This window comes from Streptomyces sp. NPDC048523, from assembly GCF_043199815.1.
In the GTDB taxonomy this organism is placed as follows: Bacteria; Actinomycetota; Actinomycetes; order Streptomycetales; family Streptomycetaceae; genus Streptomyces.
In genome coordinates this window covers 172,441-227,947 of the sequence record NZ_JBICWQ010000001.1, presented here as the reverse complement: position 1 = coordinate 227,947, position 55,507 = coordinate 172,441, and the positions used below count along the sequence as shown (strand labels likewise).

58 protein-coding genes (2 of these 58 running past the window's edge) are annotated in these 55,507 nt (G+C 70.9%); 36 read left to right on the top strand and 22 right to left on the bottom strand.

Annotated elements, in window-relative coordinates; genetic code table 11:
* From ACGFWE_RS01020 to ACGFWE_RS01010, 3 genes are all read left to right on the top strand, one after another.
* Nucleotides 1-158: the end of an RNA polymerase sigma-70 factor gene (locus ACGFWE_RS01020; RefSeq protein WP_393596942.1), read on the top strand. Its footprint begins 763 nt before the window's first position; 158 of the gene's 921 nt are visible here — the last part of the coding sequence; its start codon lies beyond the left edge, outside the window; its stop codon occupies nt 156-158.
* Nucleotides 159-233: 75 nt separating this feature from the next.
* Complete coding sequence (locus tag ACGFWE_RS01015; RefSeq protein ID WP_393596940.1) at nt 234-1,067, top strand: NAD(P)H-binding protein; 834 nt, start codon at nt 234-236, stop codon at nt 1,065-1,067.
* Nucleotides 1,064-1,732 carry an NAD(P)H-binding protein gene (locus ACGFWE_RS01010; protein ID WP_352385444.1) on the top strand — a complete coding sequence of 223 codons (669 nt, stop codon included), beginning with the start codon at nt 1,064-1,066 and terminating at the stop codon, nt 1,730-1,732. The genes ACGFWE_RS01015 and ACGFWE_RS01010 overlap by 4 nt, the downstream gene beginning before the upstream one ends.
* A gap of 115 nt (nt 1,733-1,847) precedes the next feature.
* On the opposite strand, the gene ACGFWE_RS01005 is transcribed toward ACGFWE_RS01010, so the two are convergent.
* The gene (locus ACGFWE_RS01005) at nt 1,848-2,018 is read right to left on the bottom strand and encodes a DUF5670 family protein (RefSeq protein WP_030933194.1); all 171 of its coding nucleotides are present in this window, start codon (nt 2,016-2,018) and stop codon (nt 1,848-1,850) included.
* Between the two features lie 116 nt (nt 2,019-2,134).
* Complete coding sequence (locus ACGFWE_RS01000) at nt 2,135-2,503, bottom strand: STAS domain-containing protein (RefSeq protein ID WP_393598882.1); 369 nt, start codon at nt 2,501-2,503, stop codon at nt 2,135-2,137.
* A gap of 218 nt (nt 2,504-2,721) precedes the next feature.
* Here ACGFWE_RS01000 and ACGFWE_RS00995 point away from each other — a divergent pair, with 218 nt between their 5' ends.
* The gene (locus tag ACGFWE_RS00995) at nt 2,722-3,168 is read left to right on the top strand and encodes an ATP-binding protein (RefSeq protein WP_393596938.1); all 447 of its coding nucleotides are present in this window, start codon (nt 2,722-2,724) and stop codon (nt 3,166-3,168) included.
* A 137-nt stretch (nt 3,169-3,305) separates the two neighbouring features.
* On the top strand, nt 3,306-4,151 hold the full coding sequence (locus tag ACGFWE_RS00990) for an RNA polymerase sigma factor SigF (RefSeq protein WP_352385448.1): 846 nt from the start codon (nt 3,306-3,308) through the stop codon (nt 4,149-4,151).
* A 75-nt stretch (nt 4,152-4,226) separates the two neighbouring features.
* On the opposite strand, the gene ACGFWE_RS00985 is transcribed toward ACGFWE_RS00990, so the two are convergent.
* Nucleotides 4,227-4,802, bottom strand: coding sequence for an amidohydrolase family protein (locus tag ACGFWE_RS00985; protein WP_393596936.1), 576 nt, complete (start codon nt 4,800-4,802; stop codon nt 4,227-4,229).
* A gap of 174 nt (nt 4,803-4,976) precedes the next feature.
* Here ACGFWE_RS00985 and ACGFWE_RS00980 point away from each other — a divergent pair, with 174 nt between their 5' ends.
* Nucleotides 4,977-6,128 carry an acyl-CoA dehydrogenase family protein gene (locus ACGFWE_RS00980; protein ID WP_352385452.1) on the top strand — a complete coding sequence of 384 codons (1,152 nt, stop codon included), beginning with the start codon at nt 4,977-4,979 and terminating at the stop codon, nt 6,126-6,128.
* A gap of 418 nt (nt 6,129-6,546) precedes the next feature.
* On the opposite strand, the gene ACGFWE_RS00975 is transcribed toward ACGFWE_RS00980, so the two are convergent.
* The 6 genes from ACGFWE_RS00975 to ACGFWE_RS00950 all read right to left on the bottom strand — a co-directional run bounded on the left by ACGFWE_RS00975 (nt 6,547) and on the right by ACGFWE_RS00950 (nt 13,503).
* Complete coding sequence (locus ACGFWE_RS00975; protein ID WP_393596934.1) at nt 6,547-7,062, bottom strand: PaaI family thioesterase; 516 nt, start codon at nt 7,060-7,062, stop codon at nt 6,547-6,549.
* 31 nt (nt 7,063-7,093) lie between these two features.
* Entirely contained in the window at nt 7,094-8,068 is a 975-nt protein-coding gene (locus tag ACGFWE_RS00970; protein ID WP_393596932.1) for an LLM class flavin-dependent oxidoreductase, read from the bottom strand.
* A complete protein-coding gene (locus ACGFWE_RS00965) occupies nt 8,065-10,518 on the bottom strand; it encodes a GNAT family N-acetyltransferase (protein ID WP_393596930.1) in 2,454 nt (817 codons plus the stop codon). Before ACGFWE_RS00965 ends, ACGFWE_RS00970 begins: the two co-directional genes overlap by 4 nt.
* A gap of 23 nt (nt 10,519-10,541) precedes the next feature.
* Nucleotides 10,542-11,621: an amidohydrolase family protein gene (locus tag ACGFWE_RS00960; RefSeq protein ID WP_352385460.1), complete on the bottom strand. Its 1,080-nt coding sequence runs from the start codon at nt 11,619-11,621 to the stop codon at nt 10,542-10,544.
* Between the two features lie 97 nt (nt 11,622-11,718).
* The gene (locus ACGFWE_RS00955; RefSeq protein ID WP_352385462.1) at nt 11,719-12,681 is read right to left on the bottom strand and encodes an electron transfer flavoprotein subunit alpha/FixB family protein; all 963 of its coding nucleotides are present in this window, start codon (nt 12,679-12,681) and stop codon (nt 11,719-11,721) included.
* Nucleotides 12,682-12,741: 60 nt separating this feature from the next.
* Entirely contained in the window at nt 12,742-13,503 is a 762-nt protein-coding gene (locus ACGFWE_RS00950; protein ID WP_352385802.1) for an electron transfer flavoprotein subunit beta/FixA family protein, read from the bottom strand.
* A 161-nt stretch (nt 13,504-13,664) separates the two neighbouring features.
* Here ACGFWE_RS00950 and ACGFWE_RS00945 point away from each other — a divergent pair, with 161 nt between their 5' ends.
* The 7 genes from ACGFWE_RS00945 to ACGFWE_RS00915 are packed head-to-tail and all read left to right on the top strand — an operon-like array spanning nt 13,665 to nt 20,639.
* Nucleotides 13,665-14,987, top strand: coding sequence for a phenylacetate--CoA ligase family protein (locus ACGFWE_RS00945; protein ID WP_393596928.1), 1,323 nt, complete (start codon nt 13,665-13,667; stop codon nt 14,985-14,987).
* On the top strand, nt 14,987-15,697 hold the full coding sequence (locus ACGFWE_RS00940; RefSeq protein ID WP_352385466.1) for a hypothetical protein: 711 nt from the start codon (nt 14,987-14,989) through the stop codon (nt 15,695-15,697). The genes ACGFWE_RS00945 and ACGFWE_RS00940 overlap by 1 nt, the downstream gene beginning before the upstream one ends.
* A gap of 23 nt (nt 15,698-15,720) precedes the next feature.
* Nucleotides 15,721-16,632 carry an SDR family oxidoreductase gene (locus ACGFWE_RS00935; protein WP_352385468.1) on the top strand — a complete coding sequence of 304 codons (912 nt, stop codon included), beginning with the start codon at nt 15,721-15,723 and terminating at the stop codon, nt 16,630-16,632.
* Nucleotide 16,633: 1 nt separating this feature from the next.
* The gene (locus ACGFWE_RS00930) at nt 16,634-17,092 is read left to right on the top strand and encodes a Zn-ribbon domain-containing OB-fold protein (RefSeq protein ID WP_393596925.1); all 459 of its coding nucleotides are present in this window, start codon (nt 16,634-16,636) and stop codon (nt 17,090-17,092) included.
* Entirely contained in the window at nt 17,089-18,237 is a 1,149-nt protein-coding gene (locus tag ACGFWE_RS00925) for a thiolase family protein (protein ID WP_393596924.1), read from the top strand. Before ACGFWE_RS00930 ends, ACGFWE_RS00925 begins: the two co-directional genes overlap by 4 nt.
* A gap of 42 nt (nt 18,238-18,279) precedes the next feature.
* On the top strand, nt 18,280-19,527 hold the full coding sequence (locus tag ACGFWE_RS00920; RefSeq protein ID WP_393596922.1) for an acyl-CoA dehydrogenase family protein: 1,248 nt from the start codon (nt 18,280-18,282) through the stop codon (nt 19,525-19,527).
* Nucleotides 19,524-20,639 carry an acyl-CoA dehydrogenase family protein gene (locus ACGFWE_RS00915; protein ID WP_352385476.1) on the top strand — a complete coding sequence of 372 codons (1,116 nt, stop codon included), beginning with the start codon at nt 19,524-19,526 and terminating at the stop codon, nt 20,637-20,639. Before ACGFWE_RS00920 ends, ACGFWE_RS00915 begins: the two co-directional genes overlap by 4 nt.
* A gap of 59 nt (nt 20,640-20,698) precedes the next feature.
* Here the strand turns inward: ACGFWE_RS00915 and ACGFWE_RS00910 are convergent, their stop codons facing one another.
* From ACGFWE_RS00910 to ACGFWE_RS00885, 6 genes are read right to left on the bottom strand one after another with little or no spacing between them, the layout of a single operon-like run.
* Nucleotides 20,699-21,856: an acyl-CoA dehydrogenase family protein gene (locus ACGFWE_RS00910; protein ID WP_352385478.1), complete on the bottom strand. Its 1,158-nt coding sequence runs from the start codon at nt 21,854-21,856 to the stop codon at nt 20,699-20,701.
* A gap of 41 nt (nt 21,857-21,897) precedes the next feature.
* Complete coding sequence (locus ACGFWE_RS00905; protein WP_393596919.1) at nt 21,898-22,410, bottom strand: DoxX family protein; 513 nt, start codon at nt 22,408-22,410, stop codon at nt 21,898-21,900.
* Nucleotides 22,407-23,318 carry an SDR family NAD(P)-dependent oxidoreductase gene (locus ACGFWE_RS00900; RefSeq protein WP_352385481.1) on the bottom strand — a complete coding sequence of 304 codons (912 nt, stop codon included), beginning with the start codon at nt 23,316-23,318 and terminating at the stop codon, nt 22,407-22,409. Before ACGFWE_RS00900 ends, ACGFWE_RS00905 begins: the two co-directional genes overlap by 4 nt.
* 23 nt (nt 23,319-23,341) lie before the next feature.
* A complete protein-coding gene (locus ACGFWE_RS00895; RefSeq protein ID WP_393596917.1) occupies nt 23,342-24,496 on the bottom strand; it encodes a CaiB/BaiF CoA transferase family protein in 1,155 nt (384 codons plus the stop codon).
* Between the two features lie 37 nt (nt 24,497-24,533).
* Nucleotides 24,534-25,304 carry an enoyl-CoA hydratase/isomerase family protein gene (locus tag ACGFWE_RS00890; RefSeq protein ID WP_393596915.1) on the bottom strand — a complete coding sequence of 257 codons (771 nt, stop codon included), beginning with the start codon at nt 25,302-25,304 and terminating at the stop codon, nt 24,534-24,536.
* A 10-nt stretch (nt 25,305-25,314) separates the two neighbouring features.
* Nucleotides 25,315-26,070 (bottom strand): 3-oxoacyl-ACP reductase family protein, encoded by a 756-nt coding sequence (locus ACGFWE_RS00885; protein WP_352385487.1) that lies wholly within the window; start codon nt 26,068-26,070, stop codon nt 25,315-25,317.
* Between the two features lie 85 nt (nt 26,071-26,155).
* Here ACGFWE_RS00885 and ACGFWE_RS00880 point away from each other — a divergent pair, with 85 nt between their 5' ends.
* From ACGFWE_RS00880 to ACGFWE_RS00835, 10 genes are all read left to right on the top strand, one after another.
* Nucleotides 26,156-27,298 carry an acyl-CoA dehydrogenase family protein gene (locus ACGFWE_RS00880; protein WP_393596913.1) on the top strand — a complete coding sequence of 381 codons (1,143 nt, stop codon included), beginning with the start codon at nt 26,156-26,158 and terminating at the stop codon, nt 27,296-27,298.
* Between the two features lie 121 nt (nt 27,299-27,419).
* Complete coding sequence (locus ACGFWE_RS00875) at nt 27,420-28,910, top strand: aldehyde dehydrogenase family protein (protein WP_352385491.1); 1,491 nt, start codon at nt 27,420-27,422, stop codon at nt 28,908-28,910.
* A gap of 21 nt (nt 28,911-28,931) precedes the next feature.
* Nucleotides 28,932-30,506 carry an AMP-binding protein gene (locus ACGFWE_RS00870; RefSeq protein ID WP_393596911.1) on the top strand — a complete coding sequence of 525 codons (1,575 nt, stop codon included), beginning with the start codon at nt 28,932-28,934 and terminating at the stop codon, nt 30,504-30,506.
* Between the two features lie 4 nt (nt 30,507-30,510).
* Complete coding sequence (locus ACGFWE_RS00865; protein WP_352385495.1) at nt 30,511-31,662, top strand: thiolase family protein; 1,152 nt, start codon at nt 30,511-30,513, stop codon at nt 31,660-31,662.
* Nucleotides 31,659-32,054, top strand: coding sequence for an OB-fold domain-containing protein (locus ACGFWE_RS00860; protein ID WP_352385497.1), 396 nt, complete (start codon nt 31,659-31,661; stop codon nt 32,052-32,054). The genes ACGFWE_RS00865 and ACGFWE_RS00860 overlap by 4 nt, the downstream gene beginning before the upstream one ends.
* 236 nt (nt 32,055-32,290) lie before the next feature.
* Nucleotides 32,291-34,654 (top strand): nitrate- and nitrite sensing domain-containing protein, encoded by a 2,364-nt coding sequence (locus tag ACGFWE_RS00855; protein ID WP_393596909.1) that lies wholly within the window; start codon nt 32,291-32,293, stop codon nt 34,652-34,654.
* Between the two features lie 8 nt (nt 34,655-34,662).
* The gene (locus ACGFWE_RS00850; protein WP_393598879.1) at nt 34,663-35,091 is read left to right on the top strand and encodes a roadblock/LC7 domain-containing protein; all 429 of its coding nucleotides are present in this window, start codon (nt 34,663-34,665) and stop codon (nt 35,089-35,091) included.
* Between the two features lie 8 nt (nt 35,092-35,099).
* Nucleotides 35,100-35,477 (top strand): DUF742 domain-containing protein, encoded by a 378-nt coding sequence (locus ACGFWE_RS00845; RefSeq protein WP_352385804.1) that lies wholly within the window; start codon nt 35,100-35,102, stop codon nt 35,475-35,477.
* Complete coding sequence (locus tag ACGFWE_RS00840; RefSeq protein ID WP_352385502.1) at nt 35,458-36,054, top strand: ATP/GTP-binding protein; 597 nt, start codon at nt 35,458-35,460, stop codon at nt 36,052-36,054. Before ACGFWE_RS00845 ends, ACGFWE_RS00840 begins: the two co-directional genes overlap by 20 nt.
* Before the next feature lie 85 nt (nt 36,055-36,139).
* Complete coding sequence (locus ACGFWE_RS00835) at nt 36,140-36,931, top strand: FadR/GntR family transcriptional regulator (protein ID WP_393596906.1); 792 nt, start codon at nt 36,140-36,142, stop codon at nt 36,929-36,931.
* Between the two features lie 25 nt (nt 36,932-36,956).
* Here ACGFWE_RS00835 and ACGFWE_RS00830 read toward each other — a convergent pair whose 3' ends face one another.
* From ACGFWE_RS00830 to ACGFWE_RS00820, 3 genes are read right to left on the bottom strand one after another with little or no spacing between them, the layout of a single operon-like run.
* Nucleotides 36,957-37,982 (bottom strand): TIGR03617 family F420-dependent LLM class oxidoreductase, encoded by a 1,026-nt coding sequence (locus tag ACGFWE_RS00830; protein WP_393596904.1) that lies wholly within the window; start codon nt 37,980-37,982, stop codon nt 36,957-36,959.
* Nucleotides 37,979-39,148 (bottom strand): acyl-CoA dehydrogenase family protein, encoded by a 1,170-nt coding sequence (locus tag ACGFWE_RS00825; protein WP_393596902.1) that lies wholly within the window; start codon nt 39,146-39,148, stop codon nt 37,979-37,981. The genes ACGFWE_RS00830 and ACGFWE_RS00825 overlap by 4 nt, the downstream gene beginning before the upstream one ends.
* A gap of 3 nt (nt 39,149-39,151) precedes the next feature.
* The gene (locus tag ACGFWE_RS00820; RefSeq protein ID WP_352385509.1) at nt 39,152-39,937 is read right to left on the bottom strand and encodes an enoyl-CoA hydratase/isomerase family protein; all 786 of its coding nucleotides are present in this window, start codon (nt 39,935-39,937) and stop codon (nt 39,152-39,154) included.
* A 99-nt stretch (nt 39,938-40,036) separates the two neighbouring features.
* Between ACGFWE_RS00820 and ACGFWE_RS00815 the strand changes: the two genes are divergently transcribed.
* The 3 genes from ACGFWE_RS00815 to ACGFWE_RS00805 all read left to right on the top strand — a co-directional run bounded on the left by ACGFWE_RS00815 (nt 40,037) and on the right by ACGFWE_RS00805 (nt 42,924).
* Nucleotides 40,037-40,930, top strand: coding sequence for a crotonase/enoyl-CoA hydratase family protein (locus ACGFWE_RS00815; protein WP_393596900.1), 894 nt, complete (start codon nt 40,037-40,039; stop codon nt 40,928-40,930).
* On the top strand, nt 40,927-41,394 hold the full coding sequence (locus ACGFWE_RS00810; RefSeq protein WP_393596898.1) for a GMC family oxidoreductase N-terminal domain-containing protein: 468 nt from the start codon (nt 40,927-40,929) through the stop codon (nt 41,392-41,394). The genes ACGFWE_RS00815 and ACGFWE_RS00810 overlap by 4 nt, the downstream gene beginning before the upstream one ends.
* A 114-nt stretch (nt 41,395-41,508) precedes the next feature.
* A complete protein-coding gene (locus ACGFWE_RS00805) occupies nt 41,509-42,924 on the top strand; it encodes a family 1 glycosylhydrolase (protein ID WP_352385515.1) in 1,416 nt (471 codons plus the stop codon).
* Between the two features lie 13 nt (nt 42,925-42,937).
* Here the strand turns inward: ACGFWE_RS00805 and ACGFWE_RS00800 are convergent, their stop codons facing one another.
* Together ACGFWE_RS00800 and ACGFWE_RS00795 are read right to left on the bottom strand one after the other, a co-directional pair.
* Nucleotides 42,938-43,438, bottom strand: coding sequence for a MaoC family dehydratase (locus ACGFWE_RS00800; protein ID WP_393596896.1), 501 nt, complete (start codon nt 43,436-43,438; stop codon nt 42,938-42,940).
* A 27-nt stretch (nt 43,439-43,465) separates the two neighbouring features.
* Nucleotides 43,466-44,287 (bottom strand): enoyl-CoA hydratase/isomerase family protein, encoded by an 822-nt coding sequence (locus ACGFWE_RS00795; RefSeq protein WP_352385519.1) that lies wholly within the window; start codon nt 44,285-44,287, stop codon nt 43,466-43,468.
* A gap of 109 nt (nt 44,288-44,396) precedes the next feature.
* Here ACGFWE_RS00795 and ACGFWE_RS00790 point away from each other — a divergent pair, with 109 nt between their 5' ends.
* From ACGFWE_RS00790 to ACGFWE_RS00775, 4 genes are read left to right on the top strand one after another with little or no spacing between them, the layout of a single operon-like run.
* Nucleotides 44,397-45,521: an acyl-CoA dehydrogenase family protein gene (locus ACGFWE_RS00790; protein WP_393596894.1), complete on the top strand. Its 1,125-nt coding sequence runs from the start codon at nt 44,397-44,399 to the stop codon at nt 45,519-45,521.
* 20 nt (nt 45,522-45,541) lie between these two features.
* Nucleotides 45,542-46,720, top strand: a complete 1,179-nt coding sequence (locus ACGFWE_RS00785) for an acyl-CoA dehydrogenase family protein (RefSeq protein WP_393596892.1) — start codon at nt 45,542-45,544, stop codon at nt 46,718-46,720.
* On the top strand, nt 46,720-47,229 hold the full coding sequence (locus ACGFWE_RS00780) for a nuclear transport factor 2 family protein (RefSeq protein ID WP_393596890.1): 510 nt from the start codon (nt 46,720-46,722) through the stop codon (nt 47,227-47,229). Before ACGFWE_RS00785 ends, ACGFWE_RS00780 begins: the two co-directional genes overlap by 1 nt.
* Complete coding sequence (locus ACGFWE_RS00775) at nt 47,229-47,984, top strand: SDR family oxidoreductase (protein ID WP_352385527.1); 756 nt, start codon at nt 47,229-47,231, stop codon at nt 47,982-47,984. Before ACGFWE_RS00780 ends, ACGFWE_RS00775 begins: the two co-directional genes overlap by 1 nt.
* 5 nt (nt 47,985-47,989) lie before the next feature.
* Here the strand turns inward: ACGFWE_RS00775 and ACGFWE_RS00770 are convergent, their stop codons facing one another.
* A complete protein-coding gene (locus ACGFWE_RS00770; protein WP_393596888.1) occupies nt 47,990-49,201 on the bottom strand; it encodes a CaiB/BaiF CoA transferase family protein in 1,212 nt (403 codons plus the stop codon).
* Between the two features lie 145 nt (nt 49,202-49,346).
* Here ACGFWE_RS00770 and ACGFWE_RS00765 point away from each other — a divergent pair, with 145 nt between their 5' ends.
* From ACGFWE_RS00765 to ACGFWE_RS00740, 6 genes are read left to right on the top strand one after another with little or no spacing between them, the layout of a single operon-like run.
* Entirely contained in the window at nt 49,347-49,838 is a 492-nt protein-coding gene (locus tag ACGFWE_RS00765) for a PaaI family thioesterase (protein WP_352385531.1), read from the top strand.
* A gap of 4 nt (nt 49,839-49,842) precedes the next feature.
* A complete protein-coding gene (locus ACGFWE_RS00760) occupies nt 49,843-50,709 on the top strand; it encodes an enoyl-CoA hydratase-related protein (RefSeq protein ID WP_352385533.1) in 867 nt (288 codons plus the stop codon).
* Nucleotides 50,710-50,740: 31 nt separating this feature from the next.
* Nucleotides 50,741-51,193: a MaoC family dehydratase N-terminal domain-containing protein gene (locus ACGFWE_RS00755; RefSeq protein ID WP_393596886.1), complete on the top strand. Its 453-nt coding sequence runs from the start codon at nt 50,741-50,743 to the stop codon at nt 51,191-51,193.
* Nucleotides 51,190-51,612: a MaoC/PaaZ C-terminal domain-containing protein gene (locus ACGFWE_RS00750; protein WP_352385536.1), complete on the top strand. Its 423-nt coding sequence runs from the start codon at nt 51,190-51,192 to the stop codon at nt 51,610-51,612. Before ACGFWE_RS00755 ends, ACGFWE_RS00750 begins: the two co-directional genes overlap by 4 nt.
* A 4-nt stretch (nt 51,613-51,616) precedes the next feature.
* A complete protein-coding gene (locus ACGFWE_RS00745; RefSeq protein WP_393596884.1) occupies nt 51,617-53,116 on the top strand; it encodes a class I adenylate-forming enzyme family protein in 1,500 nt (499 codons plus the stop codon).
* The gene (locus ACGFWE_RS00740) at nt 53,106-54,236 is read left to right on the top strand and encodes a serine hydrolase domain-containing protein (protein ID WP_393596882.1); all 1,131 of its coding nucleotides are present in this window, start codon (nt 53,106-53,108) and stop codon (nt 54,234-54,236) included. Before ACGFWE_RS00745 ends, ACGFWE_RS00740 begins: the two co-directional genes overlap by 11 nt.
* A 228-nt stretch (nt 54,237-54,464) precedes the next feature.
* Here ACGFWE_RS00740 and ACGFWE_RS00735 read toward each other — a convergent pair whose 3' ends face one another.
* On the bottom strand, nt 54,465-55,507 hold the 3' portion of the coding sequence (locus ACGFWE_RS00735; protein WP_352385542.1) for an amidohydrolase family protein. 139 nt of this gene lie beyond the right edge of the window; 1,043 of the gene's 1,182 nt are visible here — the last part of the coding sequence; its start codon lies off the right edge, out of view; it ends in the stop codon at nt 54,465-54,467.

Sequence of the window (55,507 nt, the reverse complement as noted above, 5' to 3'; positions counted from 1 at the left end):
ACGGCAAGATCCTCCACATCCTCGCCCTCGACACACTCGACGGGCAGATCCAGACGATCCGCGCGGTCATCAACCCCGACAAGCTCAGCCACCTCGGCCCGGTCGCCGACGCCTGGGCCGTCGACCGCGAAGTGAAGCAGACCCGTAAAACCCCGTGACGTCTTCCCGTGATACGAACCGCGCTCATCCACCGCGCAAGATCGACTATCGACACACCCACTGGGGGTTCAGTCATGATCCTGATTACCGGGGCCACCGGTGTCGTCGGCCGGGAAACCGTCCGCCTCCTGGTTGACAGGGGAGTGAAGGTCGCCGCTGTCACCCGCGACCCGCACGCCGAATTCCCCGCGGGGACACAGCTCGTCCACCCCGCGACGGTCCCCACCCTCGACGGCGTGGAGGCCGTTCTGCTCAGCCCGCGTGCCGCCGGCCCCACCGCTGTCGGCCTGTTGGCCCGCGTCCGCGAGACGGGCGCGGCAAGAGTGGTCGTACTCTCCGCCGTGACCGTGCAGTACCCGGCCGGGCACGCACGCTTCCGGCAGCAGTTCCACGCGGTCGAGGACATCGCCAGGGGGAGCGGCCTGGACTGGACGATCCTGCGCTGCGCCGATTTCGCCGCCAACACCCTGGCCTGGGCCGGCCAGATCCGGGCGACCGGGACCGTGCGGGGGGCATACCCGCACGCGAGGACCTCGACCGTCGACGAGCGTGACATCGCCGCGGTGGCCGCCCTCGCCCTGACCGACCAGCGGCACCGCGGTCAGACGTACCTGCTCACCGGAGAGCAGTCGCTGAGTCAGCCGGAGAAGGTCGCCGCGCTCGACACGGCGCTCGACCGGACACTGTCCTTCGTCGAGGCCGCACCGGACGAGATCCGCCGCGGCATGCTCGCCGCCGGCCTGCCCGACGAGGTACCCGACCGGCTGCTCGGCTCGCTGGCCGACTACGCCCGCGAGGCCGGGCCCACCACCGACACCGTGCGGCGGCTGCTGGGCCGCCCGGCACGGACGTACGCCACCTGGGCGCAGGACCACCGCGCCGCCTTCACCGCGGGAGGAGCCCGATGAAACTCACGATCGTCGCCGCCACCGGCGGGATCGGACGGCACCTGGTCGAGCAGGCGGTAGCCGGCGGGCATGACGTCACCGCCGTGGCCCGCCGCCCACGTGAGCTGCCGGGCGGCGTCCGGACGGTCGCCGTCGACCTCACCCGACCCGACACGCGGGCGCTCGCCGCAGCGGTACGCGGCGCCGACGCCGTACTGTCCGCGCTCGGCCCGCGAAACCCGCGCGCGGACGCGGGTATCACTTCGCGTGGCACTCGCGCGATCGTCGAGGCGATGCAGGCCGAGCACGTGCGGCGGATCATCATCGTCAGCGCCGCCCCCGTCGGACCGGTGCCGGTGCCCGGCCGGCCGACGCCACCCAGGCACGATCCCGGCGACGGCTTCTTCATGCGCCACCTGGGGGTCCCGTTGACCCGGGCGATGTTCGGCCGGCACTACGCCGACCTCGCCGTCACCGAGCAGACCCTGCGCGACAGCGGACTGGAGTGGACGGTGTCGCGCCCACCCAAGCTCACCGACAAGCCTCTGACCGGCACGTACCGGACCGCGTGGAACCGCAACATCCGGGGCGGGTTCTCCGTACCACGCGCCGACGTCGCCCACCACATGCTGGCCATGGTGAACCAGCCGGACAGCATCGAGCAGGTCGTCGGAATCGCGAACTGACGAATACCAACCACGCACACGACCAGCTGCTCAGGGTGGCCGTCAGCTGTCCGGACATGCCTGTGGGCTCCGGATTCCATCCGGAGCCCACAGGCATGTCACTGACAGGTGGGGGTTACCAGCGGTACCAACGACCCTTGCGGCCGCCTGTGTCCGCGGAGCGCATCACGAAGCCCAGCAGCCAGACGACCAGGACGATGACGGCGATCCACCACAGTGCCTTCAGCGCGAAGCCCGCGCCGAAGAGGATCAGTGCCAGAAGAAGAACGAGAAGCAGGGGAACCATAGTTATCAACCTCCGTCGCTCCTCGTGCCCGGCGAATCCAAGAACATACGGTCGATTTCCTTGGTTTCTTCACTGCTCTTGCGGGCACTGGACCCAGTTTCTCCACGGGGTGTGGTTCAGGCGGCCAGTGCCTGCTCGACGCTGGGATGACAGGAAATGACCTGGTCCAGGCCGACGAGCTCAATCAGCCGCAGCACCGATGCCTGGGGGGCGGCGAGCCGCAGCCATCCCTGCGCGTCGCTCATGCTCTTGTGGGCGGCGACGAGGACGTTGATGCCGCTGGAGTCCATGAACGTCACGCCGCTGAGGTCCACGACGGTCCGCGGCGGCGTCGGGCCGTCGTCGGGCAGCAGGGCCTGGCTGAGCATGTCCTTGACGGTGTGGTCGATCTCGCCGCGCACGGTGACCACAGGGATGCCGTCGACGGCGGTGTGGCCGATCGACAGCGGGCCGGGCCACCGGGCTGCTCTATGGGTGTCTGTCACCGTGTCCTCGCCGACTGCGCTCACTGATGGGGGGCTCAAAGCACCGACACGATCGGCGCCGGTACTGTGCACGATGCTACGGCGAACTCGTGTGCGGCCCATTGCTCAGTCCTCACGGGACATGTGAGGCGTGGTGCGGGGTAGGCGCAGGCGTGTGAACGGGGGGAGGAACAATGGTGGACCCGGCGAAATCAGTCCCCGACGGTGAGGGCGGCGTGATGCCCGGTGCGTCTGCGATACAGGACACCGTTGCGCTGGACGGTGACGGATCCTGCATCGCCGAGGCGCGTCACCGGGCGGTGGATTTCCTTGTCCGCGTCCAGGCCGAGCACGGCCTGCCGGTTTCCGCGCGCGTGATGGATCTGACGCAGCTGGTGGTCAGCGAGCTGGTCACCAACGCCCGCAAGTACGCTCCCGGGCCGGTGCTGATGGAGTTGCGGATCGTCGGCGCCGTGGTGGAAGTGGTCGTGTGGGACAGCGATCCGGTCCTGCCGGTGGCCCGGGCCGCTGACGCGGGCAGAGTCGGGCAGCACGGCCTGGAGATCGTCATGGCCGTCGCCCAGGGCTTCGAAGTGCAGCGGGAGCCGGTCGGCAAACGGATCACGGCCCGCATCGCACTCCCCGACGACCTGGGCGGCGCCATCACGGGACGCCGTCCTCAGTAGGAGCCGGCGGTGGCGGGAATTCTTGAATTCGGTTCAGGCGGAAAATCAAGGAGTGGGTGCAGGATGTGCGGGTAAGCGGTGCGTCGTCGGCCGCTCGGCCGGCCGTGGCGGCGGGATCGACCTGGGAGGGGAACAGTATGGCGACCAGGAGCATGGTGGCAGCGCAGACGCGGACGGACGAGCTGCCGGAGGTCGCTGATCCGTCCCGGGTGGCACCCAAGGACGCCCGAGAGCTCTCGAAGTTGTTCTTCCAGCAGCTGGCCGCGCTGGAGGAGGGCACCGCTGAGTATCAGTACGCCCGGAACACGCTGATCGAGATGAACATGTCCCTGGTCCGCTTCGCGGCCGGTCGGTTCCGCAGCCGCGGGCCGGAGGAGATGGAGGACATCGTCCAGGTCGGCATGATCGGGCTGATCAAGGCGATCGACCGCTTCGAGCTGTCCCGGGAGGTGGAGTTCACCTCGTTCGCCATCCCCTACATCGTCGGCGAGATCAAGCGGTTCTTCCGCGACACCACCTGGGCCGTGCACGTTCCGCGCCGCCTGCAGGAAGCCCGCGTCCAGCTGGCCCGCGCCACCGAGGAACTGCGCAGCCGGCTGGGCCGCACCCCCACGGTCCGGGAACTGTCGGAGCTGATGAGCCTGCCCGAGGACGAGGTCCGCGAGGCCCGCCTGGCCGCCAACGGCTACAACTCCGCCTCCCTGGACGCCACGATCAGCGGTAGCGAGGAGGGCGAAGCAGCCCTTCAGGACTTCATCGGCGCCCAGGACACGGACCTGGAGCTGGTGGAGGACTTCCACGCCCTCGCCCCGCTGATCGCGCAACTCGACGAGCGTGAGCGGCAGCTCATCCACATGCGCTTCGTCGAGGAACTCACCCAGGGGCAGATCGGCGAACGCCTGGGCGTCTCCCAGATGCACGTCTCCCGGCTCCTGTCTCGCACGCTTGCCCGACTGCGTGAAGGGATGCTCACGACCCGCTGATACCTCTCGCCCGCGAGAGGGAGGACGGGTGAGCGGCGCGCGGCGCCCGGGCGCATCCGCTCCCCGGCCTGGCGGTCAGGGGTGTCCGCCGCAGCCGCAGCCCGTCATGGTCGCCCCCTCCTCGGGCGGCGGGGTCTGTGCGGCGGCCTTTTCCACCGCCGTGGGCAGCCGACGGCGTTCCTCCGGCGTGATCCACCTGCCGTCGACGACCACGCCGTGGATGCGGCGGGTGTTGCGGATGTCCCGCAATGGGTCGGCGTCGAGGACGAGCAGATCGGCGGCCTGTCCACGGGCCACGGTGCCGACGCCGGGCAGAGCGAGGGTGCGGGCCGCGTCCCGTGTGGCCGCACGCAGGGCCTCGGCCGGGGTGAGGCCGGCCACCGGGACCACCGTCTGAGGGTCGTCGCTGTGAGTGTGCGCCTCGATCAGTCCCGGGATCAGGAACTTGCCGGTCAGGTCGACCGTGCGGGTGCCCGGGCGGAGCCGGGCCCGTGCGCTCGGGGTGAGTGCGGTGATGCGGCCGCCCTCGGCGACGACCGTCATGTCGGGGGCCGGGGCTGCTCCTGACCCGTCGATCACGGTGACGTGGGTGAGCGCCAACGGGCCGGTGCCGGCGCCGTTTCCGACTGTCGTCCCGGTCGCGTGTGCCATGCCGACGGGCGCCGTGCCTCGTTGAGCCACCGGGGGCCCGCGTCGTACACGGACGGCGGACGCCGTGGCCCCGGTGCGCAGGTAGGCGTGGGGGAGCAGTACTACCGCCGACTCTTATCCGCTAACATAGAACAATTAGATAGATGAATAGCCTAGTGCTGGCGAGGAGTATCCGTGGACTTCGGGCTGACCGACGAGCAGGACCTGTTGCGTGCGACGGCTCGGCAGTTCGTCGCCGACGTGTGCCCGGCCGAGAAGGCCAAGCAGTGGGACGAGGAGAGCGTCGTACCGCCCGAGCTGTTCCGGGGGATGGCAGACCTCGGGTGGTTCTCGCTCCCGTTCGCCGAGGACGAGGGCGGCGACGGTGGCGGACCGCTGGAGCTCATCCTGATCGCCGAGGAGCTCGGGCGGGCCAGCTTCGATGTCGCCATGTGCTACATCGGGGTGCTCATCCCCGGGATCACGGTGTTCCGGTGGGGCAGCGAGGCGCAGCGCGACTTCATCCGCGAGCAGGTGATGACGGGCCGCCACCGGCTCGCCGTCGGCCTCAGCGAGCCGGACAGCGGGTCCGACGCCGCGGCGCTGCGCACCACCGCCGAGGACCACGGGGACGATTTCCTCGTCCGGGGTCAGAAGGCGTGGTGCACGGGTGGTGGGCTGCCCGACACGACGATCGCCACGTACGTGCGGACCGGGCCCCGCGAGCCCAAGCACGGCGGCATCAGCCTGCTGCTCGTCGATCCCGCGACCGAGGGCGTCGAGGTGCGCCGGACGCCGACACTGGCCCGGCACATCCTGGGCACCAACGAGGTCTTCTTCAACGACGCCCTGGTGCCGAAGGAGAACCTCGTCGGCCCGCGCGACGAGGGCTGGAAGGTGATGCTCTCCAACATCGAGCTGGAGAAGGTCATCATCAGCGGGGGCTATCTGGGCGCCGCGCAGGCCACGCTCGACGAGATGCTCGACTATGCCCGCAACCGGCACGCCTTCGGCCGGCCGATCGGCAACTTCCAGGCCCTCGCGCACGCCATGGCCGACCTGCAGACCGAGATCGACTCCGCCCGCCTGCTCGCCTACCGGGCGGCCTGGCTGCTCGCCCAGGGCAAGCCGTGCACACGGGAAGGGTCGATGGCGAAGCTGAAGGGCTCGGAGACGTACGTGGCGGCCGCGCGTCTCGGGATGCAGGTCTGCGCGGGGCACGGGTTCTCGACGGAGAGCGTGATGAGCTTCCGGTACCGGGAGTCGATCGTGGCCACGATCTCCGGGGGCACGAGTCAGATCCAGCGCAACGGCATAGCCCGCAGCATGGGGCTCAGGTCCTACTGAGCCTCGCGGTCCCGGCCTGCCGGCGGTTCCCTTCTGGGCTCCGCCGCCTCGGTCTGTCGGCGGATGCCTTTGGACTCCGCAGCGTTGGCCTGTCGGTGGTTGCTTTTGGGCTCCGCCGCGTCGGCTTGGCAGCGGTTGCTTCTGCGCCTCGCCGCCTCAGCCCGCTGGCTGTTCCTTGTGGGCTCCGCCGCCTCAACCTGTCGGCCGTGCCTTTTGAGCCCGCCGCCCCGGCCCGCCGGCTGTTCTGTTTGGGCCCGTCGTCTCGGCCCGCTGGCTGTTTCTTTGCAACTCGCTGCCCCGGCTGCCGCATGTGCCTATTGAGCCCGCGGCCCCGGCCCGCCCGCTGTTCCTACCGAGCCTGCGGCCCCGGCCCGCCGACCGTGCCTACCGAGCCGCGACCCCAGCCTGCCCGCTGTTCCTACCGAGCCGCGCCGTCCTGGCCGGCCAGCCACTCCTGGTGTCGGGCGAAGTGGCCCTGGTCCCGGGTCACCCAGATTCCGGAGACCCGGGCCAGGACGGCCCGTGTCGGCAGCAGCACCATCTCGCCCGCGATGTACCAGCGCCTGCCCTCCCGCTTCTCCACCCAGGCCCGGACCTCCAGCGGCCGCTGTACCGGAACCGGCTTCACGAAGCTCACGGTCAGTTCCGCCGTCACGCTCAACACCCGGTGCAGCAGCGGAAGATGGCCGAGGCAGTCGTCCAGTACGGCCGCGGTCCAGCCGCCGTGCGCCACATCGGGCCCGCCCTCCTGGTCCCGCGGGCAGGACAGCTCGAACCGTGCCGACCCGTCCTCCTCGAGCCGCTCGTGCTCCACCCCCAGCCGGCAGGAACCGGCGGCACGGCACGCCCCGCACAGGGCCACCCCGCCCGGGGTGCGGGGCGGCTCCTGGAAGTCCGCCCCGGCCCAGGGACCCGTCGGTGATGCAGTGGACATGGTGTGGCTCCTCTTGTCGGGCAACGGAGTGTCAGACCTCGGCAAGCAGCGGACGCAGCTTCCCGGCGATCAGCTGGACCTGCCGGGCCACCATCTCCTCGGGCATCCCGGCCAGCGAGGCCCACAGGAACACGCCCTCCACCGGCAACCCTGCCACGTACGCCCTGATGGCGTCGGCGACATCCTGCGGGGTGCCGTAGAGGAACTGGCCGACGCCCGTCGCGCTCAGCCCCGTCCCCCGCCACTTCTCGGGGTCGATGGGGCGGGGAAGAGGCTGATCCGTGCCCTCCACCATGTACCGGCGGTAGCTGTCCCACTGGTACGCCAGGTGCTTGCGGACCACGGGCCAGTCGCCGTCGGGGTTTTCGGTGACGAACGTCGTGAAGGAGCCCTGCATACGGCCCGCCGCCACGTCGTACCCGCTCTCGGCGAGCCCTTCCCGGTACGGGGTCAGCAGCGCCGGGTTGAGCGACAGCAGGCCCGTGCCGAGCCGGCCGGCCCTGCGCGCGCCCTGCGGGCCCTGGTAGCCGAGCCAGATCGGCAGCGGATCCTGGACCGGCCCTGGGGTGACCAGGGATTCGGCCCACAGGCCGCGAATCTCCCGTACCCGCTGATCGGTCGTGGTGTAGCGCTTGGTGAGGTCGGCGCCGTACAGCCGGTACTCGGGCACCCGGTAGCCGGTGCCGAGCCCGAGGTCCAGGCGGCCGTCGCTGATGATGTCCACGAGCGCGGCCTGTTCGGCGATCTCGGGGGCCGCGTGCAGCGGTGCGGCGATGACCGCGGTGCCCAGTCGGACCCGTCGGGTGCGGGCGGCGGCCGCGGCGGCCATCGTGAGCGGCTGGGGGAGATAGCCGTCCTCGAAGCCGTGGTGTTCCGAGAACCAGACCGAGTCGAGGCCGAGCCGGTCCGCCTCTTCGCACATCTCCAGGGCGAACCCGTACACGCGTGACCAACTCTGCTGCCACGGCGGCGGGTTGCGCAGGTCGAAATAGATGCCCACCTTCACAAGGAACCTCCTGCTGTTGCTGTGTTGTCCGCCAGCCGGATCGTCGCGTGCGCGACGGTCACTCCGTCACCGGGCGGCAGGAGCCGTACCGGGCGCAGTTCCAGCGCCTCGATCTCGGGAAGGTCCTCGACCATCGCCGAGAGCCTCAGCACGGTCTCCTCAAGGGCACCGAAGTCCACACCCTGTCTCTCCAGCAGGGGAGTCGCCCGCAGCGAGCGGACCATCTCGCGGGCGTCGCGGTCGCTGAGCGGGGTGACGCGGTGGGCGACGTCGGCCATGAGGTCGGCGTAGTCCCCGGTGAGGCCGAAGGCGACCACCGGGCCGAAGACCGGGTCGGCGCGGACGGTGAGAAACGCGTCGGGTCCAGGGGCCGGCCCAGGGCTCGATCCGGTGCCCGGTTCACCGTCGCGTACGGCGATTCCGTACGCGACGAGCAGCTCGGTGGCGACCGCTGCGGGTACCGGCCCGGGGGCGCACGAGGCGATCAGAACCCGGGCCCGCTCGGCGTCGACTCCCGCGAGGTCGGGGACGACGCCGGCGCGGGTGCTGCGCCAGGTCTGGTAGGCCGCCGCGTGGCCGAGCGAGGTGGCCGCGGCCTCGGGGAACGTGTACGTCGGGACCACCAGGTCACCCCGGTGGAGGAGATCGGCGACGCCGGCACCGCCCAGGAAGCTGGCCAGCACGGGTTTGTCGGGGCGGGCCGCGGCCGCGTCGAGGATCGCCGACGCCACCTCGTCGGGCTTGTCCGCCAGCGGCGGCATGAACAGGACGACGGCCGCGTCGATGCCGTCGTCCGCCAGGGCGGCGTCCAGGGCCTGCCGGTAGTGCGCGGCGGTGGCCATCGGGGTCAGGTCGATCGGGTTGGCGAGGTCGGCGCGCGGCGCCAGGGCCGTACGCAGAGTCTGCCGGGTGCGCTCACCGAGCGCGGGCACGCACAGACCGCTCGCCGCGCACGCGCCGACCGTCAGCGCCGCCGGGCCGCCCGCGTTGGTGATCACGGCGACCCGGTTGCCGGGCGGCGGAGGCTGATGGGCGAGGAGGAGGGCGACGTCGAACAGTTCCTGGAGGCTGCGGGTGCGGATCACCCCGGACTGGGCGAACAGCGAGCTCACCGCCGAGTCCGCGTGGCCCGGATGGACCGCGACGATCGGTTTGCGGGGCGCGATCCGGCGGGCGACGCGGGCGAACCGGCGCGGATCGCCGAAGGTCTCCACGTGCAGCAGGATCACCGAGGTCCCCGGGTCCTCCTCCCACCACTGGAGCAGTTCGTCGGTGGAGACGTCGACGGCGTGACCCACCGACACGAAGCCGGAGAAGCCGAGCCGCAGCCGACGGGCGAAGTCGAGCACCGCGAGCCCGAGCGGCCCGGACTGGCTGGACATCGCCACCCGGCCGGGCGTCGGCAGAGCGGGCGAGAAGGTCGCGGCCAGTCGCGCCGCGGGGGTCGTGTTGACCACGCCCATACAGTTCGGGCCCACCAGCCGCATGCCGGAGGCGCGCGCGAAACGCGCCAGCTCCAGCTCGCCGGCCCGCCCTTCGGCCCCGGTCTCCCCGAAGCCCGTCGAGACGACGACCACCGCTTTGACGCCGGCCTCCGCGCACTCCCGTACGACACCGGGTACGGCCTCGGCCCGCACGGCCACCAGCGCCAGGTCCGGCGGTTCGGGCAGTTCCCGGACGCTTGCGTACGCCCGCGCCCCGGCGATCCGGTGGGCACGCGGGTTGACGGGGAAAACGCTGCCGGCGAAGCCGCCCCGCAGCAGGTTGGCGACGATCTCGTGACCGATCGTCAGCGGGTCGCGGTTGGCGCCGATCACGGCGACCGAGCGCGGTTCGAGCAGGGGCTTGAGCGAGCGCCGTACGGCCGTCTGCTCGCGGCGCTCGGCCCGCGCCACGGCCTGGGCCTGCGGGTCGACGGCGATCTCGAAGTGGATGATCTGGCCGGGCGGACCGGCTTCGATCCGGTAGCCGGAGCCGAGGAACACGTTGATCATCCGGGCGTTGTCGGCGAGGACGTCGGCCTCCAGCACCCGGATGCCCCGGGCACGCGCGGCTGCGGCGATGTGCTCCAGGAGCAGCCTGCCGAACCCCTCGCTCTGGTGGTCGTCCCGGATGGTGAACGTGACCTCGGCGTGCTCCGGTTCCTCAGGGTCGCGGACGTAGCGCACCAGGCCGGCGATCTCGTCGCCGGCCAGGGCGACGAGCGCGAGCTCGTTGAGGTAGTCCACGTGGGCGCCGCGCCGGATGACATCGTCGCGGGCGCGGACCACCGGTCCGAGGGAGCGGTAGGCCAGGGTGGCCCGGGACAGGGTGCCGACGAAGGCGACCAGGCGGTCGGCGTCCTCCGGCCGGATGGGCCGCACGAAGGTCGACCGCCCGGTCCTGACGAGCCCGGGCCGTTCCAGGTCTTCTGGATACGAGGGGTACGGGGAGCCCGAGGGAGTGGTCACCGGAGTGGTTCCGTCGGTGCCGCTCAGACGGCCGCCTCCAGGGGAGTCTGCTCCGGCAGGCGGAAGAGCTCGTTGAAGGTGCCGCGCGTGACGCGCTCGCGGATGTCGTCCGGCACGCCGTCGAACAGGTCGTGGAGCGTGGACTGGGTGTGGCCGTAGGTGCCTTCAAGGTGGGGGTAGTCGTCGCCCCACATCACGTTGCGGTAGCCGGTCGACTCGACGATCTCCACCGAGCTCTTGTCGTGCTGGAAGGACGCGTACACCTGCTGCCTGATGATCTCGCTGGGCAGCCGGCTCAGCTTCGGCCGGACGAACATGCCGTGCTGGCGGTAGGCCTCGTCCATCCGGTCGCCGATGGCCGGCACCCAGCCGGCGCCGCCCTCGGCGATGAGGATCCTCAGGTCCGGGTGGCGGTCCAGGGCACCGCCCGCGACCATGTGGGAGACCACCCGCATGCCCGGGTAGGTCGTCTCCATGTAGTTGACGACCGCGCCGCCGGGTCCGCGGAAGACGACGTTCTGGCCGCCCGTGCCGATATGGAAGGCGAGCACCAGACCGGCCCGCTCGACCGCCGTCCAGAGCGGCTCCCAGCGGTCGAGGGCGTACTCCTCGCCGTCCCGCGTGGAACACGGCAGGAAGACGGCCTTGAACCCCAGCTCCGCCGCCCGTTCCACCTCGGCGACCGCGTCGTCGATGTCGGCGGTCGAGAGACAGGCGGTGGTGATGACCCGCTTGTTCTTGCTGAGGATCTCCTCGTGGGCCCAGTCGTTCCAGGCCCGTACGGTCTCCCGGGCCAGCTCCCGGTCGGTGATCGACACCAGCCAGAACCCCATGGAGGGAAAGGCCAGTTGGGACCACACGCCCTCCTGGTCGAGGTCCTTGAGCCGGACGTTCAGGTCCCAGGCGCCCGGCGGGCGCATCGCGTCCATGAAGTCGCCGAGCTGGCGGTCGATGCGCTCGCCGTCGATGTAGAGCATCTCGTACTTCTCGCCGCGCTCACTGCGCGGCGCCCGCGCGCCCAGCCGCGCGGACAGCCGCTCGGTCCACACGTCGGCGGGTTCCATCACATGGGAGTCCCCGGAGTTGACCCAGATCTTCGTCATGACGCTCCTTCGGGTCAAGGCTGCAAGCTCAATGGATGTAATCAGTTAGCGATTTTAGTTGTATGGATGGCTGAAGGGAAGGCCGGGCCGGGAGAGATCAGCCCCGGCGCCGCTCGATCTCGTCCACCAACTGCGGCAGCACCGTGAAGAGGTCCCCGACCACGCCGTGGTCGGCGAGCTCGAAGATCGGTGCGTCGGCGTCCTTGTTGACGGCGACGATGGTCTTGGACGTCTGCATGCCCGCCCGGTGCTGGATCGCGCCGGAGATGCCGGCGGCGAGGTAGAGCTGCGGGGAGACCTGGGTGCCGGTCTGGCCGACCTGGTGGCTGTGCGGGTACCAGCCCGCGTCCACGGCCGCGCGGGACGCCCCGACGGCCGCACCGAGCGCGTCGGCGACCCGTTCGATGAGGGCGAAGTTCTCGGCGCCGTTCACCCCGCGACCGCCGGAGACCACGATGTCCGCCTCGGTCAGCTCGGGCCGGTCGCCGCGCTCCCGCGGTGTGCGGGACAGGACCCGGACGGCGGCGGAGGCGGGGCCGAAGGTGACGTCCTGCTTCTCGATGACGGGTTCGGCGGGTGCGGCCTCCGGGGCGGCGGCGTTCGGCTTGACCGTGATCACCGGCACGCCCTGGGTCACGTGCGCGGTGACCTGATGGGTCGCGGCGAACGCCGACTGCTCGGTGACCGGTCCGTCGGGCCCCGCGGTGACATCGACGGCGTCGGTGATGAGTCCGGACCCGAGCCGCAGCGCGACCCGCGCGGCGATCTCCTTGCCGTCCGGCCCGGACGGCACCAGGATCGCGGCCGGCCCGGTGCGCTCGGCGATCTGGGTGAGGGCGTCCACGGCCGGGGTGACGAGGTACTCGTCGACCTCGGGAGCGTCCACGACGTGGATCTTCCGGGCGCCGTACCGGCCGAGTATCTCGGTCGCGGTGTCCGCGCCCGGCCCCAGGAAGACGGCCGCGGGTTCGCCCAGGCGGCGGGCCAGGGTGAGCAGTTCGAGGGTCGGCTTGCGTACGGCACCGTCGACGTGGTCGACGAGGACGAGGATCTCGGCCACGGTGATGCAACTCCTTCAGGTCTTCGGGGTGGAACGCGGTCGGCTCGGGGCGGAACGCGGTCAGATGAACTTCTTGGTGGTGAGGAACGCGGCCAGTCCGATGCCGCCCGTCCCCTCGTCGGCGACGATCTCGCCCTTGGTGCGCGGCGGGCGCCGGGTCGCCGTGTCCACGGCCGACCGCGCCCCGGCCGGGCCGACCTCGGCGGCCTCGATGCCGAGGTCGGCGAGGTCGAGGGTCTCCACCGGCTTCTTCTTCGCGGCCATGATGCCCTTGAAGGAGGGGTAGCGGGCGTCCCCGGAGCGGTCGGTCACCGAGACGACGGCGGGCAGGGCGCCCTGTATCCGTACGGTCGCGCCCTCGCCCTCGCGGCGGCCGGTGACGGTACCGTCCTCGATCGCCAGGTCTTCGAGGTGGGTGACGGCCGGTACGCCGAGCCGCTCGGCAAGCAGCGCGGGCAGCACGCCCATGGTGCCGTCCGTCGAGGCCATCCCGCACAGGACGAGATCGAAGCCGTGCCGCTCGATCGCCTTGGCCAGCACCAGTGACGTGCCGAACGCGTCGCTGCCCTCGATGTCCTCGTCGCTGACATGGATCGCCGCGTCACCGCCCATGGCCAGGGCTTTGCGCAGGGCGTCGCGCGCATCGTCGGGCCCGACGGTGAGGTAGCTGATCTCGGCGTCGGAGTCCGACTCGGCCAGGCGCAGCGCCTGCTCGACGGCGTATTCGTCGAGTTCGGACAGCAACGAGTCGACCGACGCCCGGTCGGTGGTGCCGTCCTCGGTGAAGGTGCGGTCCGCCGTGGCGTCGGGGACGTGCTTCACGCAGACAACGATCTTCACGGCAGCCCTCCTGTGGTTCAATGAGTTCTAATAGTTAACTATATGGATCAGTGGAACGCGAGTCTCATGTTCAATCCGTCGAATTGGTTGACTGATTGCGCTGATAGCTGGAAGATCTGGGCACTGAGCCGCGAGGAGGCGCCATGGTCGGTGACAGGGACACCGCTGACAGGTACTTCGAGCCCCAGGTGGAGACCATGCCGCGCCAGGAACTGCGCGCACGGCAGGAAAAACAGCTCCTGGAGCTCGTGGAGTACGCCTACGCCAACTCGGCCTTCTACCGGGAGCTGTGGGACGAGCACGGGGTCAACCCGCGGGACATCCAGTCCCTGGAGGACTTCCGGGCGCGCATCCCCTTCATCACCAAGGACATGATCCGCGCCTACCGCAGCCGCACCGGCGACGCCTTCGCCGGCCTGCTCTGCGTCCCGGTCCAGGAGCTGACCTCGGTCTCCTCTAGTTCCGGAACCACCGGCGACCCGGAGTTCTTCGCCGAGATCTGGCAGGACGCCCCGCCCCTGGTGACCGCGCAGGTGCGGGACCTGTGGGAGCTGGGCCTGAGGCCCGGTGACCGGGTGCTGAGCCCGCCCGGCACCTTCCGCAACTTCATGGACGCCGGCTTCCAGGCGCTGGGCGCGGTGGTCATCGAGGTGGACACCTGGATGGGCAACATGCCCGAGGTCGTCGAGGCCCTGCGCACCTACCGTCCCGCCTATCTGCAGATGATGTATCCGCAGATGGTGGAGCTGGAGCACCTGGCCGAGAAGACCGACCTGAGGGAGGCGTTCTCCTCCCTCAAGGGCGCCTCGTGCGCCGGCCAGCCCCTCAGCCGGAAGATGAAGGAGCGGATCCGCGACGACTGGGGCATCGACGTCTACGAGTACACCAGCGCCGCCGACACCGGCACCGCATGGGAGTGCCGCGAGCACGACGGTTTCCATCTCTGGGAGGACACCGTCTTCGCCGAGTGCGTCGAGGTCGACGAGCACGGGTGGCGCGACGTCCCCGAGAGCGACCTGGGCGAACTGGTCGCCACCGACCTGGACAACCGGGCCGCGCCGCTGATCCGTTACCGCAGCGAGGACCTCGTCCGCCTCTCCCGCGACACCTGCGGCTGCGGCCGCACCCACGCCCGTATGTGGGTGGCCGGGCGGCGCGGCGACGAGACGGTGGTCCAGGGACGCTCCGTCGTCCTGCGGGACGTCTGGCAGGCGGTGGAGGACCAGCCGGAGACCGTCGCGGGGGTCTTCCAGATCGTCCGGGACCGGCGCGAGGTCGACGAACTGCGGCTGCGCGTCGGCTACGACCCCCATCTCACCGGCGACGTCGACGCCCTGGCCGGACGCCTGAGCGAGGCCGTGCGCGAGCGGACCGGAGTCAAGCCGGTGCTCGACATGCGCACCGAGGAGGACCTGTTGAAGACCATGACCAGCGTCGCCAAGTTCCCCCGGGTGGTGAAGACCTGATGGCCCGCGCCGACACCCTGGCCCGGGCCAGGACGCTCGACCGCCCCGAACTCGCCTACCTCATGCGCTTCCCGACCGCCGACGGCGTCCGGGACCTGGAACTGACCTGGGCGGAACTCGCCCGCGACACCGAGTGGGTCACCGCTCGGCTGCGGGAGCACGGTCTCGCCGCCGGGCAGCGGGCTCTGCTGACCGCCTCCGGCTTCGAGGGCTTCTGGGGACGCGCGGTGATCGGCGCCCTGCGCACGCTGAAGGTGCCGTACGGCATCGCCGAGGCGATGGGCTGGGACCACCGCCGCACCGCGGTCTTCCACCGCGAACTGACCCCGCACGCGGTGATCGGCCTGTCGGCGGAAACGCTGGGAGGGCTCGCCGGCGCAACCGACATCGGCGAGATGTTCCGGGCCACGCCCGTCGTGCTGGCCCGGCCCGCCGCGATACCCGTCCTGCGCGCAGTGGGGGTGACCGCCTCCGTGATCTCGGCGGTGGGACCGGCTCTCGCCCTGGAGTGCCCCGAGCGCAGCGGCGCACATGTCAACGCCGCCGAATGGCGGTTCGGCGAGCGGGACGGACAGCTGACCGTGGCGGCGGGGGAGGGGCGCACCTCGCCTCTGCCCGAGACACCGCTCGGCATCACCGGACGCGTCGTCGCGGGCCGGTGCGGCTGCGGCAGCGACGACCCGCGAGTCCTGCTCGCCGAGGCCAACTGACCTTTCCGATGGAGGAATTGAGCATGTCTGAAGGAGTGGTCGAAGGCCGGATCGCGGTCGTCACCGGCGCCGGCAACGGGATCGGCCGGGCGCACGCCCTGGCGTTCGCCGCGCACGGGGCGAAGGTCGTCGTCAACGACCTGGGCGGCGGACGGGACGGCGGGGGCGCCTCCGCCGGGCCCGCCCAGAGCGTGGTCGACGAGATCGTCGCGGCCGGCGGCGAGGCGGTGGCCAACACGGACGACATCTCCACCTGGGAGGGCGCCGGCCGGCTCGTCCAGCAGGCGGTGGACACCTACGGCGGTCTGGACGTACTGGTCAACAACGCCGGCATCCTGCGCGACCGGATGATCGTGTCGATGACCGAGCGGGACTGGGACAGTGTGATCGCCGTCCACCTCAAGGGCAGCTTCGCCACCCTGCACCACGCGGCCGCGTACTGGCGCGAGCGCGCCAAGTCCGGTCACGGCAACGACGCCCGGGTGATCAACACGACCTCCCCGTCCGGCATCTTCGGCAACCCCGGCCAGTCCAACTACGGCTCCGCGAAGGCCGGTCTCGCCAGCCTCACCCTCATCGCCGCCGCCGAACTCGCCCGCTACGGCGTCACGGTGAACGCCATCGCGCCCACCGCGCTGACCCGGCTGACCGAGGACATCGAGATGATGAAACAGGCCGCCGAAAGTCAGGACCTGACTCCCGAGGCCATCTCGCCGCTGGTGGTGTGGCTGGGCTCGGCTGCCTCCCGCGAGGTCACCGGTCGGGTGTTCGGCGTCGTCGGCAACCGGATCACCGTTCTGGAGGGCTGGGTCAACGGCCCCGCCGCGAGCGCCGACACCCGCTGGACGCCGGAGGAGCTGTCCTCCGTCGTCCCGAACCTGGTGGCCAAGGCGGCTCCGAACGCCGACGTCCTGGGCAACCGGAACGGGGCCTGAGATGACGACGACACAACGCCCGGTCGCCGAGGGCCTGTTCACCTGGCCGCCCGCCGCAGCGCCCCTCCGGTTGATCGGTTCCGAGTGCCGGGTGTGCGGTCTGGTGAGTTTCCCGTCGGCCGTGACCTGCGTCCGGTGCGCGAGCGACGAGTCGAAGGAACGGCTCCTGGCGGACCGCGGCACGCTGTGGACGTACACGACCCAGGACTTCCGCCCGCCGTCCCCGCCGTACGACGGCCCCGAAGCCTTCGAGCCGTATGCGGTCGGGTACATCGAGCTCCCCGGCGAGCTGCTGATCGAGGCGCGACTGACCGAACCCGACCCGGACAAGCTGCGGATCGGGCAGACCATGCGGCTGACGCTCGTGCCCTACACCGTGCAGGACGACGGCACCGAGGTCGTCACCTTCGCGTTCGCCCCGGTCGAAGAGTCCACCCATGCCGAACAGGAGGCGTCATGACCGAGGCCGTCATCATCGGGGTGGGGCTGCACCCCTTCGGCCGGTTCCCCGGCAAGCCCGCGCTGGACATGGGCGCCGACGCGGTACGGCTGGCGCTCACCGACGCGGGCGTCAACTGGCCGCAGATCCAGGGCGGTTACATCGGCAGCTACGAGGTCGCCAACCCGGACGCGATCGTCGGCCGGCTCGGCCTGACCGGCGTACCCCTGCGCGGTGTCTTCAACGGCTGCGCGACGGCCGGTACGGCGGTGGCGCTGGCCGTCCGCGCGATCGAGACCGGTGAACACGACCTGACGATCGCGATCGGCCTGGACAAGCACCCGCGCGGCGCGTTCGCCGCCGACCCGTCCGTGGCCGGCATCCCCTCCTGGTACGGACAGACCGGGCTCTTCCTCACCACCCACTTCTTCGGCATGAAGATCAACCGCTACATGCACGAGCACGGCATCTCCCACGAGACGCTCGCCCGCGTGGCCTCGAAGAACTTCCGCAACGCGGCCGGCAACGAGAAGGCCTGGCGGCGGACGCCCCTGTCGCCTGAGGAGATCCTCGCCTCCCCGGTCCTCAACTACCCCCTGCGCCAGTTCATGTACTGCGGCCCGAACGAGGGCGCCGCGGCGATCGTGATGTGCCGGGCCGACCAGGCCCACAAGTACACGGGGAAGCCGGTACGGGTCCGCTCCACCGCCCTGCGCAGCCGCAGGCTCGGCGCGTTCGAGGTGCAGAGCCCGTCCTTCCCGGTCGGAGAGCCGGTGGACAGCCCGAGCGTGGACGCCTCCCGGGCGGCGTACGAAAGCGCGGGCATCGGCCCCGAGGACGTCGACGTCGCCCAGCTCCAGGACACCGACGCCGGGTCGGAGATCATCCACATGGCCGAGAACGGCCTCTGCAAGGACGGCGAGCAGGAACGCCTCATCACCGAGGGCGCCACCGAGATCGGCGGCCGGCTCCCGGTCAACACCGACGGCGGACTCCTCGGCAACGGCGAGCCGATCGGCGCGTCCGGACTGCGCCAGATCCACGAGATCGTCCTCCAGCTGCGCGGTGCCGCGGGCCCCCGCCAGATCCCCGGCACACCGCGCGTCGGCTACACCCACCTGTACGGCGCGCCCGGCGCGTCGGCGGTGACGATCCTCTCGACCTGAACCTCTCCCTCTGAACCTCTCCCCGACCGCGGAGCGAACGCGATGGAATCCGACGACATGCAGGACTTCGCCGCCGAGGCACGCCGCTTCCTCGACGCGCACGTGGCGAAGGCCCCCGACCGCACCGCCGTCACCTGGGGCGAGGGCGACGACTCGATGGCGTACTTCAGCAGCCTCCCGCCCGACGAGGAACGGGAGTTCGTGCAGTGCGCCCGGGAGTGGCAGCGGATCCGCTACGAGAACGGCTTCGGCTGGATCACCGGACCGGAGGAGTACGGCGGCCGGGGCCTGACCCCCGTCCACGACCTGCTCTACGACGCCGTCGAGTCGGAGTACGACGTCGCCGACACCGGGGTGCTCAGTGTGATCGGCCTGGGCATGATCGGGCCGACGATCCTGGCTCACGCCCAGCCCCACATCAAGGACCGCTGGCTGCCGGCGATGTACCGCGGGGACGCCATCGCCTGCCAGCTGTTCAGCGAGCCCGGCGCGGGATCCGACCTGGCGAGCGTGACGACGCGGGCCGTCCGCGAGGGCGACGACTGGGTGCTGAACGGGCAGAAGGTGTGGACGTCGGTCGCCCAGCACAGCCAGATCGGCCTTGCCCTGACCCGCACGAACCCGGACGCCCGCAAGCACCGCGGCATCACAGCATTCCTCGTCCCCATGGACGCCCCCGGCGTCGAGGTACGGCCGCTGCGGCAGATGACCGGCGGCGCCGACTTCAACGAGGTCTTCCTCACCGACGTGCGCGTCCCCGACGACCACCGCCTCGGCGAGATCGACGGCGGCTGGGCGGTCGCCCTGACCACCCTGATGAACGAGCGCGCGACCGTCGGCAGCGAAGGGGTCGGACCGGTGGCCGCCGCCCTGTCCCCGGACCACCTCTCGGCGCTCATGCGGGCCACCTGGACGTGGGACGACCGCGCCCTGCGCGCCCGCCTCGCGGAACTCCTGGTGGACGTCCTGGCCACCGAGCACCTCAACGCCCGCGCCCTGCGCAAGCTGCGCGCCGGAGTCGCGCCGGGCCCCGAGATGTCCGTCTCGAAGCTGATGTACGGCCAGAACCTGACCCGGGCGGCGCACTTCGTCTCCGACGTGCTCGGCCCCCGGATCATCGCCGACACCGGCCAGTGGGGCACCTACGCCTGGACCGAACTGCTCCTGGCCACACCGGCGTTGCGCATCCTCGGCGGCACCGAGGAGATCATGAAGAACATTCTCGCGGAACGCGTCCTCGGCCTGCCCAAGGAACCGGTGACCACCGCTGCCAAGGAGGTGCGGCCGTGACCGCCGACGAGAGCGAATTGCGCGAACTGCGGGCAGCCGTACGTGAATTCCTGGAGGCCAAGTCGCCCGAGGAGGCCGTACGCAAGCTCATGGAGAGCGAACCGCGCTTCGACCCGGCGGTGTGGTCCCAGGCGGCCGACCAACTGCGCCTGCCCGGCCTGGCCATCCCCGAGGAGTACGGCGGCGACGGCTTCGGCCTCGTCGAACTCGGCGTCGTCCTGGAGGAGATGGGCCGCGCGCTGTTCTGCGCCCCCTTCTTCGCCACCGTCCTCCTGGCGGCCCAGGCCCTGCTGGCCTCGGGGGACGGGGACGCCTGCGCGCGCCTTCTCCCCGGCATCGCGGCCGGGCGCACCACGGCCACCCTCGCCGTCGCCGAGGACCACGGCTCCTGGGACCCCGCCATGGTCTCGGCGCGCGCCGTACCGGACGGCGACGGCGGCTGGACGGTACGCGGCCGCAAGTGCTTCGTCATCGACGGTACGACGGCCGACCTGATCCTCGTGATCGCCCGTACCGTCGCCGGCCCCACCCTCTTCGCCGTGGACCGGGACGCCCCCGGCCTCGCGGCGGAACCGATGCAGACGCTGGACGCCACCCGGGCCATGGCCCGGATGACGTTCGACGCCGTCCCCGCGACGCTCGTCGGAACGCAGGGGGCCGGCGGACGCATCATGGCCAAGGTCCTCGACATCGCCTCCGTGGGGCTCGCCGCCGAGCAGGCGGGCGGGGCGCGCTGGTGCCTGGAGACGAGCGCGGACTACGCCCGCGTACGTCATCAGTTCGGCCGGCCGATCGGCTCGTTCCAGGCGGTCAAGCACAAGTGCGCGGACATGCTCGTCCAGGTGGAACTGGCCGAAGCCGCCAGTCGCGAGGCGGCCCGGCTGGCCGACGAGGGGTCCCCGGACTTCCCGGTCGCCGCGGCCGTGGCCCACGCCTGCTGCTCACGGGCGTACATGTCCGCCGCCATGGAGAACATCCAGGTCCACGGCGGCATCGGCTTCACCTGGGAGCACCCGGCCCACCTGTACTTCCGCCGGGCCAAGTCCTCACAGCTGCTGTTCGGCGGCCCGGCGGTGTACCACGAGCGGCTGCTGGACCGGCTCGGGATCTGACAGACGTCATATAGGTGGAGGCCCCCGGGATATCCCGGGGGCCTCCACCTATATGACCCTCAGCCGCGCGCCGCCTCGCCCAGCAGTGCCTTCGCGATGATGACCTGCTGGACCTGGCTGGTGCCCTCGTAGATGCGGAACAGCCGGGCGTCGCGGTAGAAGCGTTCGACGGCGACCCCGCGCATATAGCCGGCGCCGCCATGGATCTGCACGGCGCGGTCCGCGACCCGCCACACCATCTCGCTGGCGAAATACTTCGTGCAGGACGGGCCGATCTTGGTGTCCGTGCCGGCGTCGAAGCCGCGGGCGGCCTCCAGGACGGTGGCGCGTCCGGCGTAGTAGTCGGTCTGCGAGTCGGCGATCAGACCCTGGACGAGCTGGAAGGAGCCGATGAGCTTCCCGGACTGCTTGCGGGTGCTCGCGTAGGCGACCGACTCGTCGACCAGGCGCTCGGCCATGCCGACCATCAGCGCGGAGATGTGCACCCGTCCGTGGGCGATGCAGCCCATCGCGGTGGAGAAGCCCCGGTTGAGGCCGTCCTCGCCACCGACAAGGGCGGATGCGGGGATCCGGACGTCGTCGAAGAACACATCCGCGGTCCAGGCGCCGAACTGGCCCATCTTGTGGTCCTTGGGAGCCACGGTGAGCCCCGGTGTACCGGCCGGGACCAGGAAGGTGGAGATGCCGCGGGTGCGCGGGGCGTCCGGGTCGGTCCGGGCGAAGACCATGAAGACGTCGGCGAGGGGGGCGTTGGTGATGTACCGCTTGGCGCCGTTGATCACCCACTCGTCGCCGTCCAGATGCGCCTTCGTGGTGAGCGTCGAGGGATCGGAACCCGCGTCGGGCTCGGTGAGCGCGAACGACGCCAGCACGTCACCCGAGGCGATCCTCGGCAGCCAGTGCGCCTTCTGCTCCTCCGTGCCGCCGACCATGAGGACATGACCCGCGATGCCGTTGTTCGTGCCGAACATCGAGCGCAGGGACGGGGTCGTGTAGCCCAGCTCGAACATCAGCTGGGCCTCCTCGTACATCGACAGCCCCAGCCCGCCGTACTCCTCGGGCAGCGCGAAGCCGAACAAGCCCATCTTCTTGGCCGCCTCACGGATGTCCGCGGGCATCTCGTCCTTCTCGTCGATCTCCGCCTCGAGCGGCACGACGCGGTCCCGGACGAAACGCCGGACCTCGGACAGCACCGCGCTGAAGTCAGCCGCGTCCATGTCGACTCTCCCTTGTTGCCCTCATCGGTCTCACATCTGTCTCATTGATCTGTCTCGTCGGGCTTCTTCTCGGGCCGGTAGCACAGCACCAGCAGCGCCGCCGCGCTCACCGTGCCGACGCCGGCCGCCAGCAACGCGTGCCCGGCGCCCGCGCGTTGGCGGCGCAGCAGGCCGTCGAGCGAGTAGCGGCCGTTGCCCAGCGCGGCCAGTGCGACGGCCGCGCCGCCCACGACACCGGCGTACTCCCAGCCGCCCTTGAAGACGAAGAAGCCCTTGCCGCGGTGGTCGGTCCGCGCGGCCACGGTCATCAGTCCGACGGCCGCCGCCGCGGGGAGCGGGTTGGCCGCGCCGAGCGCGATCCCGACGCCCGCGGCCATCTCGGTGCCCGCCGCCATCCGGGCGTGCACCTCGGCCGGCTTGAGGCCGAGCGCCTCGAACCAGCCCGTGGTGCCCTTGAGTCCGCCCGGTCCGGCGACCTTGTTCCAGCCGTGCGCGAAGAGCATGGGGCCGAGGGTCGCGCGCAGCACGAGGGCGGCGGCGTCGTGGCCCTTCACTGGCCGGCTCCCGTCGCCCGGCCGGCGGGGAGAGCCCCGTACAACTGCGGTACGGCATCGACGAGTTCGTTGTAGGTGAGGGCCTGCCCCGACTGGCTCGGGTGGACTGCGGCGACCGTCCAGCCCTGCAGCCGGTTCAGCCGGTTGCCCTCGATGCGCAGGACCTGGCCGGTCAGCCAGGCCGCGCTGTCGGAGGCCAGGTAGACGACGACCCCGGAGGCGTTGGCGGGATCGCGGGGGTCGAAGCCCTCGGTGGCCTGGAGGGACTCGCCGACGGCCAGCCCGTCCGTCATCCGGGTGGCCGCGATCGGCGAGATGGCGTTCGCGGTGACGCCGTAGCGGCGCATCTCCAGGGCGGTCAGGACGGTGAGCCCGGCGATCCCGGCCTTGGCCGCCCCGTAGTTGGACTGGCCCTGGTTGCCGAACAGGCCGGTCCCGGACGTCGTGTTGATCACGCGGCCGGAGACCGGTTCGCCCCGCTTCGACGCCTCACGCCAGTACGCGCACGCGTGCCGGGTGAGCGCGAAGGTGCCCTTGAGATGGACGGCGATGACGGAGTCGAACTCCGCCTCGGTCATCGAGAACAACATCCGGTCGCGCACGATGCCCGCGTTGTTCACCACGATGTCGAGGCGCCCGAACTCGGCGACGGTGTCGGCGACCATGGTCTCGGTCGCCGCCCAGTCGGTCACCGAGGAGTGGTTGGCGATCGCCCGGCCGCCGAGCTTGGTGATCTCGGCGACGACCTCGTCGGCGGGGGAGTCGCCGGTCTGCTCGCCGTGTATGCCCGAGCCGAGGTCGTTCACCACCACGGTCGCGCCGGCCTCGGCGAGCGCCAGACAGTGCGCCCGGCCGAGGCCTCTGCCGCCGCCGGTCACGATGGCGACCTTGTCGTCGAGGATGCCCACGCCGTACCTCCAGAGATGTGAGTTCAGTTGAGTTCGCGGAGCACTTCGTCGGTGTGCTCGCCGAGTGTCGGCGCGCCGCCGCGCGGTTTCTCGTCGACGCCCCAGAAGGCGACCGGAGTCGCCACCGTGCGCAGTGGCGGCGCGTCACCCATACCGGGCTGTTCGACGAACGCCCCGACCGCCTCCGCCTGCGGATCGGCCGCCACCTCCGCCAGGGTCTGCACGGGCGCCCACCACACGCCCTCGTCGTCGAAGCGCTCGGCCCACTCCTCAAGCGGCCGCTTCGCGAACTCCTCGTCGAACGCGGCGATCAGCTCGCGTACGTGCCCGCGCCGGGCCTTGCCGGTGGCGAACCGCTCGTCCGTCGCCAGGTCCTCGCGGCCGAGTGCCTTGACGACGCCGGGCCAGTGCCGGTTGCCCTCCAGGCCGACCAGCCAGAACCAGCGGTCGTCGGCGGCCCGGTAGGAGTTGTAGAGCGGGGATTCGTGCTCGGTGCGGTGGCGGGTACGGCCGCGCTTGCCGAAGAAGTTCTGCAGCGCGAGGTCGTTGCCGTTGGCGTACGTGCCGGACCGCAGCAGGGATACATCCACCACGCCGCCCTCGCCGGTGCGTTCGCGGCGCAGCAGCGCGGCCAGTACCCCGGCGACCAGGTTGGCCGCGGCCGTACGGTCCCCGAGGCCGGGCCGGATGCCGGGCGGCGGCTCCCCGGCCGGATTGAGCATGGCGGCGATGCCGGGCCGGGCCCAGAACGCCGAGACGTCGTACCCGGCGCGGTCGCGCTCGGCGCCCGTCCAGCCGTAGCCCGTCAACGTGCCGACAACCAGCTGATGATGACGTTCCCTCAGGTCGTCCGGCGCCAGGCCCAGCCTCTCCAGGGCGCCCGGGCGGAGGTTGGTGACGAACACGTCGGCGCGTTCCAGCAGCCGCTCCAGTACGTCCTTGCCCTGCTGTGAGCGCAGATCGAGGACGATCCCGCGCTTGCCGCGGTTGTCGGTCTCGAACGGGGGAGCGCTGTCGATGTCCTGCCCGACGTGCTTGAGCGTGTACCGGTTGGGGTCGCCGGTCGGCGCCTCCACCTTCACCACGTCCGCCCCCCAGTCGGCGAGCATGGTGGCCGCGGCCGGTGCCGCCACCCACATGCCCAGCTCGACCACGGAATAGCCCTCAAGTGGCCGCACGGGCCCACCTCCAGATCATCGGGCGCTTGTACGCCTGCTACACGCCGCGGAAGTCGCCCGGTCGGCGTTCCCGGAAGGCCTTGAGTCCCTCGGCCCGGTCCTCGGTGCAGAACAGCACCGCGACGGTCTCGCGCTCGTACGCGATCGCCGCTTCCAGGTCCATGCCGAGCCCGTAGTCGACGAGCCGTTTGCCCGCCGCGAGCGCGAGCGGGGCCCCGGCGGACAGCTTCGCGGCCAGGGCTTCGGCCGTCTTGAGCGCACCGCCCGGCTCGGCGAGTTCGTTGACGAGCCCGAGCGCGTGAGCCCGCTCCGCGTCGATCGGCTCGCCGGTGAGGATCATCTGCTTCGCGATCGCCGACGGCAGGAGGCGGGGCAACCGCTGCGTGCCGCCCGCGCCCGGCAGCACGCCGAGCTTCATCTCGGGCAGGCCCAGCCGGGTGCCGCGCTCGGCCACCCGCAGGTCGCAGGCGAGGGCCAGCTCCAGGCCGCCGCCGAAGGCGAAGCCGTGGACGGCCGCGACCGACGGTTTGGGGAAGTCCTCCAGGAGCGCGAACGCCTCGGTCAGATGCCCCACGAAGGCACGGAACTGCCCGGCTGTCGTGAACGACTCGATCTCACCGAGGTCGGCACCGGCCGAGAAGGCCCGTCCCGCACCGGTGAGGACCAGGGCGCGTACGTCGTCGTTGTCGCGGACGTCGGCGAGGATCTGTTTCAGCTGGTCAGCGGTCTCGGAGCCGATGGCGTTGAGCTGCCCCGGCCGGTCGAGGGTCAACACGGCGATCCGGTCCCGGAGTTCGACACGCAGCACGGTGTTCACCTCAGACCATCGTCAGTCCGCCGCTGACCGAGAGCGTCTGCCCGGTCATGTAGGCGGCGTCGTCGGAAGCGAGGAAGGCCACCACACCGGCGATCTCGGCGGGCTGGGCGACGCGGCGCAGCGGGATGGCCCGCACCGTCGCGTCGTACATCTTCTGGCTGTAGTCGGCGACCTGGCCGAGCAGCGCGGTGTCGGTCGGTCCCGGGCAGACGCTGTTGACGGTGATGCCGTGCCGGGCGACCTCGCGGGCCAGCGCCTTGCCGAAGGCGATGACCCCGCCCTTCGTCGCGGAGTACACCACCTCGCCGGACGAGCCGACGCGGCCGGCGTCCGAGGCGATGTGCACGATCCGGCCGCCACCGCTCTCGATCATCGAGTCGAGCACCACCCGGGTCACCGTGATGGTGCCGCGCAGATTGACGTCGATGATGCGGTTCCAGGTGTCCTCGGTGCTGTCGACGAAGCGGCCGATGACGTCGACCGCCGCGTTATTGACCAGGATGTCCACCGGACCGAGCTCGACGATCACCCGCTCCACGGACGCGTGCACGGCCGCGCTGTCGGAGATGTCCGCGCCGACCCCCGTCGCCCGCACTCCGTACCGCTCGACGAGCCGGCCGGCCACCTTGGCGGCGGCCTCAGGGTCCAGGTCGCAGACGGCGACCGCGGCTCCCTGGGCGGCGAGCCGATCGGCGATCGCCTCGCCGATCCCGCGTCCCGCTCCGGTGACGAGTGCCACCTTGTCCCGTACGCTCACGCGCCCTCCCTCGCCCAGGTCCCGATACAGCGCTATCGTATAACTACTTCAGCTAAATAAGCGAGATGCATGAGTGGAGCCGAGCATGCGCCGAACGATCTTCGCCGAGGAACACGAGCTGTTCCGCGAGACCGCCCGCACCTTCTACCTGCGCGAATGCGCGCCGTACGCCGAGCTGTGGGAGCGTGACGGGCAGGTGAGCCGGGCCGCGTGGGCAGCGGCAGGCAAGGCCGGACTCATCGGCTGGCAGTTCCCGGAGGAGTACGGCGGCCAGGGCATCCGGGACTTCCGCTACAACGCCATCATGGCGGAGGAGATGGCGGCCACCAGCTCGGTCGGCATCGGACTCGGGCTGCAGAACGACGTCCTCCCGCCCTATCTGATGAACCTCACGACACCTGAGCAGAAGGCCCGCTGGCTGCCCGGGGTCATCAGCGGCGAGACGATCTGCGCGCTCGCGCTGTCGGAGCCGTCCGCCGGGTCCGACCTCAAGGCCATCCGCACCACCGCCCGCCGGGACGGTGACGAGTGGGTGATCGACGGCTCCAAGACCTTCATCACCAACGGCATCCTCGCCGACCTGGTCATCGTCGCCTGCAAGACCGACCCGGAGGCCGGCCACAAGGGCATCAGTCTGATCGTCGTCGAGCGCGGCGCCGAGGGCTTCGAGCGGGGGCGCAAGCTCGACAAGGTCGGCATGAAGGCCCAGGACACCGCCGAGCTCTTCTTCCACGAGGTCCGCGTCCCGGCCGAGAACCTCATCGGAGAGGAGGGCCGCGGTTTCTACCACATGATGGGAAACCTCCCCACGGAACGGCTCGCCATAGCCGTCTCCTCGCTCGCGGCCGCAGAGCGGGCCTACACGCTGGCCTTGGACTACGCCAAGACCCGCACCGCCTTCGGGCAGCCCATCGGGGAGTTCCAGGCCAACCGTTTCGCGCTCGCCGACATCAGGGCCAGGCTGAACGCCGCCCGCGTGTACGTGGACGGCTGCATCATGGCCCTGTTCCAGGGCGAGCTGACGGCCGAGGAGGCCGCCGCCGCCAAGTACTGGACCTCCGAGACCGGCTGGCAGGTCATCGACCGCTGCATGCAGCTCTTCGGCGGTTACGGCTATGTCAACGAGTACGAGATCGCGCGCATCTGGCGCGACAGCCGGGTGCAGCGGGTCTTCGGCGGCACCTCGGAGATCATGCTGGAGATCATCGGGCGGTCACTGGGGCTGTAGTCCGCGGCCGGGGCTGTAGTACGCGGCCCGGAGTGGTCTGAACTTATTGACTACCTTGGCTAAATAGGTTAGCTATTTAAACTGGATGTGTGCAGTGTTGCGCGGTCTCTAGGAGGTACCCGTGGTCACGGTCGATGTGCAGCTTCACCAGGACAGAGCGGAGCACGACCTGCCGCAGCCGCGTCTGGTCATCGGCGGCAAGGACGTCACCGACACCAGCGGCGGGCTCTACGAGCACCGCAACCCGGCCACCGGTCTCGTCCAGGCGCTCATCCCGCTGGCCGGGCCCACCGAGGTGGACCAGGCCGTGGCGGCAGCCCGTCAGGCCTTCGAGGTGTGGGGCCCCATGCGCCCCGCCGAGCGCCGCCGCCTGCTGACCCGGTTCGCCGGGCTGCTGCGCGACCACATCCCCGACTTCGCGGCGATCTGCCCGCTGGAGAACGGGGTGTGCATCGGCGGCTGGGCGGAGAACGTCGGACCGCACGTCGCCGAGTGGACCGAGTACTACGCGGGCTGGGCCGACAAGATCGAGGGCATGGTCGGCGCGGCCTACAGCCCGCACGAGAACGTCGAGTACACCATCGCCGAGCCGTACGGCGTCATCGGCCACATCATCACCTGGAACTCGCCCGCGCTGTCCCTGGCGATGAAGGTTCCGCCGTCGCTCGCCGCCGGCAACACCGTGGTCATCAAACCGGCCGAGTCCACGCCGTTCTCCGCGCTGCTCTTCGCCGACCTGGCCCGCGAGGCGGGCATCCCCGACGGTGTCATCAACGTCGTCACCGGGCTCGGCGACGCGGGATCGGCCCTGGTCACCCACCCCGGCGTCGACAAGATCTCCTTCACCGGCGGCCCCGCCACCGCGCGCCGCATCATGGCCGACGCGGCCCTCAGCCTCAAGCCGGTCGTGTTCGAGCTGGGCGGCAAGTCCGCCAACCTGCTCTTCGCCGACACAGACCTTGACTCCGTCGTGCCGTACTGCGCGGCCTTCGCCATGAGCAACACCGGACAGGGCTGCGCACTGCCCACCCGGCTGCTGGTCGAGCGCTCCATCTACGAGGAGGTCATCGCCCGGGTCACGGGGGTGGTCGCCCACCTTCCCGTCGGCGACCCGCTCGACCCCGCGACGTACATCGGCCCCCTCATCAACGAAGCCGCCCGCGACCGCGTCCAGGGCATGGTCGACAAGGCCATCGAGGACGGTGCCGGCCGACTCGTCCACGGCGGCGAACGCATCGCATCCGACGGCTACTTCGTGACCCCGACCGTCTTCGCCGACGTCGACAACCGCAGCGACCTCGCCCAGCAGGAGGTCTTCGGCCCGGTCCTGGCCATCACCCCGTTCGACACCGAGGACCAGGCCGTCGCCCTGGCCAACGACAGCGAGTACGGCCTGTCCGCCTACATCCAGTCCCGTGACATCGCGCGCGTCAACCGCCTGGTGCCGCGCCTGAAGGCCGGGACGGTCTACGTCAACCCCGGTCCCAATCCGATCACTTCGCCCGCCACACCCTTCGGCGGCGTCGGCATGAGCGGGTTCGGCCGGGAGGGCGGCAAGGCCGGTCTGGACGAGTTCATCAACGTGAAGGGCGTCGGCATCGGCCGCGTCTGACCGACCATGGGGAGCAACGACGTGAATCCCGCCCGCCGCCTGACGTTCGGCGACCTCATCCGTGAGCACAGAAGGTCCTTTCCCGACGGCGTCGCCCTCGTCGACGGCGATGTCCGCCTGACCTGGCCCCAGTTGGACGAGCGCACCAACCGACTCGCAAACGCCCTCGCGGATGTGGGCGTCGGCTCCGGCGACCGCATCCTGTGGCTGGGCCAGAACTCCTTCCGGATCTGGGAGCTGCTCGGCGCCGCCGCGAAGGTGGGCGCCATGGTCTGCCCCGGTTACTGGCGCTGGGCAGCCCCCGAGATGGCCTTCGCCGTCGAGGACTTCGACCCCAAGGTCGTCGTCTGGCAGGACGAGGAGATCGGCGACACGGTCGCCAAGGCACGGGCCGAACTCGGCAGCGACCACCGGGCGTTGTGGCTGCGCCACGACGCGGAAGGGCCCGGCTCGTACGAGTCCTTCCTGGCGGCCGGTTCAGCCGAGGACCCTGTCGCCGACGTCGACCCCGACTCCGCGCTCCTGGTCATCTACACCGCTGCGATCTCCGGCCGGCAGTCCGGCTCGATGCTCTCGCACCGCAACCTGCTCGCCATGGGCGCGAGCGCCGCGTGGATGGGGGACATCGGCACGGAGACCTCCTTCCTCGGCGCCGGCCCCATGTTCCACATCGGCAACTACCAGTTCTGGGGCGTCCCGGCCTTCGTGCACGGCGGCAAGAACGTGGTCGTCCGCCGCGTGGTCGCCGAGGAACTGCTCCCGCTGCTGGCGGGCGAGAAGTGCACGCACGCCTACCTGATGCCCCCGACCATCGCGCAGCTCGTCGCGCTGAACCGCGAGGCCGGCCACGACCTGTCCCACCTGCGGGCGAGCGTCGCCGCACAGCTGTGGCAGGGCACCGTCCCCACCGACGAGAGCCGCTTCACCCGCAACGGCGGAGGCATGGGCCGCGGTTACGGGCAGACCGAGGTGACCGGCTTCGCGGTGACCGGCGCCTACGGCGGCACCGGCACCGGCAACGCGGGCCGCCCCGGCCCCTTCACCGCCGTACGCATCCTGGACGGCACCGGCAACGAGTGCGCGGTCGACGAGGCCGGCGAGATCTGTGTCCGCGGCGACCTCGTGCACCTCGGCTACTGGAACCGGCCCGAGATCAACGAGGAACGCTTCCGGTTCGGCTGGTGGCACACCACCGACCTCGGTCGGCGCGAGGCCGACGGCACGATCAGCTTCCTCGGGACGACGACCCGCATGCTCAAGTCGGCGGCCGAGAACATCTTCCCGGCCGAGGTGGAGAACTGCATCGAGTCCCACCCGGCGGTGAAGGAGGCGGCCGTGATCGGCGTGCCCAACGAGCGCTGGGCGCAGGACGTCAAGGCCGTGGTCGTGCTCCAGCCGGGCGCCGAGCCGGTCACGGCGGCGGACCTCATCGAGCACTGCCGGGCGCGGATCGCCTCGTACAAGAAGCCGAAGACGGTCGAGTTCGTGGAGGCGCTGCCGCGCACCAAGGACTACGCCAAGGACTACCAGGCGCTCGACGAGCGCTTCGGCGGGGGCGGCTACCCCGGCGGCGACCAGCTCGGCGCGGGGCGGTGACCCGGTGAACGCCCGCCAACCCGTCGTCGTCGGCGTGCACGCCACCGAACAGGCGCTGACGCTGCCCGACCGCGACGCCATGGACCTCGCGCTCGAAGCGGTACGCGGCGCGATCGCGGACGCCGGGCTCACCCCGGCCGATGTCGACGGCGCCCAGGTCGACTGGCCCGGCCCCGGCGGCGTACCCGGGGAAGGCAGTTCCTGGGCGCGGATGCTCGGCCGCGACCTGCGCTGGACCAGCGACTCGATGCTCGACAACGCCGGTTCGCGGGGCCTGCTGAAGGCGGCCGCCGCCATCAGTGCCGGATTCGCGGACACCGTCGTCGTCGGCGGCTGCAAGCTGGTCTCGCGCGGAGCCGGTCCCGTCGGGGCCGGGGTGCCGCTGGAGTTCGCCGACGTGTGGGGCAGCTACGTGGTCGCCCAGTTCGCGCTGGTGGCGGCACGGCACATGCACGAGTACGGCACGACCTCCCGGCAGCTCGCCGAGGTCGCCGCCACCATCCGCAACAACGGCACCACCAACCCGGAGGCGATGATGTACGGCCGCGGCCCGTACACCGCCGACGACGTCCTCGCGTCCCGGATGGTGGCCACGCCCTTCCACCTGCTGGACTGCTGCATCGTCGGCGAAGGCGGCGCCGCCCTCGTGGTCACCACCGCCGAACGGGCCCGCGACCTGCCGCACCCGCCCGTCGCCGTCCTCGGCGGCGGCATGGAGTACCACCAGGCCGCGTACGCCAACCCGGCCCTGCACCGGGAAGTCGGTCAGCTCGGCCGGGACGCCGCCACCCGCGCCTACGCCATGGCGGGTGTCGGCCCGCACGACGTGGACGTGTTCTCCCTGTACGACCCCAACTCCTTCGAGATCATCCGGCAGTTGGAGGCACTGGGCCTGTGCGGCGAGGGCGAGGGCGGACCACTTGCGGCCAGCGGTGCCATCGCCGTGGGCGGCAAGCATCCCGTCAATCCCGACGGGGGCTGTCTGTCGTACGCCTGGAACGGGACGCAGCAGATGACGCTCAAAGTCGTCGAGGCCGTACGGCAGTTGCGCGGCACCGCCGTGCACCAGGTCGAGGGCGCCGAGCTCGCGGTCGTCGGGAACGCCGGGTCCGGGGCGCAGCACTACGAGATGAGCCTGCTGGGGAGAGTGCGATGAGCCGGCCCGTACCCGTCCCCACCGAACTGTCCGGACCGTTCTGGGACGCGGCCCGACGCGGCGAACTGGTCGTCCCGTACTGCCCGAGCTGTGAGCTGCGCTTCTTCGTCCCCGAGCCCGCCTGTCCCGGGTGCATGGCGCCGAACTGGCATTACGTGCCGAGCGCGGGCCGGGGGACCGTCTACTCGGTGACCGTGGTCCACCGCGCACCCGGCCCCGGCTTCGACACGCCCTTCGCGCTCGCCGTGATCGACCTCGACGACGGCGGCACCCTGCTCTCCCACGTCGACGCCGGCGATCCGCACACCGTCGCCATCGGCATGCGGGTACGCGTCGACTTCCGGCCCTTGACGAACGCGATCATGCTGCCGTACTTCGTGCCGGAGCACTGACCGAGCCGGTTGACCCACTCTTGTGAAAACTTAGTGAGCTAAGTGTATTTAGATAGCGGTATCCGGCGATAGCATGGCGCGTCATCGTGCGGGCCCAACGGAGCGGCCTGTCACTTGGAGCATCGCTGGGGACCTCAGTGGCAGTGCACGCGCGTGCGTCGAAGAGACAAGGCCCAAGGGGCGGCGGAGCCCGGCGACAGCCCTCACTCCGCACCGTCCTGCTCATCCTGGCTCTGGTGCCCAGCGTGACCCTCGTAGCCCTGTGGCTGGCGAGTTCCGCACAGCTCTACACGGACTGGCAGAGGCAGAAGGACCGCAACGCGGCCTCCAACGCGGCGGCACGTCCGATCATGGCGGCCTTCTTCGACCTCCAGGAGGAACGCCGGCTCAGCGGAGCGGAGTTGGCCGACCCCGAGGGCTACCAGAAGGCGTTGCGCGCGCAGCGCGTCCGCACCGACGCCGACGTCACCACCGTCCAGGAACTGCCCGACAGCAACTGGAGCGCCCCGGACGACATCCGTGCCAAGGTCGTCCAAGTGGGCAGCAACCTGCGGAAACTGTCCGACTACCGGGCGGCGGTGGACCAGCGGACCGCCTCGCAGCAGCAGACGTTCGACCGCTATACGGCTCTCATCTCCGGCCAGTTGAACGTGTTCACCACCCTGAGCCACGTGGGGCTGCCCAACATCGACTACCTCGCCCGGCCGGCCATCGACTCGGTCTGGGGCATGGAGATGATCTCGCGGGAGAACGCGCTGTTCACCCGCGGCTCGGTGACCGGACGGCTCACCGGCACCGAACGCGGGCAGCTCGCCGGCTGGATCGGCTCCCAGCGCTTCCTCTACGACAACAAGATCGTGCCCCTGGTCCCGGACGACCAGGCCACGCTCTACCGGAAGTTGATGGCGGGCGGCGCGTGGAAGCAGAAGGCGACGGCCGAGCAGAAGGTCCTGTCCGGCACCGGCACGGACAACAGCTCCGGCGCGGACACGTTCTCCAAGGGACTCGGCACGACGTGGAGCGACAGCGTCGGTCCGGTCACCGCCCAGCTCCAACAGCTCAACACCACTTACTCCGTGACCCTGACTGCGGCCACCGAGAAGGAACTGAACGCGATGGTGCGACGGTTGATCGTCACCAGCGTTATGGGCGCGGCGGCGGTCCTCGTGGTCGTCCTGATCAGCGCGCTGCTCACCCGGACACTGCGCCGCCGGATCTCCGCGCTGCGCGTCGCCGCCCTGGATCTGCAGACCCGCATGCCGGCCGTGGTCGAACGCCTGCGCAGCGGAGACGTCGTCGACCTGGACGCCGAACTCCCCGCCATCCAGCACGGCGACGACGAACTGGGCCAGCTGGGCCAGGCGTTGAACCTCGCCCGTCACAGCGCCCTGGACACGACGATGGCCCAGGTCTCGCAGTTCCGCGCCTTCGAGAAGCTGCTGCAGCGCATCGCCCGGCGCACCCAGCTGCTCATCGGACTCCAGATGAAGAAGCTCAGCGAACTGGAGCGCCGGCACGAGGATCCCGAGGTCCTTGAAGGCCTGTTCGACCTCGACCATCTCACCGCCCGGCTGCGGCGCTACGAGGAGAACCTGGTGATCCTCGGCGGCGGCCAGCCGCAGCGGCGCTGGCGCAAGCCCGTCCTGCTCCTGGACGTCCTCCGCTCCGCGCAGAGCGAGGTGCAGGACTACCGCAGGATCCAGATCGACGTCGAGGACCGGGTGTGGCTGGCCGAGCGCGCGGTCGGCCTGGTGATCCACGTGCTGGCCGAACTCATGGAGAACGCGGTGGGCTTCTCCAGGCCGCCGACGCCCGTGGAGGTGTACGCAGCCCGGGTGGGCCGCGGCCTCGCGGTGGAGATCGAGGACCGCGGCGTGGGCATGGACCCCGAGCAGTACGACGAGGCCAACCGGCTGATGAACGAGCCGCCCCGCATGGACGTCATGTCCCGGGCGGACGACGTCAGGCTCGGCCTCTACGTGGTGGCCCGGCTGGCGCGTGCCCTCGACATCCAGGTCGAACTGCGGCCCTCCTCCTTCGGCGGCACCCGGGTCGTCGTCCTCATCCCCGACGAACTCGTCGTCGAGGCCGCCGGACCGACCGGGCCGGCACCCGAAGCAGCCGACACCGCCTGGCCACCACCCCCCGAGGCGGCCGCCGCGGACGCGCCCGGCGCGGAGCACAGGACGGCCCCGGACGAGGACACCCTGGTGACCGGCCGCGTCGGCCGGCCCGCAGCCGCGGTCCCCCTGAGCGATGTGTGGACCCCGCCGCCGCGCCCCCACCCGGTGCCGCGGGCGGCCGCCGCACCACACGGGAACGGCACCCTGCGCGTGGATGTCGCGCCGGACGTGCGACCGCTGCCCAAACGGGTGCGCCTGGCCAGTCTCGCCGACGAACTGCGGGACCCGAACGCCGGCCTGGGTTCCCGGCCGACCGACGAGCAGACGTCGGCCCGGCGGCCCGCACCCACCCGCTCCGGCGCGACGATCGGTGCCTTCCAGCGCCAGTCCCGGATGGTCCGGCGTGACGTTCCTCCGACCGACCACGAACCCACCGACGTGCTGCCGCAGCGTAGACGCATCCCGACGGAAGACTGACCATGACAATGCGAACGACCGCCACCCATCCGGACCTCGACTGGTTGCTGGACGGCCTGGTGGAACAGGTTCCGGGCACGCACCACGCCATCGTGCTGTCCGACGACGGGCTGGTGGTCAGCCAGTCCCGCACCATCGCCCGCGGCGACGCCGAGCGCCTCGCCGCCATCGCCACCGGCCAGCAGTCCCTGGCCCGCGGGGTCGGGCAGCTGTTCGGCGGTGGTTCGGTGCACCAGGTCATCGTCGAGCTGGCCGAGCTGTGGCTGTTCATCTCCGCCGCGGGCCGCGGCACTCATCTGGCCGTCGTGGCGTCCCAGGAAGTGGACGCCGAGTTGATGGCCGTGGCCATGCACACCCTGATGCAGCAGGTGGGCCAGCGCATGAGCACCGAGACGCGCTTCGGGGCGCCCGCCGACGAGCGCGGTGTACGTGAGTGAGCCACTGGATGGACGGCCTGGAGGCAGGGGACGCCGAGGAGCTGTCGGTCAGGCCTTACACGATCACCCAGGGCCGGACGGCACCCGCGCGCGACGACCTCACCCTGATCACCCTCGTGACGACCGTCGAACCGGCACCGGGCCGGGCCGGACCGCGCGGCCTGCAACCCGAGCACCGCTCGATCCTCCAGCAGTGCCGCACACCCGCGGCGGTGGCGGAGATCGCCGCGGAACTGAACCTGCCCGTGGCGGTCACGAAGATCCTGATCGACGACCTGGTCGCGCTGGGCAGGGCGACAACCCGTCCACCGATCGCTGTAGCAGTAGGGAACACAATGGACATGACTCTTCTTCGGGCGGTGAGGGATGGCCTTCGTCGACTCTGACCCCGCGGGCCGGGCCTACGACGGCTCGGCACCCGCGGCGGTCAAGATCCTTGTGGCCGGTGGCTTCGGTGTGGGAAAGACGACCCTGGTCGGGGCGGTGAGCGAGGTGGCGCCGCTGCGCACCGAGGAGTACCTGACCGTCGCGAGCGTGGGCGTCGACGACGTCGAGGGCGTCGAGCGGAAGGCCACGACCACGGTGGCCATGGACTTCGGCCGCATCATGGTCAACCCCCGGCTGGTGGTCTACCTCTTCGGGACGCCCGGCCAGGAGCGCTTCTGGTTCATGTGGAACGACCTCGTGCACGGCGCGCTCGGTGCGGTGGTCATCGCCGACACCCGGCGGCTGGAGTCCAGTTTCGCGTCCATCGACTTCTTCGAGAGCCGCGGCATCCCCTTCGTGATCGGCGTCAACTGCTTCCACGGGCACCAGGAACGCAGCGAGCGGGAGATCCGCGAAGCGCTCGACCTCGACCCGGAAGTCCCCCTGGTGATGGGGGACATGCGACAGCGGGCGGTCGGCCGCGATCTGCTGCTCGCGCTGGCCGAACATCTCATTGCCGCGAACTCGGTAACCTAGTTCAATCAGTTATCTAGTAGAGTGAACCGTCTACCCGGTGCTCGGGCCATGTCCCGCACCTGTGGGGCGGACGGAGGTGGGCCCGGTGACGAGTACGACGGGGCGGCAGGGCGGTGGCGGTGGGCGTGTGAACGGCGTCAAGGTCCGCGTCCCCAAGATGGCCGAACTGGTGGCGGCACAGCTGCGCCGCAAGATCGTGCGCGGAGAGCTGGCCGAGGGCGAGGCACTGCCTGCCGAGTCGGCGCTGATGGCGGAGTTCGCCGTCTCCCGGCCGACGCTGCGTGAGGCGTTCCGGGTGCTGGAGTCGGAGTCGCTGATCAGTGTGCGCCGGGGCGCGCGGGGCGGGGCACGCGTGCAGACCCCGGAAGGCACGGTCGCGGCCCGGTACGCCGGCGTGGTCCTCGAATACCGGGGCACGACCCTCAAGGATGTCTACGACGCCCGTACGGTCATCGAGGCGCCGTGCGCCGGACTGCTGGCCGAGCGGCGCACGGACGAGGACCTGGAGCGGTTGCGGGCAGCCGTCGCCGAGGCGGAGCGGCTCATGGACAACCCCTCGGCGTTCATCCGCGCCCACATGGAGTTCCACGCCCTCGTCGTCGAACTGGCGGGCAACGAGACGCTGAGCGTCCTCAATGGCATGGTCCGGCACATCATCGACCAGGCGAACTGGTCCCATGTCGACCTCGACGCCGGCACCCCCGAGAACGTACGGGCCAACCGCCGGGGCTTCCGCGCCCACGGCGCGCTCGTCGAACTGGTCGCCGCGCGCCGGACCGAGGCCGCCGAGGAGCTGTGGCGTGTGCACCTGCAGGAGGCTGAGGACTATCTGCTGCAGAACAGGTCCATGACCACCGTCCTGGACCTGCTCGGCTGACATCCCCCATCGGCTCGGTGGAGTGTCACTCGGGGGTGCGCAGCTCCTGCACGATGGGCTCCCACACCGCGGCGTCGATCTCGTACGCCGTGTAGAAGGACACCCGGTCCACCAGCGCCCCGTACCGGCGCCGGATCTCGCCCGCGACCCGCTCCGGCTCCGCCACGACCGCGAAGGTGTGCAGCACCTCGTCGTCGACGAGGCGGCTCATCGCCTCCCACTTGTCCTCGCGCCGGGACGTCGACAACGCGTGCAGCTCGTCGCCGAGTTCGCCCCAGCCGTGCAGCTCCAGCACCCCGCGGTAGACGGGTGTGCTGCCGTAGAAGGCGATCTGGGCGCGGGTCCCGTCGATCGCGCGGGTCATCTCCTCCTCCGTGCGGCCGGTCGCGGTCAGCAGCAGATGGGAGACGGAGAAGTCGGCCCGCGTACGGCCGGAGGCCGCGAGCCCCTCCTCCACGGTCGGCAGTGTCACCTCCCGCAGATACCGCTCGGTGGTGAAGCCGTGCGCGAGGAGCCCGTCGGCGACCTCGCCCGCCACCCGGGTCATCGCCTGGCCGACCGCGGCCACGAACACCTTCGGCGCGCCGCCGGGAGCCGGCGGGGGAGAGAAGAAGGGCGACATCAGGGTGTGGGTGTAGAAGTCGCCGCGGAAGTCGAGCTTCTCGCCCTCGTTCCAGGCGGCCCAGATCGCGTGCAGCGCGCTCACGTACTCCCGCATACGGGCCGCGGGCCGGCTCCACGGCATGTCGAAGCGCCGCTCGATGTGCGGCTTGACCTGGCTGCCGAGACCGAGCGAGAACCGTCCGCCCGCGTAGGTCTGCAGATCGTGCGCGGTGTACGCGAGCTGCATGGGGGAGCGGGCGAACGCGACCGCGATGGCCGTACCCACCTCGAGGCGATCGGTGTGCTCGGCCGCCAGCACCAGCGGCAGGAAGGGGTCGTGCTTGGACTCCGACGCCCACAGGCCGTCGTAGCCGGCCTTCTCGTGGTGCCGGGCCTCCTCCACGACCTCCATGGTGCTCCACACGTTGAGCTTGCCGTCGACCTTCATGCCGCTCCCTTGTCCTTGTCCATGCCGCTGTCCATACCGATTCGCCGTGCGAGCAGCTCCCGGTGGTACGCCGGATCGCCGAACAGCAGGTGTGACGTCTTGGCCCGCTTCAGATAGAGGTGGGCCGGGTGCTCCCAGGTGAAGCCGATGCCGCCGTGCACCTGGATGTTCTCCTCCGCCGCCTGCACACACGCGTCGGAACAGAAGGCCTTGGCCAGGCTGGCCACGGCGGGCAGCTCCGGGTCGGCGCTCTCGGAGTTCTCCGCGGCGAGCAGTGCGTAGTGGGCGGCGGCGCGCGCCGACTCCACCTCCAGGAGGACGTCGGCGAGCAGATGCTTGACGGCCTGGAAGGAGCCGATGGGCCGCCCGAACTGGTGGCGCACCTTGGCGTACTCCACCGCCATGTCGAGCGCGCGCGTTGCCACCCCGACCTGCTCGGCGGCCAGCGCCACGGCGGCCCGGTCGAGCACCTCCGAGACCAGGTCCCATCCGTCTCCGTGTGTACGCAGCCGGGTCGCCGGTACGTCCCGGTAGTCGAGGCGGGCCTGGCGGCGGGTCGGGTCCATGGTGGGCAGCGGTGCGCGGGTCAGGCCGGGCGCGTCGCCCTCCACGCAGAACACCCCGATACCGTCGTCGGTGGCGTTCTCGACGCGGGCGACGGTCAGGACGACATCGGCGGTGGCACCGTCCAGGACGAACATCTTGTGCCCGCTCAGCAGCCAACTCCCGTTGCTCTCCCGGGCGGTGAGCCGGACCCCCGCCGCGTCCCAGCGGGCCGAGTCCTCGGTCAGCGCGAGGGTCCCGACGAGTTCACCGGAGGCCAGGCCCGGCAACAGGCGCTTGCGGGCCTCCTCGTCGGCGCAGCGCAGCAGCGTGTTCGTCGCCAGCACGGCCGAGGACAGGAACGGCGCACACAGCAGCGCACGGCCCATCTCCTCCATCACCACGCCCACTTCGACCGGCCCGCACCCGGCACCGCCGTACTCCTCGGGGACCGCCAGTCCCTGCAGCCCGAGCTCCGTCCCCATCCGGCGCCACAGCGCCCGGTCGAAGCCCTCGGGCGTCTCCATCAGGCGCCGCGTCTCGGTCTCGGGCGAGGTGTGGGCCAGGAACGCCCGTACGGTGCGCCCCAGTTCCTCATGCTCCTCGCTGAACGCGAAGTCCATGCCTCAGCCCTCCCCGGCGGTCCGGCGACGGTCGCGGGACGCGATGATCTTCTCCACGACGGCGATGTGCTCCGGCGAGTGCATGGTCTCCTGCTCGGCGAGCAGGGCGGGTTCCAGCACGGTGGCGAGCGCCTGCTCCAGGTGCAGGTTCACCGCGCGCTTCGTCTCGCGCAGCGCCTGCGCGGGCAGGGCGGCCAGCCGTCCGGCGAGGTCCATGGCCTCGTCCAGGAGTTTGTCCTTCGGCACGGCACGGTTGGCGATGCCCAGCCGGACCGCCTCCTCGGCGCTCACCCGGTCGCCGAGGAACAGCAGTTCCTTCGCGCGGGTCAGTCCGACGAGCAGGGGGAGGACGAGCGCACCGCCGTCGCCGGCGACGAGTCCGACCTGGACGTGGGGGTCCGCGACATAGGCGTCGTCGGCCATCAGGACCAGGTCACTCAGCAGCGCCAGGCTGCATCCGAGCCCCACCGCGGGCCCGTTGACCGCCGCGATCACCGGCAGCGGACAGCGGATCATGCCGGTGATGATCCGCCGGGCCTCGTCGACGTTCTGCTCCCGGAAGGCGCGGTCGCGCTGGACCCGGGTCATAATGTCGAAGTTGCCCCCGGCGCTGAACGCCCGGCCGCGCCCGGTGAGCACGACCACGCGGGCCTCCGGGTCGTCGGCGAGCGAGTCCCACACCGACGCGAGACCCGAGTGCAGCTCCTCGCTCGTCGCGTTGAGCTGGTCCGGCCGGTTCAGCTCGATCAGCCGGACCGGCCCGACGGCCGTCACCAAGAGGTCCGTCATCTCCACCGCCATCAGTCTTCATCGAAGAGTCAGTAGAGTTGAATGCTATAACTAATTAAGCTTTCTGGAAACGGCTCGCCGGAGTGACGGAGGACGCGTATGACGGAGCAGGAGTACGACACCGTGCGGGCCGAGGCGGCGGACCGGATCCTCACCGTCACCCTCAACCGGCCCGAGAAACTCAACGCCTTCAACCCACAGATGATGGCCGATCTGCTCGACGTCCTGGACGCGGCCGACGCCGACGACGACATACGCGTGATCGTGGTGACCGGCGCCGGGCGCGGCTTCTGCGCGGGCGCCGACGTCAGCTCCGGCGGCTCCTCGTTCGACCACCGCAAGGCGGGCGCCTGGCACCGGGACACCGGTGGCCGGGTCGCGCTGCGGATCTTCTCCAGCACCAAGCCGGTGATCGCGGCGATCAACGGCCCGGCCGCGGGCGTCGGGGCGAGCATGACCCTGCCCATGGACATCCGCCTGGCGTCGACCTCGGCGAAGTTCGGCTTCGTCTTCGCCCGCCGCGGCATCGTGCCGGAATCGGCGGCGAGCTGGTTCCTGCCCCGGGCCGTCGGCATGCAGCGGGCCATGGAATGGGTCGCCACGGGCCGTGTCTTCGGCCCGGACGAGGCACTCGCGGCCGGGCTGATCCGTTCCGTGCACCCGCCGGAGGAACTGCTGCCGGCGGCGTACGAACTCGCCCGGGAGATCGCCGACAACACCTCCGCGATCTCCGTCGCCCTCTCCCGGCAGATGATGTGGCGCATGCTCGGCGAGCCCCACCCGATGACGGCCCACCGGCTCGACTCCCGGATCATGAGCCAGATCGGCGGCGGCCCGGACCCCGTGGAGGGCGTCCAGTCGTTCCTCGCGAAACGGCCGCCCGAGTTCCCGGGCCGGGTCAGCAAGGACATGCCGCCCCTGTACCCCTGGTGGCAGGAAGAGGAGTTCCGGCCCCTGGAGGACCAGGAACCGGCACCGGAGACCCAGGGGTGACGACGTACGACTACATCGTGGTGGGCGCGGGGTCCGCGGGCTGCGTGCTCGCGAACCGTCTCTCCGCGGACCCGAAGACGTCCGTACTGCTCATCGAGGCGGGCGGCCGGTACACCACTCCGCTGATCAGGATGCCCAAGGGATTCGGCAAGCTGCTGGGTGATCCCCGGTTCGCCCGGCACTGCCCGGTCGAGCCGGTGGGTCCCGGTAGCCGCGTCGAGCACTGGGTCCGTGGCCGGACGCTCGGCGGATCCAGCTCGGTCAACGGCATGGTCTACAACCGCGGTGACCGCGCCGACTACGACGAGCTGGAGCGGCTCGGCCAACCCCGGCTGGGGCTGGGACACCATGCTGCCGGTCTTCCGGCGGATCGAGTCATGCCGACCATGGTGTCCGGAAATCTGAACGCACCGATCATGGCCATGGCCTGGCGGGCGGCCGACCTCGTCCTGGACGCGGTCTGATCCCGTATCGGGAGATCTGGCCGAAACATTGTCGTGGTCTGTTTGACCTGTTAGCGTCCGGTCGGCGGACATTCAGCTGAATGCGCTATACCATTCACCGCCTGGACGGTAACCATGAGCGATGGTTTCCTGCACGAATCCCTTCGCTGTGTCGACTGGGGGGTCGCCACCGCGGACACCATCGCGGCGCCACCGCCGCCCGCGCCGGAGCGCGGCGGACACTTCCGGCAGTGGACCGACGACCTCCGGCAGCTGACCGGCGTCGTCGCCGACGCCCACCGCATGGTCGCCGGATGGCCGCAGCTCCAGCCCGAAGGCCCCGGCAGCTGGGACCGGGACGCCCTGGACCGCTGTGACCGCGCGCTCGACGCCCTCCTCGCGCGCGGCACCCGGCCCGCTCTCACCCTGCTCGACCGCTCCCTGCCGCCATGGCTGGACGCGGCCGGCGGCTGGCTCGCCCGCGACACCGCCGAGCACTTCGCCGCCTACGCCGCCGAGCTGGGCCGCCGTTTCGGCGACCGGGTGGAACGCTGGATCACCTCCACCGACCTCGCCGGTCCCACGCTCGCCGACCACGTGGCCGGAATGTATCCCCCGAACCGGGGCGCGGGCCGGGCCGGACTGCCCACGGTCCACCACATCCTGCTCGCGAACGGGCTCGCCACCCAGGCGCTGAGAGCCACCGGCGCGCGGGGCCGGATCGGCACCACGGTCACCCTCGTGGGCGGCTACCCGGCCACCGACGACCCCTACGACCGTCTCGCCCTGGAACGCCTGGAGAGCTGGACCAACCGTCTCTTCCTCGACCCCCTGCTGCTCGGCGAACACATGGTGACCGAGGACGGCGACTCACCGGTCGAGGACACCGGCTGCGTACGCCCGGGCGACCTGGAGACCATCACCACCGAACAGGACCTGCTGGGCCTGTCCTGGCACACCCCGTTCCGCGTCACCGCGCCGGAGAACCTGCCGCGCGTACTGCCGACGAGAACCTGTCAAAGCGCCCTCAACGAGGTGAACCGCCTGCTCGTGGGCCTGGGCTTCGCGATCGTCCCGTTCGACGACGTGGAGACCACCGCCTACGGCTGGCCGATCATCCCCGAAGGACTCGCCGACGCCGTCGCCGGCCTCTGCGAGCTGTACGGCGACGCGCTGCCGCCGCTGTCCGTCATCGACAACGGCATGGGCGACCTGGACCTCGTCGACGCCACGGGACACAGCGACGACGACCGGCGCCGGGCCCTGCTGCGCGCCCGCCTGTCCTGGCTGGCCGGACTCACCGCGGCCGGTGTGGAGGTGTGCGGCTACGAGTACTGGTCCGTCCTGGACAACCTGGAGGCCAAGTTCCGCTACACCCGCCTGTACACGATGGCGGTTCCGGACCACGAGGCACCGCCGCGTCCCACGATCCCCTCCGACTGGCTGCACCGCGGCGCCTTCGCCGGCGCCCCCGTACCCGAAGCGGGGCGGCCCACCGGCCTGAGCCTGGTACCGACCGCGCCCCGGACCCAGGACGGCACAACCTCCTAGCCCGGCTCCGCTCTCAGGATGCCGGAGCCTCGTAGTCCCTGCCGCGGATCAGCCGCACCGGCGTGTAGACGAGAACGTCCGCGTCCCGCTGGTTGCGTACCGTGATCCGGCTGGTCACCACGCCCCGTCCCGGCTTGCTGGAGGGCCGGGACCCCGTGGTCTCCACGACGGCGTACACGGTGTCGCCGACGTACACCGGGCCCAGCACGTCGAGCTCCATGTGCAGGAAGGCGAGGCCCGTGCCGTGCAGCACGTTCGTCTGCAGAACGAGCCCCTCGGCGATGCAGTACGTCAGTCCGCCCGGGACCAGTCGCCCGGTGTAGCCGCCGTCCGCGGCGTGCGAGGCGTCCCAGAAGAGGGGCTCGGTGAAGCCGCCCCAGGTGACGAAGTTGACCAGATCGGTCTCGGTGATGGTTCGGCGGGCGGTCCGGAAGACCTGCCCGACCGGCATCTCCTCATAGGTCAACCCCTTCACCAGCAGGGGCACTTCGGTGATGGTCGGGTCCGGCGCCATGATCGGTTCCTCTCGTACGGTCGGTGGTCACAGGTCGAGCGGGTGCTTGCCGCCGACGCCCTCGAAGTCCGCGGGCCGCTTCTCGCGGTGCGCGGCGAGCCCCTCGACGACCTCGTGCCCGCCGAACCCGAAGAACTCCAGCCCGAGCGAGGCCTCGAAGATCGGCTGGGCGGTGCGGTACCAGTGGTTGAGGGACCGCTTGGTCCAGCTGATCGCACTGGCCGGCCCCGCGGCCAAGGCGGTCGCCACCCGCAGGGCCTCGGTGTGCACGTCGGCGTCGTCCACGCACTTCGACACCAGCCCGATCCGCTCCGCCTCCTCACCGGTGAGCGTCTCGCAGGTCAGCAGGTAGTACTTGGCCTTGGCCATGCCGCACAGCAGAGGCCAGCAGATGGCGGCATGGTCACCGGCCGCGACCCCGAGCCGGGTGTGCCCGTCGACGATCTTCGCGGTGCGGGCGGCGATCGAGATGTCCGCGAGCATGCCGATGACCAGCCCTGCCCCGACCGCCGGGCCGTGGATCGCGGAGACCACCGGCTTGGAGCAGTTGAGCACCCCGTAGACCATGTCCCGCGCCTCCCGCATCACCCGGGCGCGCACCGCGTAGTCCTCGGTCATGGCCTCGATCGAGTCGAAGGTGCCGCCCGCCGAGAACGCCCGGCCCGCCCCCTGGACGACCACCGCGCGGGTCTCCTCGTCCCGGTCCACGACGGACCAGATGTCGGCGAGCTCGCCGTGCATCCGCGGATCCACGGCGTTGAGGTTCGGGGCGTCGAGCACGATACGGAGCACGCCGGGCGCGGGCCGCTCGAAGGTCAGGCTCGTGAACGGGGCGTAGGGATCGGTCACGTCGCGCTCCTGGTGTATTCAGTGTGGATACTATAATTATCTAACTGTATCCAAGGGTGGGCGGCAAGCAGGCCGCACGTGACGTTGCACCGAGGACAGGAAGCTCGGCATGGATCTCACCTTCAGCGAGGAGCAGGACGAACTGCGCAAGGTCGTCCGCTCGTTCCTCGCCAAGCACTCCGACGAGGCGACCGTGCGCCGCCTTGCCGCCGACCCGACCGGGCACGACCCCGTCGTCTGGCGGCGGATGGCCGGCGAACTCGGCCTCCAGGGGCTCGCCGTCCCGGAGGAGTACGGCGGCTCGGGCTTCGGCTACGTCGATCTCGGCATCGTCTTCGAGGAGGCGGGCCGCGCGCTGCTCGGCGGCCCGTACTTCGCCACCGTCGCCCTGGCCGCCGAGGCACTGTTGCGCTGCGCCGACGAGCAGGCGCGACTCGACCTCCTGCCGGGCATCGCGTCCGGCGACACGGTGGCCACGCTGGCGCTCACCGAGGACAGCGGCCGCTGGGACGAGCAGGGCATCCGGCTCACCGCCGCCCATGACGAGACGGGTGGCTGGCGGCTGACCGGTGTGAAGACGTACGTCCCCGACGGACACCTCGCCGACCTGCTCCTGGTCGCCGCTCGCACGACCTCAGGCATCAGCCTCCTGGCCGTCGAGACCGCCGACACCCCCGGCCTCACCCGCACCCCCCTCCCCACCCTCGACCAGACCCGCAAACAGGCCCGGGTCGAGTTCACGGACACCCCCGCCCGCCTCCTGGGCCCCGAGGGCGCGGCCTGGCCCGCTCTCGAACGCACCCTCGCCACGGCCGCCGTACTCCTGTCCGCCGAACAGGTCGGGGGAGCCGCGGCCGCTCTGGACGCCGCCGTCGAGTACGCCAAGATCCGCGAGCAGTACGGCCGGCCCATCGGCTCGTTCCAGGGGATCAAGCACAAGTGCGCCGACATGCTCATGGAGATCGAGTCCGCCCGCTCGGCGGCGTACGGCGGACTGTGGGCGCTGGACGCGGGCGACGCGACGGAGACCGCGATGGCCGCCGCCCTCGCGCAGGCCTTCTGCTCGGAGGCCTTCACCAAGGTCGCCGCCGACAACATCCAGGTCCACGGCGGCATCGGCTTCACCTGGGAGCACCCCGCGCACCTGTACTTCAAGCGGGCCAAGAGCTCCGAGGTACTGCTCGGCACACCGTCGTACCACCGGGAACTGCTCGCCGCCCGGCTCGGCATCTGAGACCTCAGGGAGAAGCTGACATGGAGCTGGACTTCGGGCCCGCCGTACGCGACTTCCGCGACGAGGTGCGGGACTGGCTGGCGGACCACCTCGTGGGGGAGTTCGCCGAGAACCGGGGCGTGGGCGGCCCCACCGACGGCGCGGCCTGGGAGGTCCGCCTCGCCTGGGACCGTGAACTGTCCGCCGGCGGCTGGCTGGGGATCGGCTGGCCCCAGGAGTACGGCGGCCGCGGGCTCGGGCTCCTTGAGGAGATCGTCTTCGAGTACGAGTACGCCCGCGTGAACGCCCCGTACCGGGCCACCGTCAACGCCCTCGACCTGCTCGGCCCGATGCTTCTGAAGGTGGGCAGCGACGCTCAGAAGAAGCGTTTCCTGCCGCCGATCCTCGCCGTCGAGGAGTTGTGGGGCCAGGGCTTCAGCGAGCCCGGCGCCGGCTCCGACCTGGCGTCCGTACGCACCCGGGCGGAGCGCGACGGCGACGAGTGGGTGGTCAGCGGGCAGAAGGTGTGGACGTCGTTCGGCATCCACGCCGACTGGGTCTACGTCCTCACCCGCACCGACCCGCAGTCCGCGCGGCACAAGGGCCTGAGCATGCTGCTGGTGCCCACGGATCAGCCCGGCGTGGAGATCCGCCCCATCCGCAACCTCGCCGGCCAGGACGAGTTCGCCGAGATCTTCCTCTCCGACGCCCGCACGGGCGCGGACATGGTCGTCGGCGAGGTGGGCCAGGGCTGGCGCACCGCCATGGCCACCCTCGGCATCGAGCGCGGCACCACGCTCCTGCCCCAGCAACTCGCCTTCGAGCGGGAGGCCGAGGCGCTGATCGACCTGGCCCGCGAGCGGGGCGCGCTCGACGATCCGATGCTGCGCCGTCGCATCGTCGACGCCTGGATCTCCGTATGCATCATGCGCACCACCAACCTGCGGACCATCGCCGAACTGACCGCCGGTCGCACGCCGGGCGCCCAGGCCACCACCGCCAAGCTGTACGCCTCGACCCGGCACCAGCAACTTGGCCAGCTGGCCACGGAGTTGGCGGGCCCCGCCGGGCAGATCGTCGGCGAGGACTACGCCCTGGACCGCAGGCAGCGCTCCTTCCTCCTCGCCCTCGCGGAGACGATCTACGGCGGGTCGAGCGAGATCCAGCGCAACATCATCGGGGAGCAGGTCCTCGGTCTGCCGAAGGAGCCGCGCCCGTGATGTCGCTCGAGGACCGTCTCGACCGCGTCGAGTCGCAGCTCGCCATCCAGCAACTGCCCATCCGATACGCCCTCGCCGTGGACGGCCGCGACCTCGATGCCTGGGTCGGCTGCTTCCGTCCCGATGTGGACATGGGGCGCCACGGCCGCGGGCGGGCTGTCCTGCGGCAGCACATCGAACCCGCGGTGCGCGGCTTTTACCGCTCGGTCCATCAGATCTGCGGTCACCGCGTGGAGTTCACCGGCCGCGACACGGCGACCGGCGCGGTGTACTGCAGGGCCGAGCACGAGGTGGGGGACCGGTGGATCGTGATGGCGATCTGCTACTGGGACGACTACGCGCGCGTGGACGGTGACTGGTACTTCTCCCGGCGCCGCGAGCGCCACTGGTACGCGGCGGACGTGGCCGAACGCCCCCAGTCCGTGGGATTCAAGGGCTGGGAGGGTGCCGGAGAACCGGCGCTGCCCGAGGCCTTCCCCTCCTGGTCGGCCTTCTGGAAGGAAACGTGATGGCACGGTTGTCAGGGAAGACGGCGCTGGTCACCGGCGGTGGGCAGGGCGTGGGCCGCGGCATCGCGCTCGCGCTCGCGGCCGAAGGGGCGGCCGTGGTGATCACCGGCCGCACCGAGAGCAAGCTGAAGGACACGGCCGGGGAGATCGCTGAGCGCGGGGCCCGGGCGTACACCGTGGTCGGGGACGTGGGGGAGCGGGACGACGTCGACCGCATGGTGGCCGAGACGGTACGGGAGTTCGGCGGACTGGACGTGCTCGTCAACAACGCGCAGTCCTCGGTGCAGCGCAGACTGGCGGACACGTCGTACGACGATGTCGAACTCACCTACCGCAGCGGGCCGTTGGCGGCCTTCCACGCGATGCAGGCCGCCCTGCCCCATCTCAAGGAGAGCCGTGGCAGCGTCGTGAACCTCGGGTCGTCGGCCGCCGTGCAGGGGGAGGCGACGTTCGCGGCGTACGCGATGGCCAAGGAGGCGATTCGCGGCCTGAGCCGGGTCGCGGCGCGGGAGTGGGGCCCGTACGGGATCCGGGTGAACGTCATCTGCCCGGCCGCGCTCAGCCCGGCGGCGGAGGCCTATCTCGCCGCGCATCCGCAGAAGGCGGAGGAGATCACCCGGCAGATCCCCTTGGGTCGGCTCGGCGACCCGGTGGCCGACATCGGCCGGGCCGTGGCCGCGCTCGTCAGCGACGACATGGCCTACCTGACGGGCGCGACGCTGATGCTGGAGGGCGGCCGGACCCTGCTCGGCTGACCCCGCTACACGACACCCCGATCGTGCAGCGCAGCCAGCTGATGCTCCGTCACTCCCGCGAGAGCGGTGAGCACTTCGGCCGTGTGCTCACCCAGCGCCGGCGGCGGGGCGTACCCCTCGACCGGCGTCGCCGTGAACCGGATGGGGTTGGCGAGCATCGGCAGGGGCCCGGAGGTCGGGTCCTCGACCTCGATCAGCATCCCCCGGTGCTGGATCTGCGGGTCGGCGAAGACCTCGGGCATCTCGTTGTACGGGCCCGCGGGCACGTCGTGTGCGTCGAGTACGGTCAGCCACTCGTCCCGAGTGCGGGTGCGCAGGATCGCCGCCAGCACCGGCAGGATCTCCTCGCGGTGGGCGATCCGGGCGGAGGTCGTGGCGAACCGTTCGTCCTGGAGGAGGTCGCTGCGGTCGGCCGCGGCGCAGAACGCGGCGAACTGCTTGTCGTTGCCCGCGACCAGGAAGATCGGCCTGTCCTTGCAGGGGAAGGCCTGCGAGGGGATCCCGCCGTACCCGCCGTTGCCGCGCCGCTGCGGAACCTCGCCGGAGACCAGGTAGTTCATCGCGAAGTGGGACAGCGAGGCCAGGCCGCAGTCCAGCAGGGACAGGTCGATGAACTGCCCCTCGCCGGTGGCGTCGCGGTGGCGCAGGGCCGCGAGGACGGCCGTGGAGGCGTACAGCCCCGTGAGGATGTCGATCATGCTGACGCCGACCTTCATCGGCTCCTCGGGGTGCCCGGAGACGCTCATCATCCCGGACATGGCCTGGAAGATGCCGTCGTAGCCGGGGCGGTCGGCGTACGGGCCGGTCTGGCCGAAGCCGGTGACCGAGAGGTAGACGAGGCGCGGGTTGAGTGCGCGCAGGCTCTCGTGGTCGAGGCCGTACTTGGCGAGTGTGCCCGTCCGGAAGTTCTCGACCAGCACGTCCGAGCGTGCGGCGAGGGCGCGGATCAGCTCCTGTCCTTCAGTGGAGGCGTGGTTGACGGTGACCGACCGCTTGTTGCGGTTGGCGGCGAGGTAGAAGGCCGCGGTGTCGGTCCGGGCGCCCTCGGGTCCGGGGGCGAAGGGAGGGCCGTACGTCCGGGAGTCGTCCCCCGATCCCGGCCGCTCGACCTTGATCACCTCGGCGCCGAGATCGGCCAGCATCTGGGTGGCCAGCGGCGCGGCGAGGATGCGGGACAGATCGAGCACGCGGATCCCGGCCAGTGCGGTCGACGGCATCTGGGTCTCCCTCTGTTCACGGACGACGAATCAGTTATATAAATAATACATCTAGCGCTCGGCTGCGGCTGGCGCGATTGCCTCATCTATTCAATTCATGTAACTATATGGATCGGCCGTCAGGCCGGGACCGGAGGGCGGGCTGATGACCGTCGCGGCGAGAACCCTCACCGATCAGGAACAGCGCGAACGCCGGGCCTGGTTCCGGGCCCGCTGGGAACGCGGGGTCGCCTTCAACCGGCGCTGCCGCATCCGGGTGACACGCTGGGAAGCGGACGGGGTCGAGATCGTGCTCCCCTACGCCGAGTCCCTCTCCGCCCACGAAGACGTCTTCCACGGCGGCGTCATCTCGGCGCTCATCGACACCGCCGGGGCCGGAGCCGTGATCGCCGGGCACGACTTCACCAAGGGCAGCCGGCTCAGCACCGTGTCGATGTCGGTGCAGTACCTCGCACCCGCCCGCGGCCGTGAGGCGATCGCCTACGCGCGCTGTGTGCGGCGGGGCGGCCGGGTGCACTTCGCCGACGTCGACGTGCGGGCCGACGGACGCATCTGCGCCCGCGGGCAGGTGGTGGTGACCATCTCCGGGGAACGGCCCGGCGTCGGCGACCCGATCGAACCGCTGGACGAGGAGTGACGTGATGCCCGAGGAAACCGTGGTGGCCCCCGAGGACCTGGACCTGGACCTGGTCCTGTACGAGGTGGACGAGGACGGCGTCGCCACCGTCACCCTCAACCGGCCCGAGCGCAAGAACGCGTGGAGCCTGCCGATGGAGCGCCGCTTCTTCGGGCTCCTCGACCGGGCCGCACAGGACCCCGCCGTCCGAGTGGTGATCATCACCGGGGCGGGCCGGGCCTTCTGCCCGGGGATGGACATGCAGCGCCTGGAGCAGAACTCGCAGCCGGGGGAGTCCCTCAACCTCCAGGCCCGCGTCCCCATGTACAGCAGGCGGACCATGCCGAAGCCGATGATCGCCGCCGTCAACGGCGCCTGCGCGGGCATCGGCCTGGTGCAGGCCCTCATCTGCGACGTCCGCTTCGCCGCCCGCGGTGCCCGCTTCACCACCGCGTTCACCCGCCGCGGCCTGGCCGGCGAGTACAACCTCCCGTACGTCCTGCCGCGCGTCATCGGCCTGGAGAACGCCCTCGACCTGCTGCTCTCCGGTCGCGTCTTCGACGCCGACGAGGCGAAGGAGCTCGGCCTGGTCAGCCGAGTCGTGGAACCCGGGGATCTGCTCGACGCGGCCCGCGCCTACGCCCGGGACATCGCCCGCAACTGCTCCCCGCGCGCCATGGCCGTCGTACGGCATCAGGTCTACGGCGACCTCGACCGCCCCTTCACCGACGCCCTCGCCCGCTCCTACTCCGCCATGGAGTTCTTCGCGGGCTCGCCCGACTTCCGTGAGGGCGTGTCGAGCTTCGTGGAGAAGCGGGAGCCCAAGTTCGAGGGGCTGCCGCCGGACTTCGACCCGGACGAGGCCACGCGCGACGCGTTTCTGCCGTACTGATCTGCCGTACTGATACGAGGAGCACACGCGGATGACAGGGCAACCCTTCCCCGTCGAGGCCGGGCACATCATGATGTTCGCCCGCGCCATCGGCGACGAGAACCCGGCGTACCAGGGCGAGCCGGCGCTCGCGCCGCCCACCTTCATCATGGCGAGCGCGCACTACGACCCGGCATACCACCTGCGTCCCAAGCCGGACGAGGAGTGGTTCGGGTCGGGGCGTGACGCCGGAGTCATGGCCGAAGGCGCCGGCGGGCTCCACGCCGAGCAGCACTTCGAGTACCACCGCCCGGTGCGCGCCGGCGAGACCCTCTACGCGCACCTCTCCACCGGCCGCAGCTGGGAGAAGCAGGGCCGCACCGGCCGCCTGCTCTTCAGCGAGCGCATCACCGAGTACCGGGACGCCGACGGCGAACCGGTCGTCAGCGCCGTGACCGTGGCCGTCGTCCCCGAGGGCCCGGCGACCCCGAAGGACGCCCGATGAGCCTGAGCCCCGACGACATCAAGGTCGGCGAGACACGCGAGAGCGTCCTCGTCGACGACCTCAAGCGAACCCGGATCGTGCAGTACGCGGGCGCCTCCGGCGACTTCAACCCCCTGCACACCGACGAGAAGTTCGCCGTCGAGGCCGCGGGTTATCCCGGCGTGTTCGCCCACGGCATGCTGACGATGGGCATGACCGGCCGGGTCCTCACCGACTGGGTCGGCACCGAGGCACTGCTGCGCTACGGCGTCCGCTTCAAGGCCCAGGTCTGGCCCGGCGACACCCTCACCGCCACGGCCACCGTCGAGTCGATCGAGGACACGCCGACCGGCCCGGTCGCCCACTTCGCCCTGCGCACCGTCAACCAGGACGGCGCCGAGGTGGTCACCGGCACCGCGGCGGCCCGACTGGAGCCCTGACGTGATGGCCGCCGCGCAGGAAGAGGTGCAGGCGGCCACCTGGACCGCCATGGTGAGCCGCGCCTACGACCATGCCTGCCCCGCCGTCTGGTTCGGTGACCTGGCCTGGACCGGACGCGAACTCCTCGACCGTGCGGCCGGTGCGGCCGACTGGCTGGACACCCTCGGCCTGGAGCCCGGCGAACCGGTGCCCGCCCTGGTCGCCACCTCCGCCGACGCCCTCGCGCTGGTGATCGGCGGCGCCGGATCCGGCCACCCGCTCGCCCCGCTCGGCGTCCGCATGACGGCGTACGAGATTGCCGCCGTGGTCAAGGAGACGCGGACCCAAGTCCTGCTGGCGCAGCCCGAGTTCGCCGGCCTCGGCAAGCAGGTCGCCGAGCTCGCCGGTCGCCGGATCGCCGTGGTTCCCGAACTGCGCGCGGCATCACGGGAGTTGGTGGCAGACCCCGACGACCTCGCCACCGTCCTGCACACCTCCGGAACGACGGGCCTGCCCAAGCCCGTCCCCATGAGCCAACGGCGCCTGGCCGCCCGGGCCCGCGTGAACGGCCGGCTGTGCGCCCTCGACCCCGACAGCTTCTACGGTGGCAGCGCGCCCTTCCATCACATCGCGGGCCTGGGCAACATCGCCGTCGCCCTCGCCGCCGGCGCGCTGATCACCGGCCTGCCCCGCTTCACCGTCGAGGGCTGGGCCCTGCTGCGGGACCTCGGCACCACGCACACCAGCATGGTCCCCGCGATGCTGGAGACCCTGCTGGCGGCCGGACAGGCCCGCCACGAGACGCTGCGGACCCTCCAGTACGGCGGCGCGCCCGTCCGCCCCGGCACCCTGCGCCGGACATATGAGGCGATGCCCGGCGTCCGCATGCTCAACATGTTCGGGCAGACCGAGGGATCACCGATCAGCGTGCTCACCCCGGAGGACCACCGGGAGGCGGTGGCCGGGCGCACCGAGCTGCTGCGGTCGGTGGGGCGGCCCGCACCCGGTGTCGAGATCAGGGTGCACCACCCCGGCCCGGACGGCGTCGGAGAGATCCACGCCCGCGCCGAGCACCTGTTCAAGATCGACGCCGAGGGCTGGCTGCACAGCGGCGACCTGGGCCGCGTGGCGGAGGACGGGTATCTCTACCTGCTCGGCCGACGCACCGACATGATCATCCGTGGTGGCGAGAACGTCCACCCGCTGGAGGTGGAGACCGTCCTGTCCGCGCACCCCGGCGTGGCGGACGTCGCGGTCACCGGCGTTCCCGACGAGCGGCTCGGCCAGACCGTCGTCGCCTTCGTCGTCCCCGCGAATCCCCACGCCCCACCGCAGCCCGCGGCCCTGAGAAGCCACACCCGCGCCCGGCTGTCCGGGTTCAAGGTCCCGGTCCGCTGGTGGTTCGTGGACGACCTGCCCCGCAACGCGAACGGCAAGGTCGTACGCCGAAGCCTGCGGGAGCCCACCGCGCTCGCCGCGACCACCGCGCCCGTCGCCCTCGAAGGAGAGACACGTGACGCTTGACCACTCGGTCGTCGCCCCGCAGACCGTGGGCGTCGACCCGTACCGGCTGGACATCCTGCTGCGCCGGATCCGCCTGGAGGTCGAGCACGGGCCGCTGCCGTCCGCGCAGGTCGCCGTGGCCAGGGGCGGAAGGCTGGTCGCCTTCGAGACGTGGGGGGACGCCGAACCGTCCACGCGATACGTCCTGCAGTCCGTCGGGCGGTCGATCGTCGCGGGCGCGGTGTGGAAGCTGATCGGCGAGGGCCTGCTGGACGTGACCGAGCAAGTCGCCGCGATCATCCCGGAGTTCGCGCCGAACGGGAAGGAGGAGGTGACGGTCGAGCAGGTGCTCACCCACACCGCGGGCTTCCCCTTCGCACCGCTCGGGTACCCGAAGATGCTCGACCGCGAGCAGCGCCTGGCCGCCTTCGGCCGCTGGCGGCTCGACTATCCGCCGGGCAGTCGCTTCCAGTTCCACCTCACCTCGGCGGCCTGGCTGATCGCCGAGATCGTGGAGCGGCGCACGGGTCTGGCCTTCGCCGACTACCTGCGTGAGCGGATCGCCGAACCGCTCGGCCTGTCCTCGCTCGAACTCGGCGTCCCGGTGGACCGGCAGCCCGGCACCGTCGCCCCGATGACCGCCACCGACCGCACGAGCGACGAGCAGGGGCCCGACCCCTGGGGCCCCTGGTACCTGTCCGACCCGCGGGTGCTGGCGGCGGGCGAGCCCAGCCACGCGCTGGTCGCCACGGCCGCCGACGTGGCCCTGTACTTCCAGGCGCTGGAACACTCGGGGCTGTGGAAGCCGGAGGCGGTGGAAGAGGGCACCCGGATCCGGCTGACGGACCACCCGCACGGGGAGCAGATCTACGGGGGCGGCTCCGATCGCCGTACCAGCATGGGCCTGTTCGTCACCGTGGCCGGCCCGGACGCGGGCAGCAACCTGCCGTCCACCGGTTCGCCGGCCCTCTTCGGCAGCGCCGGTGCCGCCTACCAACTCGGCTTCCTGGACCCGGGGAGCGGCCTGTCCTTCGCCTGCCTGACCAACGGCTACCCCCTCGCCGGCTACGACCACTCCCGGCGCGGCACGGCACTCCTCACCAACATCGCGAACCTCGCGGCGGACCTCACGGACCAGTAGTGCGAGGGCGCGTGGTGCCGGGAGGAACCGGGCATCGCCTTCGTTGGTGGGGCCGGGGCCATGGCGGTTGCATGCGGCGATGTGCCTTCCGGCGGCCTGGCGGCAGCACCGGGCCTCCGGGTTCAGCAGGGTGACCACTGACCGCTCCACACCCGCTATCCCCCCCGGACAGTCTTGAGCCCGGTACCGAATGGCGGTACCGGGCTCGCCGCTTCTGTCCCGCGACGCTCAGCGGCTGATCAGCTGCTGGGCGTTGTTGTACATGATGTCGTCCTGCGCGGACTCGTCGAGCTCGGCGATGAGCTTGCGGAAGTCGGCCGGGTTGGCCAGGCCCTCCGCGTGCGGGAAGTCGGAGCCCATGACGATGGACTCGTGGTAGCCGAGGCGCTTGACGACGTTCACGATGTCGTCCTCCGGATAGGGCACCACACGGACGTGCTTGCGGAAGACCTGACTGGGGCGCTCGTCCAACTGGCCGCCGATCCAGGGGCCGTTGCGGCCCATGCCGCGGCTCTTGTCCATGTGGCGCACGAAGTGCGGCACCCACTCGGAGCCGAACTCGGACACCAGGACGTTGATGTCGGGGAACCGGCCGAAGAGGTTGTCGAAGATCAGCGCGGACAGCGTCTCCTCGACGGGGCGCTGGCCGTAGGTGTTCTGCCACTGCCAGGCCGACATCCGGAAGTGGATGGGGTTGGGGTCGTAGCCCCAGGAGGGGGCCACCTGCGAGTTGTAGTAGAACTCGCTGATGTGGTAGCAGACGCTCGCCTTGGCCTCGTTGACCAGCTTCCAGAACGGGTCGAAGTACGGGTCGCCGGGCGAACGGCCGTACACCGGGCCGGTGGGCAGCAGGATGAAGCGCGCGCCCTGGTTCAGGACGAACTCCAGCTCCTTGACCGCGCTGGGCAGATCGCGCAGTGACAGCAGCGCGGGGGCGTAGATGCGGTTCTGGTGGTTGAAGCCCCAGACCTCGTTCATGTACCGGTTGAAGGAGTGGTAGTTGGCGTAGAGCGGCTCCACGCCCTTCACGTACTCCTCGGCCACCAGCGCCCAGCCGCCCGGGTAGATGATCGTCTGGTCCAGACCCTGCTCGTCCATGACGCGCAGCCGGGAGTCGCGGTTCTGGTACGACTCGTGCATCGGCTCGAACTGGTACGTCTCCTCGGGATTGCCCGAGGCCATCGCCTTGAGCATCTCCTTGAGCGAACCGGGACGGTAGACCTGCCCGAACTCCGGTTCCAGGCATACGACGATGCGGTCCCCGGCGAGGA

Coding starts and splice junctions, on each gene's coding strand:
- ACGFWE_RS00830 (WP_393596904.1), bottom strand. CDS start 37,982: ATGAAGGTCGACGGCAAGCTCAACGTGTGGAGCACCATGGAGGTCGTG.
- ACGFWE_RS00815 (WP_393596900.1), top strand. CDS start 40,037: ATGACGGAGCAGGAGTACGACACCGTGCGGGCCGAGGCGGCGGACCGG.
- ACGFWE_RS00750 (WP_352385536.1), top strand. CDS start 51,190: ATGAGCCTGAGCCCCGACGACATCAAGGTCGGCGAGACACGCGAGAGC.
- ACGFWE_RS00975 (WP_393596934.1), bottom strand. CDS start 7,062: ATGTCCACTGCATCACCGACGGGTCCCTGGGCCGGGGCGGACTTCCAG.
- ACGFWE_RS00805 (WP_352385515.1), top strand. CDS start 41,509: ATGAGCGATGGTTTCCTGCACGAATCCCTTCGCTGTGTCGACTGGGGG.
- ACGFWE_RS00765 (WP_352385531.1), top strand. CDS start 49,347: ATGACCGTCGCGGCGAGAACCCTCACCGATCAGGAACAGCGCGAACGC.
- ACGFWE_RS00840 (WP_352385502.1), top strand. CDS start 35,458: ATGGCCTTCGTCGACTCTGACCCCGCGGGCCGGGCCTACGACGGCTCG.
- ACGFWE_RS00800 (WP_393596896.1), bottom strand. CDS start 43,438: ATGGCGCCGGACCCGACCATCACCGAAGTGCCCCTGCTGGTGAAGGGG.
- ACGFWE_RS00935 (WP_352385468.1), top strand. CDS start 15,721: ATGTCTGAAGGAGTGGTCGAAGGCCGGATCGCGGTCGTCACCGGCGCC.
- ACGFWE_RS00930 (WP_393596925.1), top strand. CDS start 16,634: ATGACGACGACACAACGCCCGGTCGCCGAGGGCCTGTTCACCTGGCCG.
- ACGFWE_RS01005 (WP_030933194.1), bottom strand. CDS start 2,018: ATGGTTCCCCTGCTTCTCGTTCTTCTTCTGGCACTGATCCTCTTCGGC.
- ACGFWE_RS00880 (WP_393596913.1), top strand. CDS start 26,156: ATGCGCCGAACGATCTTCGCCGAGGAACACGAGCTGTTCCGCGAGACC.
- ACGFWE_RS00845 (WP_352385804.1), top strand. CDS start 35,100: ATGGACGGCCTGGAGGCAGGGGACGCCGAGGAGCTGTCGGTCAGGCCT.
- ACGFWE_RS00825 (WP_393596902.1), bottom strand. CDS start 39,148: ATGGACTTCGCGTTCAGCGAGGAGCATGAGGAACTGGGGCGCACCGTA.
- ACGFWE_RS00990 (WP_352385448.1), top strand. CDS start 3,306: ATGGCGACCAGGAGCATGGTGGCAGCGCAGACGCGGACGGACGAGCTG.
- ACGFWE_RS01015 (WP_393596940.1), top strand. CDS start 234: ATGATCCTGATTACCGGGGCCACCGGTGTCGTCGGCCGGGAAACCGTC.
- ACGFWE_RS00780 (WP_393596890.1), top strand. CDS start 46,720: ATGTCGCTCGAGGACCGTCTCGACCGCGTCGAGTCGCAGCTCGCCATC.
- ACGFWE_RS00775 (WP_352385527.1), top strand. CDS start 47,229: ATGGCACGGTTGTCAGGGAAGACGGCGCTGGTCACCGGCGGTGGGCAG.
- ACGFWE_RS00910 (WP_352385478.1), bottom strand. CDS start 21,856: ATGGACGCGGCTGACTTCAGCGCGGTGCTGTCCGAGGTCCGGCGTTTC.
- ACGFWE_RS00945 (WP_393596928.1), top strand. CDS start 13,665: ATGGTCGGTGACAGGGACACCGCTGACAGGTACTTCGAGCCCCAGGTG.
- ACGFWE_RS00790 (WP_393596894.1), top strand. CDS start 44,397: ATGGATCTCACCTTCAGCGAGGAGCAGGACGAACTGCGCAAGGTCGTC.
- ACGFWE_RS00925 (WP_393596924.1), top strand. CDS start 17,089: ATGACCGAGGCCGTCATCATCGGGGTGGGGCTGCACCCCTTCGGCCGG.
- ACGFWE_RS00785 (WP_393596892.1), top strand. CDS start 45,542: ATGGAGCTGGACTTCGGGCCCGCCGTACGCGACTTCCGCGACGAGGTG.
- ACGFWE_RS00985 (WP_393596936.1), bottom strand. CDS start 4,802: ATGGCACACGCGACCGGGACGACAGTCGGAAACGGCGCCGGCACCGGC.
- ACGFWE_RS00760 (WP_352385533.1), top strand. CDS start 49,843: ATGCCCGAGGAAACCGTGGTGGCCCCCGAGGACCTGGACCTGGACCTG.
- ACGFWE_RS00920 (WP_393596922.1), top strand. CDS start 18,280: ATGGAATCCGACGACATGCAGGACTTCGCCGCCGAGGCACGCCGCTTC.
- ACGFWE_RS00755 (WP_393596886.1), top strand. CDS start 50,741: ATGACAGGGCAACCCTTCCCCGTCGAGGCCGGGCACATCATGATGTTC.
- ACGFWE_RS00860 (WP_352385497.1), top strand. CDS start 31,659: ATGAGCCGGCCCGTACCCGTCCCCACCGAACTGTCCGGACCGTTCTGG.
- ACGFWE_RS01010 (WP_352385444.1), top strand. CDS start 1,064: ATGAAACTCACGATCGTCGCCGCCACCGGCGGGATCGGACGGCACCTG.
- ACGFWE_RS00960 (WP_352385460.1), bottom strand. CDS start 11,621: ATGACGAAGATCTGGGTCAACTCCGGGGACTCCCATGTGATGGAACCC.
- ACGFWE_RS00995 (WP_393596938.1), top strand. CDS start 2,722: ATGCCCGGTGCGTCTGCGATACAGGACACCGTTGCGCTGGACGGTGAC.
- ACGFWE_RS00770 (WP_393596888.1), bottom strand. CDS start 49,201: ATGCCGTCGACCGCACTGGCCGGGATCCGCGTGCTCGATCTGTCCCGC.
- ACGFWE_RS00820 (WP_352385509.1), bottom strand. CDS start 39,937: ATGACGGACCTCTTGGTGACGGCCGTCGGGCCGGTCCGGCTGATCGAG.
- ACGFWE_RS00940 (WP_352385466.1), top strand. CDS start 14,987: ATGGCCCGCGCCGACACCCTGGCCCGGGCCAGGACGCTCGACCGCCCC.
- ACGFWE_RS00745 (WP_393596884.1), top strand. CDS start 51,617: ATGGCCGCCGCGCAGGAAGAGGTGCAGGCGGCCACCTGGACCGCCATG.
- ACGFWE_RS00850 (WP_393598879.1), top strand. CDS start 34,663: ATGCGAACGACCGCCACCCATCCGGACCTCGACTGGTTGCTGGACGGC.